48 protein-coding genes, 2 pseudogenes and 3 riboswitches (1 of these 53 cut by a window edge) are annotated in these 44,416 nt (G+C 34.7%); of the genes and pseudogenes, 30 read left to right on the forward strand and 20 right to left on the reverse strand.

Annotated features, from left to right (window positions below):
* Together DN392_RS05730 and DN392_RS05735 are read left to right on the forward strand one after the other, a co-directional pair.
* Positions 1–580: the 3' portion of an NAD(P)-dependent oxidoreductase gene (locus DN392_RS05730; RefSeq protein WP_000440181.1), read on the forward strand. The gene continues 299 nt to the left of window position 1, outside the view; 580 of the gene's 879 nt are visible here — the last part of the coding sequence; its start codon lies beyond the left edge, outside the window; it ends in the stop codon at positions 578–580.
* A 5-nt stretch (positions 581–585) separates the two neighbouring features.
* Positions 586–918: a DUF3909 family protein gene (locus tag DN392_RS05735; protein ID WP_000365719.1), complete on the forward strand. Its 333-nt coding sequence runs from the start codon at positions 586–588 to the stop codon at positions 916–918.
* 51 nt (positions 919–969) lie between these two features.
* Here the strand turns inward: DN392_RS05735 and DN392_RS05740 are convergent, their stop codons facing one another.
* The 6 genes from DN392_RS05740 to DN392_RS05765 all read right to left on the reverse strand — a co-directional run bounded on the left by DN392_RS05740 (position 970) and on the right by DN392_RS05765 (position 5,990).
* The gene (locus DN392_RS05740) at positions 970–1,245 is read right to left on the reverse strand and encodes a hypothetical protein (protein WP_000054671.1); all 276 of its coding nucleotides are present in this window, start codon (positions 1,243–1,245) and stop codon (positions 970–972) included.
* Between the two features lie 306 nt (positions 1,246–1,551).
* A complete protein-coding gene (locus DN392_RS05745) occupies positions 1,552–2,064 on the reverse strand; it encodes a 1,2-dihydroxy-3-keto-5-methylthiopentene dioxygenase (RefSeq protein ID WP_000057319.1) in 513 nt (170 codons plus the stop codon).
* Positions 2,042–2,680: a methylthioribulose 1-phosphate dehydratase gene (locus DN392_RS05750; RefSeq protein WP_000811321.1), complete on the reverse strand. Its 639-nt coding sequence runs from the start codon at positions 2,678–2,680 to the stop codon at positions 2,042–2,044. The genes DN392_RS05745 and DN392_RS05750 overlap by 23 nt, the downstream gene beginning before the upstream one ends.
* Positions 2,677–3,336: a 2-hydroxy-3-keto-5-methylthiopentenyl-1-phosphate phosphatase gene (locus DN392_RS05755; protein WP_000027485.1), complete on the reverse strand. Its 660-nt coding sequence runs from the start codon at positions 3,334–3,336 to the stop codon at positions 2,677–2,679. The genes DN392_RS05750 and DN392_RS05755 overlap by 4 nt, the downstream gene beginning before the upstream one ends.
* The gene (mtnW, locus tag DN392_RS05760) at positions 3,333–4,577 is read right to left on the reverse strand and encodes a 2,3-diketo-5-methylthiopentyl-1-phosphate enolase (protein WP_048562410.1); all 1,245 of its coding nucleotides are present in this window, start codon (positions 4,575–4,577) and stop codon (positions 3,333–3,335) included. Before mtnW ends, DN392_RS05755 begins: the two co-directional genes overlap by 4 nt.
* A gap of 64 nt (positions 4,578–4,641) precedes the next feature.
* Positions 4,642–4,747, reverse strand: a riboswitch (SAM riboswitch).
* Between the two features lie 64 nt (positions 4,748–4,811).
* Positions 4,812–5,990, reverse strand: a complete 1,179-nt coding sequence (locus DN392_RS05765; protein WP_000765523.1) for a pyridoxal phosphate-dependent aminotransferase — start codon at positions 5,988–5,990, stop codon at positions 4,812–4,814.
* Positions 5,991–6,004: 14 nt separating this feature from the next.
* Here DN392_RS05765 and DN392_RS05770 point away from each other — a divergent pair, with 14 nt between their 5' ends.
* From DN392_RS05770 to DN392_RS05785, 4 genes are all read left to right on the forward strand, one after another.
* Complete coding sequence (locus DN392_RS05770; protein WP_002107779.1) at positions 6,005–6,868, forward strand: carbon-nitrogen family hydrolase; 864 nt, start codon at positions 6,005–6,007, stop codon at positions 6,866–6,868.
* Between the two features lie 71 nt (positions 6,869–6,939).
* Positions 6,940–7,082, forward strand: a riboswitch (SAM riboswitch).
* A 90-nt stretch (positions 7,083–7,172) separates the two neighbouring features.
* A complete protein-coding gene (gene mtnK, locus DN392_RS05775) occupies positions 7,173–8,354 on the forward strand; it encodes an S-methyl-5-thioribose kinase (RefSeq protein WP_048565667.1) in 1,182 nt (393 codons plus the stop codon).
* Positions 8,351–9,412 carry an S-methyl-5-thioribose-1-phosphate isomerase gene (mtnA, locus tag DN392_RS05780; RefSeq protein ID WP_064449208.1) on the forward strand — a complete coding sequence of 354 codons (1,062 nt, stop codon included), beginning with the start codon at positions 8,351–8,353 and terminating at the stop codon, positions 9,410–9,412. Before mtnK ends, mtnA begins: the two co-directional genes overlap by 4 nt.
* A 164-nt stretch (positions 9,413–9,576) precedes the next feature.
* On the forward strand, positions 9,577–9,714 hold the full coding sequence (locus tag DN392_RS05785; RefSeq protein ID WP_000393342.1) for a YvrJ family protein: 138 nt from the start codon (positions 9,577–9,579) through the stop codon (positions 9,712–9,714).
* A 58-nt stretch (positions 9,715–9,772) separates the two neighbouring features.
* On the opposite strand, the gene DN392_RS05790 is transcribed toward DN392_RS05785, so the two are convergent.
* Entirely contained in the window at positions 9,773–10,549 is a 777-nt protein-coding gene (locus DN392_RS05790) for a 3-hydroxybutyrate dehydrogenase (protein ID WP_000258442.1), read from the reverse strand.
* Between the two features lie 195 nt (positions 10,550–10,744).
* On the opposite strand from DN392_RS05790, the gene DN392_RS05795 reads away from it, so the two are divergent.
* The 4 genes and pseudogenes from DN392_RS05795 to DN392_RS31060 all read left to right on the forward strand — a co-directional run.
* Complete coding sequence (locus DN392_RS05795; RefSeq protein ID WP_000107987.1) at positions 10,745–11,077, forward strand: PadR family transcriptional regulator; 333 nt, start codon at positions 10,745–10,747, stop codon at positions 11,075–11,077.
* Positions 11,077–11,844, forward strand: a pseudogene (locus DN392_RS05800) (DUF1129 domain-containing protein). Before DN392_RS05795 ends, DN392_RS05800 begins: the two are co-directional and overlap by 1 nt.
* Before the next feature lie 13 nt (positions 11,845–11,857).
* Entirely contained in the window at positions 11,858–12,619 is a 762-nt protein-coding gene (locus tag DN392_RS05805) for a DUF1129 domain-containing protein (RefSeq protein WP_064449207.1), read from the forward strand.
* A gap of 11 nt (positions 12,620–12,630) precedes the next feature.
* A pseudogene (locus tag DN392_RS31060) lies at positions 12,631–12,767 on the forward strand (DNA-binding protein); the annotation flags it as partial.
* A 15-nt stretch (positions 12,768–12,782) separates the two neighbouring features.
* On the opposite strand, the gene DN392_RS05815 reads toward DN392_RS31060, so the two are convergent.
* Positions 12,783–13,400 carry a hypothetical protein gene (locus tag DN392_RS05815; RefSeq protein WP_000371600.1) on the reverse strand — a complete coding sequence of 206 codons (618 nt, stop codon included), beginning with the start codon at positions 13,398–13,400 and terminating at the stop codon, positions 12,783–12,785.
* A gap of 160 nt (positions 13,401–13,560) precedes the next feature.
* On the opposite strand from DN392_RS05815, the gene DN392_RS05820 reads away from it, so the two are divergent.
* The 3 genes from DN392_RS05820 (at position 13,561) to DN392_RS05830 (ending at position 15,729) form a co-directional block, all read left to right on the forward strand.
* Complete coding sequence (locus DN392_RS05820) at positions 13,561–13,854, forward strand: DUF3928 family protein (protein WP_000288327.1); 294 nt, start codon at positions 13,561–13,563, stop codon at positions 13,852–13,854.
* A gap of 110 nt (positions 13,855–13,964) precedes the next feature.
* Positions 13,965–14,414 carry an NUDIX hydrolase gene (locus DN392_RS05825; RefSeq protein WP_000540530.1) on the forward strand — a complete coding sequence of 150 codons (450 nt, stop codon included), beginning with the start codon at positions 13,965–13,967 and terminating at the stop codon, positions 14,412–14,414.
* Between the two features lie 139 nt (positions 14,415–14,553).
* The gene (locus DN392_RS05830; protein WP_000552069.1) at positions 14,554–15,729 is read left to right on the forward strand and encodes an acetyl-CoA C-acetyltransferase; all 1,176 of its coding nucleotides are present in this window, start codon (positions 14,554–14,556) and stop codon (positions 15,727–15,729) included.
* 31 nt (positions 15,730–15,760) lie between these two features.
* Here the strand turns inward: DN392_RS05830 and DN392_RS05835 are convergent, their stop codons facing one another.
* The gene (locus DN392_RS05835; RefSeq protein WP_000567981.1) at positions 15,761–16,513 is read right to left on the reverse strand and encodes an AAA family ATPase; all 753 of its coding nucleotides are present in this window, start codon (positions 16,511–16,513) and stop codon (positions 15,761–15,763) included.
* 10 nt (positions 16,514–16,523) lie between these two features.
* Positions 16,524–16,793: a hypothetical protein gene (locus DN392_RS05840; RefSeq protein WP_000059857.1), complete on the reverse strand. Its 270-nt coding sequence runs from the start codon at positions 16,791–16,793 to the stop codon at positions 16,524–16,526.
* Positions 16,794–16,941: 148 nt separating this feature from the next.
* On the opposite strand from DN392_RS05840, the gene DN392_RS05845 reads away from it, so the two are divergent.
* Both DN392_RS05845 and DN392_RS05850 read left to right on the forward strand, forming a co-directional pair.
* Entirely contained in the window at positions 16,942–17,670 is a 729-nt protein-coding gene (locus DN392_RS05845) for a DUF4184 family protein (protein ID WP_048565665.1), read from the forward strand.
* Positions 17,671–17,706: 36 nt separating this feature from the next.
* A complete protein-coding gene (locus DN392_RS05850) occupies positions 17,707–18,471 on the forward strand; it encodes a CREC-EF hand family protein (protein ID WP_000973879.1) in 765 nt (254 codons plus the stop codon).
* Here DN392_RS05850 and DN392_RS05855 read toward each other — a convergent pair.
* Positions 18,449–18,895, reverse strand: coding sequence for a DUF3997 domain-containing protein (locus DN392_RS05855; protein ID WP_149237916.1), 447 nt, complete (start codon positions 18,893–18,895; stop codon positions 18,449–18,451). The genes DN392_RS05850 and DN392_RS05855 overlap by 23 nt on opposite strands.
* A 131-nt stretch (positions 18,896–19,026) precedes the next feature.
* Here DN392_RS05855 and DN392_RS05860 point away from each other — a divergent pair, with 131 nt between their 5' ends.
* The 3 genes from DN392_RS05860 to DN392_RS05870 all read left to right on the forward strand — a co-directional run bounded on the left by DN392_RS05860 (position 19,027) and on the right by DN392_RS05870 (position 20,336).
* A complete protein-coding gene (locus tag DN392_RS05860) occupies positions 19,027–19,482 on the forward strand; it encodes an RDD family protein (protein WP_000769084.1) in 456 nt (151 codons plus the stop codon).
* Between the two features lie 181 nt (positions 19,483–19,663).
* Complete coding sequence (locus DN392_RS05865; protein ID WP_000145654.1) at positions 19,664–19,762, forward strand: hypothetical protein; 99 nt, start codon at positions 19,664–19,666, stop codon at positions 19,760–19,762.
* A 64-nt stretch (positions 19,763–19,826) separates the two neighbouring features.
* Entirely contained in the window at positions 19,827–20,336 is a 510-nt protein-coding gene (locus DN392_RS05870) for an SDR family NAD(P)-dependent oxidoreductase (protein ID WP_000218424.1), read from the forward strand.
* A gap of 66 nt (positions 20,337–20,402) precedes the next feature.
* Here the strand turns inward: DN392_RS05870 and DN392_RS05875 are convergent, their stop codons facing one another.
* Positions 20,403–21,503, reverse strand: coding sequence for an ABC transporter ATP-binding protein (locus DN392_RS05875; RefSeq protein WP_000818929.1), 1,101 nt, complete (start codon positions 21,501–21,503; stop codon positions 20,403–20,405).
* 264 nt (positions 21,504–21,767) lie between these two features.
* Here DN392_RS05875 and malL point away from each other — a divergent pair, with 264 nt between their 5' ends.
* The gene (malL, locus tag DN392_RS05880) at positions 21,768–23,444 is read left to right on the forward strand and encodes an oligo-1,6-glucosidase (RefSeq protein WP_000415185.1); all 1,677 of its coding nucleotides are present in this window, start codon (positions 21,768–21,770) and stop codon (positions 23,442–23,444) included.
* Between the two features lie 40 nt (positions 23,445–23,484).
* On the opposite strand, the gene DN392_RS05885 is transcribed toward malL, so the two are convergent.
* Entirely contained in the window at positions 23,485–25,245 is a 1,761-nt protein-coding gene (locus tag DN392_RS05885) for an alpha-glycosidase (protein ID WP_088321588.1), read from the reverse strand.
* A gap of 323 nt (positions 25,246–25,568) precedes the next feature.
* On the opposite strand from DN392_RS05885, the gene DN392_RS05890 reads away from it, so the two are divergent.
* The 4 genes from DN392_RS05890 to malR all read left to right on the forward strand — a co-directional run bounded on the left by DN392_RS05890 (position 25,569) and on the right by malR (position 30,310).
* A complete protein-coding gene (locus DN392_RS05890; protein WP_000709925.1) occupies positions 25,569–26,828 on the forward strand; it encodes an extracellular solute-binding protein in 1,260 nt (419 codons plus the stop codon).
* A 64-nt stretch (positions 26,829–26,892) separates the two neighbouring features.
* Positions 26,893–28,194: a maltosaccharide ABC transporter permease MalC gene (gene malC / locus DN392_RS05895; RefSeq protein ID WP_001194989.1), complete on the forward strand. Its 1,302-nt coding sequence runs from the start codon at positions 26,893–26,895 to the stop codon at positions 28,192–28,194.
* Complete coding sequence (gene malD / locus DN392_RS05900) at positions 28,195–29,037, forward strand: maltosaccharide ABC transporter permease MalD (RefSeq protein WP_001022607.1); 843 nt, start codon at positions 28,195–28,197, stop codon at positions 29,035–29,037.
* 250 nt (positions 29,038–29,287) lie between these two features.
* Positions 29,288–30,310, forward strand: coding sequence for a maltose operon transcriptional repressor MalR (gene malR / locus DN392_RS05905; RefSeq protein ID WP_000219037.1), 1,023 nt, complete (start codon positions 29,288–29,290; stop codon positions 30,308–30,310).
* A 13-nt stretch (positions 30,311–30,323) separates the two neighbouring features.
* Here the strand turns inward: malR and DN392_RS05910 are convergent, their stop codons facing one another.
* Both DN392_RS05910 and DN392_RS05915 read right to left on the reverse strand, forming a co-directional pair.
* Positions 30,324–31,487, reverse strand: coding sequence for an aminotransferase A (locus DN392_RS05910; protein WP_000434595.1), 1,164 nt, complete (start codon positions 31,485–31,487; stop codon positions 30,324–30,326).
* 123 nt (positions 31,488–31,610) lie between these two features.
* On the reverse strand, positions 31,611–31,811 hold the full coding sequence (locus tag DN392_RS05915) for a hypothetical protein (RefSeq protein ID WP_000929285.1): 201 nt from the start codon (positions 31,809–31,811) through the stop codon (positions 31,611–31,613).
* A gap of 309 nt (positions 31,812–32,120) precedes the next feature.
* Between DN392_RS05915 and kinB the strand changes: the two genes are divergently transcribed.
* Positions 32,121–33,395 carry a sporulation sensor histidine kinase KinB gene (kinB, locus tag DN392_RS05920; RefSeq protein ID WP_000420379.1) on the forward strand — a complete coding sequence of 425 codons (1,275 nt, stop codon included), beginning with the start codon at positions 32,121–32,123 and terminating at the stop codon, positions 33,393–33,395.
* Between the two features lie 52 nt (positions 33,396–33,447).
* On the opposite strand, the gene DN392_RS05925 is transcribed toward kinB, so the two are convergent.
* A complete protein-coding gene (locus DN392_RS05925; RefSeq protein WP_000387497.1) occupies positions 33,448–34,197 on the reverse strand; it encodes a DUF3967 domain-containing protein in 750 nt (249 codons plus the stop codon).
* A gap of 237 nt (positions 34,198–34,434) precedes the next feature.
* Between DN392_RS05925 and nucA the strand changes: the two genes are divergently transcribed.
* Both nucA and comJ read left to right on the forward strand, forming a co-directional pair.
* Positions 34,435–34,869, forward strand: a complete 435-nt coding sequence (gene nucA / locus DN392_RS05930; RefSeq protein ID WP_000811502.1) for a DNA-entry nuclease — start codon at positions 34,435–34,437, stop codon at positions 34,867–34,869.
* A gap of 35 nt (positions 34,870–34,904) precedes the next feature.
* Positions 34,905–35,294, forward strand: coding sequence for a competence protein ComJ (comJ, locus tag DN392_RS05935; RefSeq protein ID WP_000424013.1), 390 nt, complete (start codon positions 34,905–34,907; stop codon positions 35,292–35,294).
* 37 nt (positions 35,295–35,331) lie between these two features.
* On the opposite strand, the gene metE is transcribed toward comJ, so the two are convergent.
* The gene (metE, locus tag DN392_RS05940) at positions 35,332–37,620 is read right to left on the reverse strand and encodes a 5-methyltetrahydropteroyltriglutamate--homocysteine S-methyltransferase (protein ID WP_149237917.1); all 2,289 of its coding nucleotides are present in this window, start codon (positions 37,618–37,620) and stop codon (positions 35,332–35,334) included.
* A gap of 128 nt (positions 37,621–37,748) precedes the next feature.
* A riboswitch (cobalamin riboswitch) is annotated at positions 37,749–37,936 on the reverse strand.
* Between the two features lie 344 nt (positions 37,937–38,280).
* On the opposite strand from metE, the gene DN392_RS05945 reads away from it, so the two are divergent.
* On the forward strand, positions 38,281–38,712 hold the full coding sequence (locus tag DN392_RS05945) for an NUDIX hydrolase (protein WP_000438217.1): 432 nt from the start codon (positions 38,281–38,283) through the stop codon (positions 38,710–38,712).
* A 191-nt stretch (positions 38,713–38,903) separates the two neighbouring features.
* On the opposite strand, the gene DN392_RS05950 is transcribed toward DN392_RS05945, so the two are convergent.
* Together DN392_RS05950 and DN392_RS05955 are read right to left on the reverse strand one after the other, a co-directional pair.
* Complete coding sequence (locus tag DN392_RS05950) at positions 38,904–39,461, reverse strand: PadR family transcriptional regulator (protein ID WP_000062072.1); 558 nt, start codon at positions 39,459–39,461, stop codon at positions 38,904–38,906.
* Positions 39,462–39,552: 91 nt separating this feature from the next.
* Positions 39,553–41,094, reverse strand: a complete 1,542-nt coding sequence (locus DN392_RS05955; RefSeq protein WP_000445748.1) for an MDR family MFS transporter — start codon at positions 41,092–41,094, stop codon at positions 39,553–39,555.
* A gap of 424 nt (positions 41,095–41,518) precedes the next feature.
* Here DN392_RS05955 and DN392_RS05960 point away from each other — a divergent pair, with 424 nt between their 5' ends.
* Positions 41,519–42,019, forward strand: coding sequence for a hypothetical protein (locus DN392_RS05960; protein ID WP_046957438.1), 501 nt, complete (start codon positions 41,519–41,521; stop codon positions 42,017–42,019).
* A 31-nt stretch (positions 42,020–42,050) separates the two neighbouring features.
* Here DN392_RS05960 and DN392_RS05965 read toward each other — a convergent pair whose 3' ends face one another.
* On the reverse strand, positions 42,051–42,284 hold the full coding sequence (locus DN392_RS05965; protein WP_000939452.1) for an SPP1 phage holin family protein: 234 nt from the start codon (positions 42,282–42,284) through the stop codon (positions 42,051–42,053).
* 163 nt (positions 42,285–42,447) lie between these two features.
* On the opposite strand from DN392_RS05965, the gene DN392_RS05970 reads away from it, so the two are divergent.
* A complete protein-coding gene (locus tag DN392_RS05970) occupies positions 42,448–43,089 on the forward strand; it encodes a diguanylate cyclase domain-containing protein (protein WP_000680839.1) in 642 nt (213 codons plus the stop codon).
* Between the two features lie 653 nt (positions 43,090–43,742).
* The gene (locus DN392_RS05975) at positions 43,743–44,405 is read left to right on the forward strand and encodes a YkyA family protein (protein ID WP_000922489.1); all 663 of its coding nucleotides are present in this window, start codon (positions 43,743–43,745) and stop codon (positions 44,403–44,405) included.
* The last annotated feature ends 11 nt before the right edge of the window (positions 44,406–44,416 follow it).

The raw sequence follows: 44,416 nt of genomic DNA on the forward strand, positions 1-44,416 counted from the left end.
ATCTACACCAACATTGGCAAAACGTATTAATGAAACCGGTAAAAGTAAGAATGTATATACGTTAGATGCGCCTGTATCTGGAGGAGACGTTGGTGCGAAAGAAGCAAGGCTCGCAATTATGGTCGGTGGTGAAAAAGAAATATATGAAAAATGTTTACCGTTATTTGAAAAACTAGGAACAAACATTCAGTTGCAAGGACCAGCTGGAAGTGGACAACATACAAAAATGTGCAATCAAATTGCGATTGCTTCTAACATGATTGGAGTATGTGAAGCTGTTGCTTATGCAAAAAAAGCTGGACTAGATCCGGATAAAGTATTAGAGAGTATTTCAACGGGAGCAGCAGGTAGTTGGTCATTGAGTAACTTAGCTCCTCGAATGTTAAAGGGAGATTTTGAACCAGGGTTTTATGTAAAGCACTTTATGAAAGATATGAAGATAGCTTTAGATGAGGCTGAAAAATTGCAATTACCAGTACCAGGTTTAAGTTTGGCGAAGCAATTGTATGAAGAGTTAATAAAAGATGGGGAAGAGAATAGCGGAACACAAGTGTTATATAAAAAATACATAAAGGGGTAAATGAGATGGATCTACAAAGATTTGATGAGATGATTGATACTGTACAACGAGCAACTTGTATACAAATTAGTGAAAAACAAAAAGAAGCTTTTAAACAAAAATATGATTTTGGGCCGGAATTCGAATATGGAAGAGATGAGAAGGGGCATTATGTTATTCGAACTTCAAAAAAGATGTTAGAAGAAATGGAGTTTTATTTGGCATTGAAATATGATCGAGATGGGGTTGATCTTTATATGCAAGCAGAGATTGACGGTATATGTCACGTATCTGTTAGCTATAGTGAAGACGCCTTGCACTTACAAGAATTGTTTCAATTTCTAGAAGAAAATAAATAAAAGTCCTCATTTGAGGACTTTTATTTATTTAGGTATATATAATTTTTATAATTATAAGCTAGAAGCTCTGCGGCATCGTTCGATTGGGAATGGAATAACTTGCGCGATGTGATTAGGACCGAATTGTTTTGCACGAGCATGGCGTACTATATAAAATGCACACAGAATTGAAACAGGAATAGCACCGAATAAGCCGAAAAATAAAGCGCTTACACAAGATGCGACAAAACCTAAAACACCAACTTCTAACTCTTCCATAATAGCTCCTAGAATAACAGGAAGTGCTCCACACGTAACCCCTAGTATAAGTGCGATAAGTAAACTCATGATTATCCCCCTCTGTTTGCGATATTCTTTTCCTTTTTATTTAATTGTAGTATATCATACACAAAACAGAATTTTCAGAAAAAATTCAAAAAAAGTTCAATAAATGTTCAAAAAGTGTTAAAAAATTTGCTTGAAAAATAGAAGGGGAGATTGTTTTGGAATAGAAGGACTCATATGTTTGAGAAAATAAAAAATCAGGCTTATTTCATTTTTTGAAATAAGCCTGTTCCATAGGAGGATGTATATATGTAGAGTGAATAAAAGGTTGGAAAAGGGGATCCAAGTCCTTTTATTCAACTAACTACCTTAATAAATTGGAACCCAGCCTTCAGTTGTAACAAAAATACGAATAGCTACAACTTGACGATCATCTTGCAAGGTAAAATAATGTCTTGCATTTTCAGGAACAGATATGAGATCGCCTGGCTCAAGTTCAACGTCAAAGAATTTCCCATCTTTTCCTTCAATAGCAAAGATGCCATGACCACTAACAATAAAGCGAACTTCATCATCAGTATGATGGTGTTCTTTTTGGAAATTAATTAATAATTCTTCAAGGTTAGGTGTGCTATTTGAAAGTGAAATTACATCATGTGCTTTATAACCTCGGCGCGCTGAAACATCAGCGATTTCTTTTGAAAACACAGCTAATATTTCAGCCTTGTTTTCATCTGTTAACGAATAATTTTCATTTAAATGAGTAGGAAGCTTAGAAATATTCCATTTCTCATATAAAACGCCTTCCTCTTGTAGAAATTTAGATACTTCCACTTCATTTTCGATGCGAGTATTTACTTCATGAATACGAATTTGCGCCATTAGAAACGCCTCCTTGAATTGATAATAGTTTTATATGAAATTGGAATAAAAACTCATAAGCTTCTAATCTTTTCTTTGCATCAAAGCTATCTCGGCCCCATACGGTAATACCGTGGTTACGGATTAATACTGCTCCCGAATCGCCTTGTATATGCTTTCGGAAGTTTTCTCCAAGCGTTGGGATATGGGCATGGTTTTCGATAATAGGAATGTGAATTGTTGCACCTTCTTCCCAAATATCGAGAGCTTTAATAATTTCTTGATTTTGAAGGGTGACTGCATCACTATATAAATTTGTGATGACGTTATTATCAGTTGTATGAACATGAAGTACGCACCCAGCATTCGTATTGTTATAAATATGTGTATGCAATATTGTTTCTGCTGAAGGGCGTAATTCAGTCTCTAATACGGGAAGCCCTAGATGATCTACTAATAGAAAATCATCTGGAGTAGTTTTTGTTTTATCTTTACCACTTGCTGTAATAAGAAAAGTAAGTGGCTCATGACTAACCTTTATAGAAATATTGCCACTCGTTGCTGGAAACCAATTTCGTGTTGTTAATTCTTTTTTTATCTCGCTTAAGTCATACCATTGACGAAAAAGTTGTTTCATGATTTCACCTCCAACAAATGTTTTAATTGGGTTTGAACATCGTGAAATGTTTCAAACGGTGTATAAGCAATATAATTCTCTTCACACTTTGTAATAAGGAAGTCGCGAGCAAATACTTTATCTGCTTGTTTCGCAGCTTGTAAATCAGTAATTGAATCTCCAATCACAATATGGAAGTCATTCGTATCACTTAATTTACGGATTAAAGATGATTTGCATAATCCACAATGATTTTGACAATGATGATCACAAGGATGCGGCCACTTAACTGTAATGAATTCACTTGAAAAGTCTGTTTCATTACAGTAAATTTGCTCTTTTGGAATGATTCCTTGTAAGAGTGGATAGACGAAGAAATCCATTCCACCTGATATAACGTAAAAAGAAATGTTATTTTTATTTACAAATTGTATAAATTCATGAAAACCACTACGGATTTCAGCAGTTTTTATTAAAAATTGAATCATATCATCGTGTAGACTAGTAGGTATTAATTGAAATAATTGAGAAACACCTTCTTGAATAGACAGCTCTTGTGATAAAATTCTATTCTTTACTTCTTCGGCTTCTGGTGGTGCGAATTTTTCCATAATGGACATAATGTTATCATTATTTGTAATCGTGCCATCGAAATCACAAAATACTTGAATACTCATAATTTCACCCCATGAGAGGGATTTCCCCATATTTGTAGTGCGCTATGCAAATTTATGTCATCTACTTCATGGAGTGGTGTATTTTGCAAAGTAGCATTAATTGCAGTACGGAAAGCTTTACCGCCCCCTTGCGCCCCACTCGGATGTCCATGTATCCCGCCGCCAGCATTAATAACAACATCTTTACCGAAATCTCGCAAGATAAAGGGAACGAAACCAGGGTGAATACCAGCAGACGGAACAGAAAAACTCTTCTTGAAAAATGCATCGTCTTCAGTTAAATGTTTTGAGATGGCAAGAGCCTCCTCTTTTTCTAGTGCAACACTTCCGTATGGAGATGGGAATAATGAAAAGTCAGCCCCAGCATAACGTAGTAGCTTTCCTAGTAATAATGGAGAGGAAACTCCATATAACTTGGATGCTGAATAAGCACCACTTACAGCAGGGTGTGCCATAATAGGAACTGGGATTTCATCATCTTCTGCAAGTGATTGTAGTACATCTAGTCCGTAAGCAAATACATTAAATAATAGAATATCTGCCCCAGCTTGCACTGCGCGTTTCGCATTTTCTTTTAAATCAAAAGTTCTTCCTGTTAAATTTACGGCATATAACGTTTTATGTCCGTATGTTTCATATACGGATTCTAAAACTTCTTTTCCAGATACAATGCGTTTCGTAAGTGGTGTTAATGTATTCTCAAATAATATTTCATCATCTTTTACTATATCTACACCACCAATTGCTTGATCGCGTAATTGCGTTTTTAAATACCCAATATTTCGTCCAATCATTCCTTTAAAAATACTCATTAAAAGGGGACGCTCATGCACTTGTAAAAGATTTCGAATACCATCTATCCCGAATTTTGGACCAGGGAAATATTGTTTTAACTCGTCTGAAAATGTTAAGTCGATTAATTTCACTTCGCCATCAAGTGATAGCTTTCCGAATGTAGTTGTTAAAATTGCTGGTAAGTCCGGACTAAAGTTTAATAACGGATATTCAATTTTAATAATCCCGCGTTTAACTTTTTTACGTAAATACGAATTGGTATGTTCTTGTTCAGCTAGTTCCTCAACATGAATGACGTTGCCTTTATGCTGTTTTAATTGTTCTTGCAATAAGTGTGGCAAATGAGTCCAAGAGCCAATTGTTAAACCGAGTGCAATTTGCTCGGCTTTTTTTTCTAAGTTATGTGAATCATCATGGATTAAATACGTTGCTATAATTCCGCTCATTGTTAAAACCTCCTAGTTAAATAAAAAAACCTCTCAGCTAAGGAGAGGTTTTTTTACAACCAGCTCCTTATCTGTCAGCATAATGCTGCGAGAATTAGCACCGTGTCTACAATTGTAGATCGGTTGCCGGGTTTCGTCGGGCTCGTCCCTCCACCTGCTCTTGATAAGAAGTATTTAGAAATGTTTAAATTTTTAAGATAACTGAATTTTGTCAGATATTTTTCATGTTGTCAATTACTTTTTGAAAAAATTTAATTTATCAATTCGATTAATGGCTTCTCGTAATCTATCTTCTGTATGCAAGAGACCAACACGGACATATCCTTCGCCATGTTCACCAAATCCAACACCAGGAGCAACTGCAACGTGTGCTTTTTCTAGTAAAATATCAGAAAATTGCTCAGATGTATATCCTTTCGGAACAGGAAGCCATGCAAAGAATGAGCCTGTTGGAATATCTACATTCCAACCAATTGAGTGACAAGCTGAAACAAGAGCGTTTCTTCGAGATTCGTAACTATTTACAAGGTCTATTACGCAAGACTGTGAACTTAATAGTGCTTCGCGGGCAGCATCTTGAACTGCACCAAAAATACTAACATACATATGATCTTGTAATAAGTTAATTGTCTCAATCACACTTTCATTCCCCACAGCAAAAGCGATGCGCCATCCAGCCATATTGAAAGTTTTCGATAGAGTGTAAATTTCAATACCTGTATTTTTAGCACCGTCTGCTTGCAAGAAACTAACAGGTTTTTGACCATCGAATCCAATAGCACCGTAAGCAAAATCATGAACGACTAATATATTATGTTTATTAGCAAAATGAATGGTTTCATCAAAGAAATCTTTTGATGCAGTAGCACCAGTAGGATTATTTGGATAGTTTAAAAACATTAACTTTGCACGCTTAGCGGTAGTGGCATCAATTTTTGTATAATCTGGTAAAAAATTATTTTCTGCAATAAGCGGCATTGTTACAAATTGTGCTTTTGCTAAAGCAACTCCTGATAAATAATCTGGATAGCCTGGATCTGGAACGAGAATAGTATCACCAGGGTTTGTAAAACAAAGTGGTAATTCTACTAATCCAGCTTTTCCACCAAACAAAATAGCAACTTCTGTTTTTGGATTTACTACTACATCATATTCGCGTTGATAGAATGTTGCCACGGCTTCTTTTAAACTTTCGTGTCCGCGAAATGGCGGATATTTATGATGAATGGTCTTTTCAGCAGCATCTTGTAAGGCTTTTACGATATGCTGCGGTGTTGGTTGATCTGGATTACCTTGACCTAGATTAATAACATCGTGACCAGCTGCAACGACTTTGTTAACTTTTGCAACAAGTGAAGCAAAAAATTGTGTAGGCAATGATGTTACTATCTCAGAAGGTTGAAATAATTTCATACTTTCCACCTCTTTTGAAAGTTGTTACAATTCTAGTGACAAATGATATAATCTTTCCAGTATTTTGTAAAGAAAAAATTAAGAATGGGGCTGACAAAATGAAAGTCGCATGTATTCAAATGGATATTGTCTTTGGAGATGTAGAAAAAAATATTGAGAATGCTAAAAATAAAATAAGCGAAGCGATGAAGGAAAGACCAGATGTGATTGTCTTACCAGAACTATGGACAACGGGATATGATTTAACGAGGCTTACTGAAATTGCAGATAGGGATGGATTGCAAACGAAAGAAAAGCTGAAAGAATGGTCGAAGCAATATGGTGTACATATTGTCGGTGGTTCTATAGCGAAGCAAACAGAGCAAGGTGTTACAAATACAATGTATGTGGTAAACAAGGAAGGAGAACTAGTCAATGAATATAGTAAAGTGCACTTATTTCAGCTTATGGATGAACATAAATATTTAATTGCTGGAAATAGTACAGGTGAATTTAGGCTAGATGATGTAGAGTGCGCCGGCACAATTTGTTATGATATTCGTTTTCCAGAGTGGATGCGCGTTCATACTGCTAAAGGTGCAAAAGTTTTATTTGTTGTAGCAGAATGGCCATTGGTTCGTTTAGCGCATTGGCGTTTGTTACTGCAAGCAAGAGCAGTTGAAAATCAGTGTTATGTTGTTGCATGTAATAGGGCAGGAAAGGATCCGAATAATGAGTTTGCCGGTCATTCTTTAATTGTCGATCCTTGGGGCGAAGTTGTTGTAGAAGCGAATGAAGAAGAATCAATTTTATTTGGAGAGCTTCATTTTGAGAAAATTAAAGAAGTACGCAAAGGAATTCCAGTTTTTGCAGATCGTCGTCCAGAATTATACAAATAAAATGTTGACAAGTGATTTTTATTCTTGGTATAGTCTTCAACATAAAGTTAAAAATTCGAAAAATTATACAACTCTTATCAAGAGCAGGTGGAGGGATTTGGCCCGATGAAGCCCAGCAACCGACCGTAATACCATTGTGAAATGGGGCGTTTATTTACGCCAAAAGGCACGGTGCTAATTCCAGCAGAAAGTAAACCTTTCTGGCAGATAAGAGGGGAGAAGATAAACTTCAAACCTCTTTCTTTGTGGAAAGAGGTTTTTCTACGTCAGAAAAACCTCTGAATTAAAAAAGGGGGAGAAGACGATGGGATATTATTCATTAACTGAAACGACAGCTATACAATATGCGAAAGAACATGGTTATTTTGAAAAGAAAGCAAATGTAGTTTGTCATGAAATTGGAGATGGAAATTTAAATTACGTGTTCAAATTAGATGATGGAGAGAAGTCTATTATAATCAAACAAGCACTGCCATATGCGAAAGTAGTTGGTGAGAGCTGGCCACTGTCTATAAAAAGAGCGACGATTGAAAGTAAAGCATTACAAATTTTTGCGAAGTATGTGCCGGAATATGTGCCGGTAGTGTACAGTCATGATGAAGAGTTAGCAGTAACGGTCATAGAAGACTTATCAAGGCTAACAATTACAAGAAAAGGATTAATAGATGGAGAGGAGTACCCGCTTTTATCCCAACATATTGGTCGTTTTCTAGCACATGTTTTGTTTTATACTTCAGATTTCGGGTTAGAGTCAGAAGAGAAAAGGGTACTAGAAGGTGCATTTGTAAACCCAGACCTTTGCAAAATTACAGAAGATTTAGTGTTTACAGATCCGTTTAGTCATTATGATACGAATGATTATGAACCAGAGTTACAACTAGCGGTGGATGAACTGTGGAGTGACAAAAATTTAAAATTAAAAGTAGCACAGTATAAATATAAGTTCTTAACAAGAAAAGAAGCGCTTATTCATGGTGATTTACATACTGGTAGTATTTTTTCATCACCTGCTGAAACGAAAGTAATCGATCCCGAATTTGCAACATATGGTCCATTTGGATTTGATCTTGGCCAATTTATTGCAAATTTATTATTAAATGCACTATCCCGTGAAGAGGAAAAAAGAAGTGTGCTATTTTTCCATATTGAGAAAACATGGAGTTATTTTGTAGAAGCTTTTACGAAGTTATGGATTGGAGAAGGTGTAGAAGCATATACGAAAGAGAAACAATGGTTGCCAATTATTTTGCAAAATATTTTTACGGATGCCGTTGGATTTGCCGGATGTGAGCTTATCCGTAGAACAATTGGCTTAGCGCATGTAGCTGATTTAGATGGAATAGCAAATAAAGAAACGAGAATTCAAGCTAAGAAACAAGCGTTATCCTTAGGTAAAGAACTAATAAAATATGAATCTAAGAGTGCTGATATTCAACTGTTCCGAACATTATTTCAACAGACAGTTTTTGGAGGGATAAAAGCATGAGTACAATTGTTACTGTTCCGAGATCTGTCAGTTGGAAAGGTGATGCCATTGCAGTATTAAATCAAACAAAGTTGCCGCATAGTACAGAATACAAAACATTAACGACGATTGAAGAGGTATGGAAAAGTATTGTCATGCTAGAAGTACGAGGAGCACCTGCAATTGGAATTGTAGCTGCATTTGGCTTGGCGCTTGCATCAAAAAAATATAATACTGTACATAAGGAAGAATTTCAAAAGAAGTTTAATAGAGATTGTAATTATTTAGGAACGTCACGCCCGACAGCAGTCAATTTATTTTGGGCAATCGATCGTATGAGAGAATCCATTCGAGAAATTACTACAATAAAAGAAGCACAAAAAAAATTAGAAGAAGAAGCGCTTCTCATTCAGCAAGAAGATGAAGCGGTATGCCGGAGTATTGGAGAACATGCATTAACATGCTTTAAAGACAGTGATAACATTTTAACAATTTGTAACGCTGGAAGTATTGCAACTGCTAGATATGGTACTGCATTAGCACCGTTTTATATTGGGAAAGAAAAAGGTGTACGTTTACATGCGTATGCGTGTGAAACGAGACCGGTTTTACAAGGAGGGCGTTTAACGACCTGGGAATTAAAACAGGCAAATATTGATGTAACACTTATTACAGATAATACGGCAGCGCATGCTATTCAAACGAAAGAAATAAACGCGATTATTGTAGGAGCGGACCGGATTGTCGCAAATGGAGATACAGCAAATAAAATCGGAACAATGAATTTAGCTATATTAGCAAAGTATTTCGATATTCCATTTTACGTTGCAGCTCCGTTATCTACGTTTGATATTACGAAACAAACAGGTACAGAAATTGTTATTGAAGAAAGAGATGAAACCGAAGTTACGAAAATTTTTGGAAAACAAGTGGCGCCAATTGGTACTGATGTTTATAATCCTGCATTTGACGTAACACCGAATGAATTAATTACAGGTATTATTACTGAAAAAGGCATCATACACAGAGATTATAAACGGGAAATTGCATCGTTATTTGAAAGACAAGCTAATACATAATAGCTTGTTTTTTTTATCCCGCATTAACGGGCAGTAAGACCCCCACCTCAAAATTCAGCGGAAGCAAAGAAGTTAGGTGGGGGTCAACTGCCCGTAAAAGCCCGATTGGTTATGCCTAAATGTTTTCTTTTCTCTTATTTATATAATGGAAGGAGGCGGAAAAGATGGAAGAGTGGATCAGGATGATAGGTAATGTAGGGTTTCCGATTGTTGTAACATTATATTTACTCCATCGTATTGAAAGTAAATTAGATGGGGTAATTGTTGCAATCGAGAAACTTCCTAAACAATTACTAAAGTAGGAAGGTCCTCGCGATAGAAAGTAAAATAAAGTTTGCTCTTCGTGAGCAAACTTTATTTTTATTGAGCAGTATAGCCACCATCGATAACAACTGCTTGACCAGTTATACCTCTTGCTTTTTCACTCGCTAAAAACATAGCATAATCAGAGATTTCTTGTACTTGTAATAGGCGCTTTTGTGGTACAAGTGGATAAATGACATCCTCTAAAACATTTTCAAGTGGAACATTTCGTGTAGTAGCTAAATCTTGTAGTTGATTACGTACAAGAGGGGTATCGACATAACCAGGACAAAGTGCATTAACGGTAATTCCGTGAGTAGCGCCTTCTAAAGCGGCAACTTTTGTTAATCCAATTACGCCATGTTTGGCGCTATTATAGGCAGATTTCCCAGCAAATCCAACGAGGCCATTAATGGAAGCGACATTAATAATTCGGCCATACTTTTGTTTTTTCATGATCGGGAAGGCATGCTTAATTGCGATAAAAGGAGCGATTTGCATAATTTTAATAAGTAGTTCGAACTTTTCGGTTGGAAAATCTTCAATTGGTGAAACGTGCTGCATTCCTGCGTTGTTAATTAATATATGTAATGAACCGAAATGATTAACTGTTTGAGAAATTGCAGCGGTAATTTCTTCTTCAGATGTAACATCACATTTTAAACCGATAGCTTGATAGCCTTCTTTTTGTAATTGTTCAGCAGCTTCTTTTGCACGTTCTTCAAGACGATCGGTAATCACAACTTTTGCACCTTCTTTTGCAAAAGCGTTTCCCATTTCATAACCAATACCGCTTGCAGCACCTGTTAAAAAGACAACTCGATTTGTAACCATGGTGAAAAACATCCCTTCGTAATAAAGTTCTCATATTGCTCTATTTAGAGAGTTGATAATAAAAATCCTGCAAAGATTTGGAAAAATATTGTTAGCTATCTTGTTTTGCAAAATAGTTCCTGCTATACTATTTTGTAAAGCAAGATACTTACGCTTATCTATCTTGTAAAACAAGATAGTGGGAGGATTTGAGTTATGTCGACAAGTCAAATGCTGAAAGGGATTTTAGAAGGATGCTTACTTGCTATTATTTCTGAAGGTGAAATATACGGTTATGAAATGAGTGAAAAGCTAGCGAAGTATGGCTTTACAATGGCGAGTGAGGGAAGTATTTATCCGTTATTAATACGAATGCAAAAGGAAGGATTAATAACAAGTGTAATGAAGGAATCTCCATCTGGCCCAAAGCGAAAATATTATACATTAACAGAAAAAGGCGAGGAAGCACTTAATGAATTTATGGATCGCTGGGAAGCGATGCAAAGTAGTGTAGAGCGTCTACTTGAGGGGAAGGGGAGAAAAAAATAATGTTATCAAGTGAAGCATGAAATTTTTTATTAGAAATGAGATTATTTTTAGCGGCAAAGAGTGTGAAAGAAAGCGATATTGAAAATTTTATAGAAGATGCGGAACTCCATTTAATTGAGGGTGAGAGTGATGGGAAAAGTGTAGAAGATATTTTCGGAAGCTCACCGAAAGAATATGCAAATGAACTTGTAAAAGTAATGGAAAAGGATAGACAGGAAACGTGGAGACAAATTGGTTTTACAGTAATGAATATCGTATCGTTTTGGATTATTGCTTCTATCCTAATAGTGAATAACGGATTATTACAGATCTCATTTATTCAGTGCGTTGGGTATAGTTTGTCATTGATTTTAGTTGCTATAGGTCCTAATTTTCTGCTTCGTAAAATGACCTTCGTAACAAGTTTTACAAAAACGTGGTTTTCTATGTGGTTTTTAGTTATGATCGCACCAATGTTTTTAATAGGAGTTGTTACGATATTAGATGTGATATATCCTACAAAAATGCTCACATTCACCGAAATGCAAAGTTATATATTAGCTGGAGGTATTTTTATTATCACAATAGGGATAAATATGTATTTTGAAGGATGGTTTAAAAACTTATATTTAATTATTCCACTTTCGATTATGTTACTGTTTAAAACATTTACATCAGAAGATCTCGTGCCAATGTTATTTCAAATTATATGTTTATACGGAAGTTTGTTTATTTTAATTTTCCTTGAAATTATGATGAAGACGAATAGAAGAGAAACGGTTAAATAAGGGAGGGGTTATCATGCAGATTTCTAAAGAAGGAGAAAAGTTTTTAATCGATACGAAAGTGTATTTAATAACAAAAGGAATGAAAGAAGAAGATGTGGACGCTTTTCTAGAAGATGCAGAACTTCATTTAATAGAAGGCGAGAAAGAGGGAAAGACGGTAACGGATATATTCGGTGATTCACCAAAAGAGTATGCGGAAGAATTGGCGAAAGAGATGGAGAAGGATAAAGGTGGGAGTATAAAGAGTATTCTTGCGATGATAATTGGTATTGGCGGGTATTGGATATTAACTCATATTTTATTTAATAATCCGAATCAGCAATTTACACTAACGAATATACAGTTAATTGGCTATCCTATCGTCTTAATCATTACGATTATTGGAACCATTGTTGCGTTTAGAATGTCTTCTTTTAAAAATAAATTTGTAGAGTTCGGGATTATTTACATAATAGTAATGGTTCCCATTTTATTATTAGTATTATTGATGTTTGTTAATAAATGGTACGGTACACCTATTTTGCAATTATCGACAATGCAAACATATATATTAGCAGCAAGTATCTTTTTATTACTTTTCGTTGGAGAAGTGTATGTCCTTGGTTGGATGGGTGTTTTGGTGCTAATTGTTCCTTTAGGGATTATGTTTATATTTAAAGGATTAGAAGAAAAAAATGTATTTTGGGGAATTGCAAAGATATTACTTATGTATGGAAGTATATATGGGTTAATGAGATGGTCTTTAAAAATTGAAGAGAGAAAAAGTGTAAACTAGTATTTCAAAAAAAGCGGCTGCTCTGGATATACAAAAAATTATTTCCAAAGAAATACTATATTTTGATTTTTAGAGGGATTCGTTTTAGGTGTATAGTGTATCCTTTGCAGCCGGTATATCGTTTATTAATTGGAATAAATTGTTTTAAACAGTAACATGACAGTTACTGTTTTTTTCTTTGTAATAAAGAACTTTGTAAAGAGAGCTCTTTTTGTTCGTTCGTTAATAAGGAATGAATATGGACGTTTTCAGGACGAGGTACGATAGGGTACATAAGATTTGTTGGAGAAGGATGGTGCTCCGAGCCAGTTAGGGAATGAGGATCTGCGTGAGTAAGTTTTCCGTGAACACGTCTTGTAAATAAAATATGACCGACTTCGTGAGCGAGCGTATATATATTTTTCATGGGAGCAGCCGAATTTGTTAAAACGATATAACCAGTAAGTTGCTGTTGTTTGGCTAAAGAGTACGCGCAGGCAATTACGGCTGTTTCTTTGAAATAATCACTGCCAATATAACAAATGTAAAGGTCACATTCAGGAGCTTCATTTACACATGTTTGGAAAAAGGATGCTAATTTTTCCTGACTTTGAATAGAATTTTTATAACTAATTTCACGATCAGAAAAACGAAAAAGTTCATTTAAAATAATTACGTCTTTAATTTGAAATGTAATGGGGTGCCAAATTGATTCTGCAACTGCTAAATCTTTTGCGATACGGTCATCAGAAATATCGGCGCCTGGAGTAATGCAAATACATATATTGACGTATGGATCCATAAGGAACACCTCAACTGAAAAAATTCTTTCTATAATATATGTTGGGAAAAGACCCTATGTATGGATAAAAGCCTTGTTTATTACAAGTCGAAAAAATTTCATAGTTCTATAACATGGTGTGGTCATCTTTTTGATATAGTAAAGAAAAGGGGGAGAATATATGTATACATTAAAAATCGTTTCAGACAGAGAAGCACTTTATCAATTTGCGAGTTATGTAAGAGTTGTACAAGGGGTTGAAGATGTATATGTAGAGGTGGGAGAACCTTTATATGAACATCCATTAATGAAGTTTTATGTACATATTAAGCTGGAGGAAACATATGAGCAACATAAAGCGTTACAAGAAATAGCAAGATTAGTAGAATTAGGGCGTTTTACATACGTTCATTATCGTAATGATGAAATTGAAGAAGCTTTTGAAGCTGTAAAATATGAAAGTTTTAAGAAATAAAATTGGAAAAAAGGAAGCGAAAGCTTCCTTTTTTTTCTTTGAAATTACATCAACAAAAGGAGAAAAATTTTGTTATGATAAGGAAGGGTGAGGAAAGGAGAGTTTACATATTGGGGTATATTGAAGAGTTACGCAAAGTCGTTGGGACAAGACCACTTATTCTTGTTGGATCAGCAATAATTATACTAAATGATAATCAAGAAGTATTGCTTCAATATCGGTCAGATACATATGATTGGGGTGTACCTGGCGGCGCGATGGAACTAGGAGAAACGACGGAAGAAACTGCTCGCCGAGAATTATTCGAGGAGACGGGATTAACTGCAAAAATCATGCAATTTCTAGGTGTCTTATCAGGAAAGGAAGTATATTTCCGTTATCCTAATGGGGATGAAATTTTTAATGTTATTCATCTGTATCAGGGGCATCATGTGAGTGGAGAATTAAGGCTTGATCATGAGGGATTGAAGCTTCAATATTTTCCGGTAGATAAGTTACCAAAATTGAATGAAACGACAGAGAAAATTTTACAAAAATTTCTATATGCATTAACAGAATAGAAGGTTAATTCCTTCTATTTTTATTATATTAAATATTTTGATTTTTTAGTATGTTTATAGTATGATAGATGTAGACATACATCTTATGGAATTTCACCTAAAAACTGACTAGGGTACATAAGAGAGGGGCAAGTGCAAAATGCATAATGTTGTTATTACAGCTGCAGTTCGTTCGCCAATTGGAACTTTTGGAGGAGCGCTAAAAAATGTAACGCCAGTAGAATTAGCGGTTCCTGTACTTCAGGAAGCTGTAAAACGAGGCGGGGTAGAACCACACGAAGTTGATGAAGTAATTTTAGGTCATTGTATTCAAAGAACTGATGAAGCAAATACTGCAAGAACAGCTGCATTAGCGGCAGGATTTCCTGACACAGTTACGGGTTATACAATCCAACGTCAATGTTCTTCAGGTATGCAAGCAATTATGTCAGCTGCAATGCAAATTCAATTAGGTGTAAGTGATGTTGTAATTGCAGGTGGAGTAGAAGCAATGAGCTCAAGCCCTTATGCATTAAAACAGCACCGCTGGGGACAACGTCTACAGCACGGAGAAATTCGTGATACGGTGTGGGAAGTACTAGAAGATCCGATTCACCATATTATGATGGGTGAAACGGCTGAAAATTTAGTTGACCAATATGAAATTACAAGAGAGGAACAAGATGAAGTTGCGCTTCGTAGTCATACATTGGCACTGCAAGCAATCGAGTCTGGATATTTTGACGAGCAAATTGTTCCTATTACGATAAAAGAACGTAGAAAAGAAATAGTATTTTCGAAGGATGAACATCCACGTGCAGATATTACAGCGGAAAAATTAGCAGGATTAAAACCAGCTTTCCGTAAAGATGGATCTGTAACGGCAGGGAATGCATCTGGCCTTAATGATGGAAGTGCGGTTCTAGTATTAATGAGCGAAGAAAAAGCGAAAGAAAAAGGCTTACAACCGTTAGCTAGAATTGTTGGATATTCAGTAGCTGGAGTAGATCCGAAAATTATGGGTATTGGACCAGCACCAGCAATTCGTAAAGGGTTAGAAAAAGTAGATTGGTCATTAGAAGATGCTGATTTACTGGAAATTAATGAAGCTTTCGCGGCTCAATACCTAGCTGTAGAGAAAGAATTAGGTTTAGACCGTGAAAAAGTGAATGTAAACGGTAGCGGTGTAGGACTTGGACATCCAATCGGTTGTACAGGAGCTCGTATTACTGTAAGTTTAATTCATGAATTGAAGAGACGCGGTTTAGAAAAAGGAATTGCCTCTCTATGCGTCGGTGGCGGTATTGGGGTAGCATTATTTATAGAAGCACTATAAAAAAGAAGCAGCAATCGCTGCTTCTTTTTTATTAAGAATCAAATAAATGATGAAATAATCGATCACGATTTTCAAAGAAAAGTTTTGTCGTTTGGTAATGCTCTGTTTCTTCTAATGTGGATTCATGAATCCCTTCTTGTGTTAAAGAATATATAGTGGATTCAGGATAAGCCATTAAAATAGGAGAGTGCGTCGCGATAACAAATTGTGAACCTTGTTCCGCTAGTTCGTGCATTCGAATAAGCATGGAAAGTTGCCTCATTGGTGATAGAGCGGCCTCAGGCTCATCTAAAATGTATAAACCTTGTCCTGAAAAACGGTTCATAAATAAGGAAAAGAATGATTCGCCGTGTGATTGTTTGTGTAGTGAGATACCACCATATGAGTCAATAACTGGATTCCCGCGTGCTTCTAGATCAGCATCCATCTCATCAATATAAGAAGCAACGTTATAAAATGATTCAGCACGAAGAAAGAAACCGTCGTTTGGTGTATTGAAACTTTTAGAAATTCGAAGGTATTCATATAAAGATGAATGTGAATCGTTTGTGCTAAAGCGGAAATTCTTCGTTCCACCTTCTGCATTAAATCCTAAAGCGATTGCAATTGCTTCGAGTAATGTTGATTTTCCCGTTCCGTTTTCTCCAATAATGAATGTTACATTTGGATGGAAGGCAAGTGATTGTAAAGTTCGGATAGCGGGTAGACAGTAAGGATATGCGGAAAAACTAGGGATATTTTCTTTTTTTAATGTGACATTTTTTAAAAAGGGTACGTCAATCAATATATAAACCTCAATTCATAACGGATTTTGATTCTAAAAAAGCAGCAAATACAAGGGTAAGACAGCTTGCAAATAGTATTGTATATTGAAGTGCGCCAAAGCCAAGACCTTCCCAGCCTAAAGTCATTCTCTTCCATATGAAAATAAAAAGAACGCTTATAAAACCAACGAGAGCAGGCATATATTTTATAATTTTTAAGTGCTTCCACAGAAAAAAGCCGATGTATGTAAGTACAAAGAAGATAAGCAGAATGAGAAAAAAGGCAAGTGTTAATGACACGTGAACCTCTCCTTATTTTCTGAATATTTTATGTGGATTATAACATGTAAACTATCATATTCCAATGTGAAAATAAATATTGCATCAAGATCAATTCTCTCGTTATGATAGATGGTATTCTATTGAAGATATGAAAAGGAGTTAAAACATGCCGTTTACATTTGCGCATCCAGCAGCAATTCTTCCTTTTGTGAAAAAGCGTTCTCAATATATTTCAGTAACGGCTCTTATATTAGGCAGTATGGCGCCTGATTTTGAATATTTTTTACACTTTAGACCGTATGGTGTTATTGGGCATACATGGCTTGGATTCTTATATTTGAATTTACCACTTGTATTTCTGTTCGCATATATGTATCATTACATTTTAAAAAAGCCGTTTATAACACATTTACCTAAACCGTTTGCTGGCTATTTTGCATATGCAGTAGATGAGAGGTGGGGGCTTCATACATGGAAGGATTTCTTTGTATTTTGCTATTCTGCTTTATTTGGTATGCTCACGCATGTCGTTTGGGATGCATTTACTCATAATACAGGCTATTTTGTTACGAAGATACCATTGTTACAAAGAGGATTACATAGTATCCCGGTGTATAAATATATGCAACACGGGAGTACATGTGTTGGTTTCTTATTACTATTATACGTACTATGGAAGTATAAAGATGAAACAGGGAAAGATATTATGATAGCTTCAGAAAAAAGGAAGTATTGGGTTTCGGCAATCATTTTCGCAGCTCTAGTATTTATCGTTTACGCATTCGTAGATCCCTATTTTCATATTTTTCAAATAGGGGGTATAATAGTATCTGGACTGACAAGTTCGTTTTGTGGACTTCTCATTGTTTCTATAGTCTACAAAGCAAAGGACTAATTTAGATTAATGAATGATAGTGTTAGGAGAAATTATATGATGAAAGCATGGAAAAATATTTTTGTTTTATGTAGTTTTCTTCTTATGTTAAGTGGTTGCTTCCATCAAGAAGAAAAGAAAGTTGAACCGAAGAAGAAAGAATCTATTCCTGAAACAAAAGAATATGGTGGGCGTGAGCTGAAAAAAGTAGGACAAAAAGTGAAAGAAACAGGGTGGGGTACTTTTAAGTTAGAACAGATTCAATCTGTAAATCAAACATTTGAAGTAGCACCAATGAAATTTCACATACAAGATGTAAAAGTAATCTCTTTATCGCAGATGAGTAAAGATGCAAAAAATGCATTAAAAGTATTTACGGCATTAACTCCTGAAGAAGTAAAGCGTAGATTAGGAGATAAAGTAAGTCAAGAAGATGCGGAGTTATATGCATCGATAAGTGGTACAGAGATTAGTGATACGATTCGTTACGTTGAAATTACATATAAGGTGGAAAATAGCGGGAATAAAAATATGCAATTTTTCTCTATGAATGATGTTACGATTAATGATAAGCAACATTTTAAAGTAGCAACTCAAAACTTTTTATATGATGAAGATACGCTCGTTGGTACAAAAAATGTATCAAGGGAAGACTATAAGCCTGGTGAAACAAGAGATGGTATTATCGGCTTAATACTTGATGATGGAAAAGAAAAGGTAAAGGATATTAAGTTTACAACAGATAATGTAGTCGCAGCAGATACAGAAACGCAAGATGTTGTAAAAGAGGCAGAAACTTTTAATATCTCACTTTCTGAGTAGAGGGATTTTTAAAAACAGAAAAGTATGAATCTACATTTTGAAAAGGTACCTTAATTTTAAATGCATCTTTTTGTTCATTAAATTGCTTTTCATTATAAGGGCCAAAACGTTTATTATGCTTTACGTCAATAATCCAATAATGCTCACTTTTTTTATTTGCAATTGCTCCGTCAGGGTTATTCGGATCTGACTTTTCCTCAATTTGTTTTGCAATAATGTATTTATCATCCCAAGCTATGTCTGTAATTTTTGCAGGAATGTATTGTGTGGCATATACAGCATCTTGCGATGGGAAAAGTTCAAATGCATTTCCAGAAGTACGTATGAGTTCGTATTCATCGTTAATCGTATAAGTTATATGATTTGTATTTCCAGCACAACCGGCTAATAGGAATGCGACGAATAGGATTATCCATTTTTTCAATATGGGAACCTCCTTTACAATGCTGTTGTAACACATTGTACAAGAAAAGTAAGAGAAACGCTAGTTTACAATGTTTTTTAGAAGTGGTACGATGAGACGGGTAAAGAAGGATATGAAGGAGTCGACATAAAATGAAGTTAAAGATGCATCGTCCAGCGCTTGTAATGAATCGCATAGGTGCTTCCCTAATTGACATGTTTTTAATCTCGGTTATGTATGGTGCAGTAGTAGCTATTACGACCGGAAATTATAGTGCTATTTTTAATCGCTTTAATATTAGTTTTGGTGATTATAGATATGATCTCGCAGTAGTTTTTATATTAATGGCGATATATTTTATTTTGGTACCCTTTATTTGGAACGGTGTTACAGTTGGTAAAAAGGTAACGAGAATAAAATTAATTTCATTGAAGAGTGAAAAGTTAACATTACAAACATTAATTATAAGGTTTTTTGTATTGTTATTACCGAACATATTGCTACTTGGAATTCCGATATTATGTAACGTATATATGATGTTATTCCGCAAAGATAATTGTGGTTTTCAAGATTTAATTACAAAAACAAAAGTGATAAGTCTTGTATAATAAAACAGAGACCTTTTTATACATAAAATAAGAAGGTCTTTTTTAATTATATAAATATATTTTAAAGGATATATAATAAGAAAAAGTTAATCCATATCATTTTTGATTTTAATAGATTGAAAATTAAGAAAATGTTATAATGATTAAAATAATATCTTTATATAATAAGGGGGAAATTGAAATGACTGGGGGTAGCGTAATCTTTTGGGGGATTTTAATTTTCATCGGTTTAGTTTTCGATCAGCGTAATAGTAAGAAAAAAGAAGGAGCAAAAAAGTAATCGCTTACAAATTAATAAGCAACTTTTCTTGCTTGCAGACTAATCTCATAAAGGAGTATACTGAATGACGGTAAGACTTATAGAAGGGGTAATGAAAATGAAGCTTGCAGGAAAAGTTGCTATCGTAACTGGCGGTGGCATCGGTATTGGACGTAATACAGCTCTTTTGTTGGCTAAACAAGGCGCAAAAGTAATTGTGACGGACATTGATCAAGAAAGTGGACAAGCAACAGTGGAGGAAATTACGAATCTAGGCGGAGAAGCACTTTTTGTATCCTATGATATGGGAAAGCAAGGAGATTGGCAACGCGTTATCAGTATTACTTTGAATGCATTTAGTCGCATTGATATGCTTTTTCAAAATGCTGGTTTATATAAAATAGATTCTATTTTTTCTCGCCAACAAGAGAACGATTCCAATGTACTTTGTATTAATGACGTTTGGATAGAGATAAAACAATTAACGTCATCTTTTATGAAACAGCAAGAAGAAGTGGTACTGAGTGACTTACCGATTTTCGGTATTATTGGCACGAAAGGACAATCATTTCATACAGTAGAAGCCCTCGTATAATAATGAAAACCGCCCTCAAAGTATGTGGACGGTTTTTTTGTATGTTATACAGAGGAAAATTATTTTTTAACGAATACGTTGTTCAGTTTGACTATCAAAGAAATGTGCTTTATTCATATCAAATGCTAGTTTAATTTGATCTCCAGGTGAAAATGTATGTCTTGCATCAACACGTGCTGCAAAATCTTGATCTCCAAGTTTCATATATAAAATAGATTCAGCACCTAGTAACTCAGCAACTTCGATTTTTGTTGTGAAGGCAGTAGATTGTGAAGCTTCTAAAAATAATAGTTCATCATGAATGTCTTCAGGACGAATACCTAAAACAATTTCCTTATTTACATAGCCTTGTTCACGTAACATCTTCATTTTTCCTTCAGTTACTTTGACTTTTAATGAATTATCTATAACGAAATCGGTTTCAGTCAATTTACCACGGAAGAAATTCATTGCTGGAGAGCCAATAAATCCACCAACGAAAATATTTTCAGGTGTTTCATATACTTCTTTTGGAGTTCCGATTTGTTGAATCTTTCCGTCTTTCATAACAACGAGACGTGAAGCCATTGTCATTGCTTCTGTTTGATCATGTGTTACGTAAATTGTTGTCGTTCCAAGACGGTGATGTAATTTAGAAATTTCTGAGCGCATTGCAACACGTAATTTAGCGTCTAAGTTGGATAAAGGTTCATCCATTAAGAACACTTTCGCGTCTCGAACAATTGCTCTCCCTAACGCAACACGTTGACGTTGTCCACCAGATAACGCTTTCGGTTTTCTATCTAAATATTGTTCCAGTCCTAAAATTTTTGCTGCATCTTTCACACGACGATCGATTTCATCTTTTGGTATTTTTCTAAGTTTTAATCCAAATGCCATATTATCATACACACTCATATGTGGATATAAAGCATAGTTTTGGAAGACCATTGCGATATCGCGATCTTTTGGAGGGACATCATTCATTAGCTTACCATCAATTGAAAACTCTCCTTTTGAAATATCTTCAAGTCCAGCCACCATTCGTAATGTTGTAGATTTTCCGCATCCAGAAGGACCGACAAATACGATAAACTCTTTATCTTGAATGTGTAAATTAAAATCTGTTACAGCTGTTACATTATTATCATATATTTTATAAATGTTTTCTAATTTCAATTCTGCCATGGTATTGCCCCCTAGAAAAAAATTATGCAAACGTTTTCTTTGAGTTCATTATAAACTAATAGATTCAAAAAATAAACAAAAAAATAAAACGTTTTCATTTATTAGAGGAATATTAGTAATTTGCGTATGTTTTCTTAGAAAAATAAGAATAAAAGTTGTAAGCGCTATTTTAAATTAAGATAGAATCTGTTATCATTCATTAATGAAAACGTTTGCGCCTTAAAAAAAGAGAAAATCGAATTATTAATGAAATGGGGTAGCATAATGGAAAAACAGTGGTGGAAAGAAAGTGTAGTATATCAAATTTATCCTCGTAGCTTTATGGATAGTAACGGTGATGGTATTGGGGATCTTCGTGGGATTATTTCAAAGCTAGATTACTTAAAAGAATTAGGGATTGATGTCATTTGGTTATCACCGGTCTATGAATCTCCAAATGATGATAATGGTTATGATATAAGTGATTATTGTAAAATTATGAATGAGTTCGGAACAATGGAAGATTGGGATGAGCTATTACATGAAATGCATGAACGTAATATGAAACTTATGATGGACTTAGTTGTTAACCATACTTCTGATGAACATAATTGGTTTATTGAATCACGTAAATCAAAAGATAATAAATATAGAGATTACTATATATGGCGTCCTGGAAAAGAAGGGAAAGAGCCGAACAACTGGGGAGCAGCTTTTAGTGGATCTGCATGGAAGTATGATGAAATGACAGATGAATATTATTTACATCTGTTTTCTAAAAAACAGCCGGATTTAAATTGGGATAATGAAAAGGTAAGACAAGATGTTTATGAAATGATGAAGTTTTGGTTAGAAAAAGGAATTGATGGCTTCCGTATGGATGTTATTAATTTTATTTCTAAAGATGAGGGGTTACCAGCTGTTGAAACCGAAGAAGAGGGGTATGTTTCAGGTCATAAGCATTTTATGAACGGTCCAAACATTCATAAATATTTACATGAAATGAATGAAGAAGTATTGTCTCATTATGATATTATGACGGTTGGTGAAATGCCTGGTGTAACGACAGAAGAAGCGAAAATGTATACTGGGGAAGAACGAAAAGAACTGCAGATGGTATTCCAATTTGAACATATGGATTTAGATTCGGGAGAAGGCGGAAAATGGGATGTAAAACCATGCTCACTTCTTACTTTAAAAGAGAATTTAACGAAGTGGCAAAAAGCATTAGAGCATACAGGGTGGAATAGTCTGTATTGGAATAACCATGATCAGCCACGCGTTGTATCTCGTTTTGGTAATGATGGAATGTATCGCATTGAATCTGCGAAAATGTTAGCGACGGTGCTTCATATGATGAAAGGAACACCGTATATTTATCAAGGAGAAGAAATCGGAATGACGAACGTTCGATTTGAATCGATTGATGAATATCGAGATATTGAAACGTTAAATATGTATAAGGAAAAAGTGATAGAGCACGGTGAAGATATAGATAAAGTAATGCAGTCTATTTATATAAAAGGCCGAGATAATGCTAGAACACCGATGCAGTGGGATGATAAAGATCATGCTGGATTCACAACAGGTGAGCCTTGGATTACGGTAAACCCTAATTACAAAGAAATCAATGTGAAACAAGCGATCCAAAATAAAGATTCAATTTTTTATTACTATAAAAAATTAATTGACCTACGCAAAAATAATGAAATAGTTGTGTACGGATCATATGATTTAATATTAGATAATAATCCTTCTATTTTTGCATACGTAAGAACATATGAAGAAGAAAAACTTCTTGTTATTGCAAACTTTACGGCGGAAGAATGTGTATTTGAATTGCCTAAGGACATTAGTTATAGTGAATCAGAGTTATTAATACACAATTACGACGTAGAGAGTGGATCGATAGATAACATTGTATTACGTCCATATGAAGCGATGGTATTTAAATTAAAATAAGAAAAATCCTTATGCCACACCTTGGCATAAGGATTTTTTATTACCATTTTAAGATTGAGAATCCATATGGAGGAAGTGTAACTTGTAATACACTTGCTTCCGCTGAAAATTCTTCATTTGTATAAATGTTAATGATTTTCTTTCCAGTAACATGGAGAGGGAGTGAAGCTGTAACATCACTATTATTCGGATTTAAAACGAAAAAGATAGTTTCATCTTCATATGTTTTCGTATAAGAAATATAATTTTGTTCATCATTTGCTTCGATGAATTGGAAAGTACCATGTCCTCCGAATGCTTTATATTGCTTTCGTAATGAAATTAATGTTTGTATATGTGTAAATAATAGATGATCTTGTTCTTTCGTATCCCAAACCATACATTTGCGACAATCTGGGTCCATACCGCCGTCCATACCAATTTCGTCTCCATAATAAACACAAGGAGAGCCGATGAAGGAAAGATGGAATACATAAAGTAACTGTAACTTATTTTTATCTCCATTACATGTTGTCAATATTCTTGGTGTATCATGACTGTCTAATAAATGAAACGCTGCTTCATTTACATTCATAGAGTAGGAATGTAGAGATTCTGTAATTTGTTTCATAAATTCATTTGCTTTAATGGAATCATTAGCAAAGTAAGACAGTAGAGCGTTTGTAACAGGGTAGCTCATTACAGCATCAAATTGATCTCCTTGTAGCCATGGAAGTGCATCGTGCCAAATTTCTCCTAAAATATATACTTCAGGATTTAATGCCTTTATCTCGCTTCGGAATTCTCTCCAAAAGCTGTGGTCTATTTCATTTGCTACATCAAGGCGCCAACCGTCTATATTGAATTCTCTTACCCAATAACGCCCTACTTCAAGTAAGTATTCTTTTACATCTGGGTGTGCTGTATTTAATTTAGGCATATACGGTGTAAACGCGAAAGTATCATAATTCGGGAGTGGATCCGTTACAATTGGAAATTCATGAATATGGAACCACTCTTTATAAGCAGACTTCTCACCGTTTTCTAGTACGTCTTGGAATTTATCGAAAAAGTATCCACTATGATTAAACACGGCATCGAGCATTACTTTTATACCGTGTGTATGACATGCTTGAACGAGTTCTTTGAACGTTTCTTTCGTCCCGAATTGCGGATCGATTTCCATGTAGTCAATTGTGTCATATTTATGGTTTGAATGTGCTTTGAAAATAGGTGTGAAGTATATTCCCGAAATTCCAAGCTTAACAAGGTAATCGAGGTTTTGAATAATACCAGCAAAATCTCCGCCGAAAAAATTAGTTGGAGTTGGCTCAGCGCTTCCCCAAGGAAGAGTGTTTTCTGGATTTAGTGCACGATCTCCGTTAGCGAACCGTTCTGGGAAAATTTGATACCAAACAGTGTCTTTAATCCAAGAAGGTGCTTGAAACACATCATTTGCATGAATAAATGGCAAACAGAAAAAGTTACCAACGTCATCATTTGGAATACTGGAAAAAAATCCTCGCTCTGCATAAATAAGCGTTTCTGTATCATTTTTTAATTCGAATCCATAACGTAAGCGCTTAAATTTTGGCTCGATGGAAATGGACCAATAATCAAACAATGCAGTAGAACCAGTTTTTTTCATCGGTATACTTGATGTAATCCATTTCCCTTCTTTCCATTCATAAGGATCACCGTAAATAAGAGTGGCGCTTTGAACATCTTCTCTTTTCGTACGTATTCGGATGTGAATCGTTTTTTCATCGTAAGCGTATGCGTAATTATCTTTTGGCCTATGATAAATAGCTTCTTTAAGCATATAGAAAATCCCCCTTTAATATCTCCATGCATATTGTTCCCTTACGTATAATAATAAAGTATATGTTGCAAACGATTGCTTTTTGCATAGCTTTAATATTGCTTATAAGAGTAGTATTCATTTCATATAAAGTCAATGTATAAAGAGTGTAGTAATAATATTTTAAAATTAATATTTGCAAAATGAATAAAAGAATGTATAATGATAGACAAATAGCGCAAACGTTTTCATAGATTGAGATATTGTTTGTGCTTCTATTAAACCATTTAATGCAAACGTTTTCAATTAGTAAGGTACATATACAATTTAGGGAGGTTTTTGGGATGAAGAAAGCATTATCATTATTAACGGTTTCAGCATTATCAATTGGTATGTTATCTGCATGTGGACCGAAAGATTCAGGGAAGAAAGAAGAAAGTAAAGCGAAGAAAGATTACGATCTTCTCGTTTGGGAAGATGATAAAAAAGGTGTTGGTTTAGAACCAGCAGTGAAAAGTTTTGAGGAAAAATATAAAGTAAAAGTAAAAGTCGTTGAAATGCAAATGACAGATCAAGTGAAGAAGTTACGCCTTGATGGACCAGCGGGGACGGGACCAGATGTTGTAACATTGCCACATGATCAAATTGGAAACGCAGTAACAGAAGGTTTACTTTCTGAAGTGAAAGCTGATGATGCTGTGAAGAGTAGATTTACTGAATCATCAATAGAAGCACAGACATATAACGGAAAATTATATGGTTTACCAAAAGCAATTGAGACACCAGTCTTTATTTACAATAAAAAATTAATGCCAAAAGCACCAGAAACGATGGACGAGCTGTTTAACTTCTCAAAAGAATTTACGAAGGATGGCAAGTATGGATTTTTAACACTAGGAGATAACTTCTACTTTGCTAATGCATTCATGGCAGGTATGGGTGGTTATGTGTTTGGTGAAAAAGATGGAAAGCCAAATGCAAGTGATGTTGGATTAAATAATAGTGGGGCAGTACAAGGTGCTGAATATCTTCAAAAATGGTACAAAGAAAAGTTATTCCCGAAAGGTATTATCGGTGAATCTGGTGGACCTGCTGCTGATGGACTATTTAACGAAGGAAAAGCAGCATCTATCATGAATGGTCCATGGGCGTTCCAAGCAATGGAAAAGAACGGAATTGATTATGGCGTTGCTCCAATGCCGAAATTACCAAACGGTCAACCAATGAAAACATTTGTTGGGGTTAAAGGGTGGCATGTAACAAGTTTCTCTAAACAAAATGATTTAGCTACAAAGTTCACTGAATGGGTAACAAATGAAGAGAACGCAAAAATTCGATTTGAGAAAACAAAAGAAATTCCTCCAGTAAAAGCAGTAATGGAAGATCCAATCATTAAAGATAATGAAGCTGCAAAAGCAGTTGCAACACAATCTGAAAATGGAATTCCAATGCCGAACATTCCAGAAATGCAAGAAGTATGGAAACCAGCTGGAGATGCGCTTCAATTAGTTGTTACGGAAAAAGAGGCACCAAAAGCAGCACTTGACAATGCAGTGAAGCAAATTAAAGGTAATATTGAGGCAAATCATAGTAAGAAAAAATAAGGTGAAATTCGTGCCTCTCATATGAGGGGCATGAATTCTCTCCCAGAAAAAAGGGGGAAGGAACATGCAAACATCTATGGAACCAGCAAACGGTTTAAACGGTTCAAAGCATAGGAAAATGGCAACCATGTTATCTATCATTCCAGGCGTGGGCCAAATGTATAATAAGCAATTTGTAAAAGGTCTTATTTTTCTAGTATTAACAGGTTCATTTATTGTAGCCTTTGCTGATTTATTAAATATGGGATTATGGGGAATTGTAACGCTAGGTACAGAAGTTCCACGTGATCATTCTGTCTTTCTATTAGTAGAAGGAATCTTGGCACTCATCGTCATCGTTTTTGGACTCGGAATATATGCATTTAATTTATATGATGCATACCAAAACGGGAAGAAACGTGATATAGGAACACCTTTAAACTCTGTAAAAGAGCAATACCGTAATTTACTAGATCAAGGTTTTCCATATTTAATGGTTTCACCAGGTTTTCTATTACTTATCTTTGTAGTTGTATTTCCAATCATCTTCGTAATTTTAATTGGATTTACGAATTATGATTTATACCACTCTCCTCCAGCTAAATTAGTAGATTGGGTGGGCTTCAAAAACTTTATTGATATCTTTACATTACCGATGTGGAGAGAGACATTTTTAAGCGTATTTTCTTGGACTGTCATTTGGACATTCGTTGCAACGACGTTACAAGTTGCGCTTGGTATTTTCTTAGCGATTATCGTGAATCAGCCTGGTATTAAAGGGAAGGCAATTATTCGAACAATCTTCATTTTACCGTGGGCGGTTCCAGCATTCGTATCTATTCTTGTTTTCTCTGGTATGTTTAATGAGACATTTGGAGCAATTAACAATCAAGTATTAGCTTTATTTGGAATCGAAAAGATTGCTTGGATGACAGATCCATTTTGGGCAAAAATCGCTTTAATTATGATTCAAACATGGCTTGGATTCCCGTTCGTCTTTGCAATGACAACAGGCATACTGCAATCGATTCCAGGGGAGTTATATGAAGCTGCTACAGTAGATGGAGCTACAGCTTGGCAGCAGTTTCGTAAAATTACATTGCCACTTGTTCTATATGCAACAGCACCAATATTAATTACGCAATATACGTTTAACTTTAATAACTTTAGTATCATCTATCTATTTAACGGCGGAGGTCCTGCTGTAGCTGGACAAGACGCAGGTGGAACAGATATTTTAATTTCATGGATTTATAAGTTAACGATGACTTCGGCGCAGTACGGGAAAGCGGCAGCTCTTACAATGATCTTATCGTTAATCGTTATTACAGTTGCGTTATGGCAATTTAAGAGAACAAAATCATTCCAAGAAGAGGATATGATGTAAATGAATATTAAAAGACAAAAGATGTTACGTCTCTCATTAAGTTATCTCGTTATTTTCGTAATGTGTGCCATCATTTTCTATCCATTATTATGGATTATTGGCTCATCGTTTAATCCGGGTGATAGTTTATCTGGATCAAGTATTATTCCGCAAAATGCAACGTTAGATCATTATCGTAAGTTATTAGATTTAGAGAATAGTAATTATTTACTATGGTATAAAAACACATTAAAAGTAAGTGTTATAACGATGATTTTCTCAGTGTTAGCAATTAGTTTTACTGCTTATGCATTTTCAAGATACCGTTTTGTTGGAAGAAAAAATGGTTTATTAACGTTTTTAATTCTGCAAATGATTCCGAACTTTGCGGCGTTAATCGCTCTATACGTATTGGCACAGTTAACAGGGTTAATCGATACGCACCTTGCATTAATTTTAATTTATGTAGGTGGGGCAATTCCAATGAATACATGGCTTATGAAAGGATATTTTGATACGATTCCGAAAGAATTGGATGAGTCAGCTCGTATGGATGGGGCAGGACATTTCCGTATTTTTTGGCAAATCATTATGCCACTTGCAAAGCCAATCGTAGCAGTTGTGGCGTTATTCACTTTCATCGGTCCATTTACAGATTTCATTTTAGCGAGTGTTATTTTGCGCACACCAGAAAATTATACGTTAGCAGTTGGGTTATATGAAATGGTAGCGAAGAAATTTGGTAATGAATTCACAACGTTCGCAGCGGGTTCAGTATTGATTGCAATCCCAATTTCAATTTTATTCCTATCACTACAAAAATACTTTATCTCTGGTTTAACTGCTGGGGGTACGAAAGGATGAAAAATGGGACATTACGTCCCATTTTTCTTTTCATCTCCCTATAAAAAATTTTATAGGGAGATGAAAAGAGATTTGACATTATAGTATAGGAAAAAAGGGCTATATCCCTTACAATACATGGAGAGGGAGAATATGATAGGATTTACAAGATAGAATCAATGAAAGTTTATGTCTTCTCCTATTACTTGCAACGGGTGCAAGATTAAAATATATAACAAAATGGCAGAGAAGTGAGAGGAGGGGGATTTTTATGACAGTTACAATTAAAGATGTGGCGAAGAAGGCAAATGTAGCACCATCTACCGTTTCTCGTGTAATTGCTGATAATCCAAGTATAAGTGAAAAAACAAAGCGTCGTGTTCGGAAAGTAATGAGTGAACTAGGGTATCATCCCAATTTAAACGCAAGAAATCTAGCTAACCAAACAACAAAAACACTTGGTCTTGTTATGCCAAGTTCTGCAAGTAAAGCTTTTCAAAATCCGTTTTTCCCAGAAGTTATAAGAGGGATTAGTTCATTTGCACATGTAGAAGGGTATGCGCTTTATATGTCGACAGGTGAAACGGAAGATGAAATTTTTAATGGTGTTGTAAAGATGGTACAGGGGCGCCAAATTGGTGGCATTATTCTTTTATATTCAAGAGAGAATGATCGGATTATTCAATATTTGCATAAACAAAATTTCCCGTTTGTTTTAATTGGGAAACCGTATGATCGAAAAGATGAAATTACATATGTAGATAATGACAATTATACAGCTGCAAGAGAAGTAGCAGAATATTTGATTTCATTAGGTCATAAACAAATCGCGTTCATCGGCGGTGGATCAGATTTACTTGTAACGAGAGATCGTTTGGCTGGTATGAGTGATGCTTTAAAATTAGCGGACATTGTATTACCAAAAGAGTATATTTTACATTTTGATTTTTCGAGGGAAAGTGGTCAACAAGCCGTTGAGGAGTTAATGGGACTACAGCAACCACCGACAGCAATTGTGGCAACGGATGATTTAATTGGACTTGGTGTGTTAAGTGCTCTTTCTAAAAAAGGATTCGTTGTACCAAAGGATGTTTCCATTATAAGCTTTAACAATGCTTTATTATCAGAAATTGCGAGTCCGCCACTTTCGACAGTTGATGTGAATATTTATCAACTAGGATATGAGGCAGCAAAAGCTTTAGTGGATAAAGTAGAGAATGCGGAGTCTACTGCAAAGTGTATTATTATTCCTCATAAATTACTAAAGCGCCAAACTTGCGATCGTTATGCATAAAAAAGCTAAGAGTTTAACTCTTAGCTTTTTGTTGTAGAAAGGCCTCTAATCGATCACAGCCTTCTTTTAAAGTTTCAATACTATACGCATAGGACAAGCGAAGATAGCCTTCACCATATTCAGAAAATGCAGTTCCAGGAACGACAGCTAGTCCAGCTTCTTTGACAAGGTCAAGTGCAAAATCAAATGATGAAGATGTTAAATGACCAACATATGGGAATAAGTAAAATGCACCTGTTGGCTTTTCAACCGTTAAGCCCATTTGAATGAGTCGATTATATACATAATCGCGGCGTTTCTTGTATTGATGACGCATCATTTTTGGTGCATCTTTAGCAGCTGTTAATGCTTCAATTGCAGCATATTGAGCGATTGAAGTAGCACACGTTACGTTGTATTGATGAACTTTTAGTATATGTCCTGCTAAATAGCTTGGTGCGAATAATAGACCGATACGCCAGCCAGTCATAGAATGAGATTTTGATAAACCGTTAATGACGATAGTCTTTTCACGCATTTCTGGGAAATGAGCGATAGATGTATGCTTTTGTTCATATACAAGTTCGCTATAAATTTCATCAGAAAGGACGAAAATATTTTTATCTTTTAAAACAGTTACAATATCCTGTAATTCTTCTTTTGATAAAGTTACACCAGTTGGATTAGAAGGATACGGCAGTACGACGCATCTTGTTTTTTCTGTAATAGCATTTTCTAGCGCTTCGGCTGTTAAACGGAAGCCAGTTTCACGAACATCGATAAAAATAGGTGTAGCACCGCATAGTCGAATAATTGGTTCGTATCCTGGATAAATAGGGGCAGGTAAAATAACTTCTGTTCCTGGCTCTAAAATTGTTCGAAATGCAATATCAATTGCTTCACTGGCACCGATTGTAACGATGGTTTCGTTTTCAGGTGAATACTGTAAATCGTAGTTATCTTTTACAAAGTTACAAGCTGCCTTGCGTAATTCTAGTAAACCAGCGTTATGTGTATAGCTTGTATAATTTTCTGTAATAGCCCGTTTGGCCGCTTCTTTTACGAGAGAAGGTGTAGGGAAATCGGGTTGTCCAATTGTTAAAGAGATAAGATTATCATAGTTTTGAATCATGTTAGAGAATTGACGGATTCCAGAAATTTGGATGTCCTTCACTCTAGGGTTAATGAATTGTTCCATTGTATCTCCCTTTCTTCCGTTTGAAAATTAAGTTCATTTTAACATATTTTCTATGATTTCGCTTGTGTATATGTTATGTAGAAAGAGAGGGATAATAGAAAAAAAGCCGCTGTAAGCGACTTTTTAATATCCGTACTCCCAATCTATTTCATCTTCATTCCAAAGTACAGAGGATACTTTGCCAAGGTGAACAACTGATTCATTCACAGCACATGTGCAATTTTCTTCTCCGGTTTTATGCTGTAATTCTTCATATACTGATTTTTCAACATTTTCTAGAACGACCAAATTTTCTTCTTTTAAAACAAGCGTAGTACCCGCCATATTTATCTTCCTCCTACTAAAATAATGATCACTTATTTGTAAACATAGATAGTATGGATTATATGCTGTATTTTGCTATAGTTGTCCGTCTCATGAAGTATTTTTTATTTTCTTTGTAATCCGTATTCATTGTATACTGTCGGGCAGAAATTTGGTACAGGGTTTACATTCATTTCGAAAATCTGTAACAATTATTATGTGTTGTTAACAAAGAATTAACAAATATGTTAAGAAAAATCAAAATTTTAAAACAAATAAACCCGTAAAATGATATAATCATATCAAAATACATATAGGGGATGAGAGGCTATGGAGCTGATCCGTGATTTAATGATCCAAATTGCCATCATTATTTTGCCACTATTTTTATATGAAGCGATTCGTTTAAATCGTTATCAAGAAATGCCTCCGAAGCCGAACCGCTACTTTATTATGTTTTTATCCAGCATTACACTCATTCTCTCCATGACATACTCTATTTGTTTTGGTGACATTTGTGGGTATAATTTTCACCCAATCCCGATTGTTAGTGGTTTTTTATATGGTGGGATTGTTGGTTTAATCCCGGCCGTTATTTTTGTTGCATATGAATGGGCGCTAAAGGGAATGAGCCTTCTTCCAGTCATAGAAGTAATATTTCTATTGATAGTTCCATTATTTTTATCAAAGAAATGGTCTCTATTTTCAAGGGATAAGAAGCTAATTTTAGCATTTATGATTTCATCACTATACGTACTTGTTTCTTTAGTGATTGGCATGATTAACGTTCTGTTAGAAACGGGGTTTACACCACATATTTCACACTTATATAGCGGATATATATTTGCTTCGCTTACTATGGTTATGACTATGGTATTTCAAGTGTACTTAACAGAATATTTAAATGAAAATGCAATACTACGTACAGAGATGCAAAAGTCAGAAAAGCTTAATATTGTAAGTGAGTTGGCAGCAAGTGTTGCACATGAGGTTCGAAATCCACTCACTGTTGTTCGTGGTTTTATTCAATTGTTAGAAAGTACGGAAGATGTGAAAAATAAGGATTATATGCGTCTCGTATTAGCCGAATTGGATCGGGCAGAACAAATTATTTCAGATTATTTGAATTTAGCAAGGCCACAAATTGAGAAAAAAGAACACATTTGCTTATCCGCTCAATTAATAGAAATGACAACTCTTATGTCATCATTTGCTGCGATGCAAGGTGTATATTTGCAAGTTGAGATTTCTGAAAGTCTTTATACGATCGGTGATAAGACGAAATTGAAGCAAGCTATTATGAATGTTGTTAAAAATGGTATTGAAGCAATCCAAGGAAATAAAGGATATTTAAAAGTAACGGCTATGCAAAAAGATGAAACGATAGTAATAAGAGTTAAAGATAGTGGTGTTGGAATGACGAAAGAACAGTTAGTAAGACTGGGACAACCGTATTATTCTTTAAAAGAAAAAGGGACAGGATTAGGGCTTATGGTAACATTTAGTATTTTACAAGCGCATAATGGTACGCTGGAATATAAAAGCGAAAGTGGGAAAGGAACTGAAGCGATTATTATATTGCCAGCTGTAAGAAATAAGGAATAAAAGTTACCGATGGCAGGTAACTTTTTATTTTATATAGGAAAAAAATATTATTTTATTCAGATGTTTTTTCTTGTTTTGATCGGCTAAATAAACTTCTAAATGATTGAAAAAAACTTTGTTCTTTCGAAGCTGCGACTAATCTTTTTGTTTCTTGAATTTCGCGAATCACTTGCATAAGTTGTGCATCCCGGTTGCTGTCTTTATTATAAATTTGATTTACGAGTTTATTCATTTTTTCCTCTTGCTTGGATTCTCGTTTATACATATGATTCATTAATAAGTCCATCTTTTCTTTTTGCAGGGCATCTGTTTGAGCGGCATGATCTACTAACTCTTGTAGCATTTTTTCTTGAGAGCCTTCTTTTACATAAACTTGTTGCATCAATTCATCTAGCTTTTCATCTTTTAAACGATTTTGGGTAATAAGAGTAGAATTTTGATGAATAATTGCTTCATTTAATTGAGCGAGCATTTCAAGTTTTAACATGAACTCCTCAAAGTTACGCCCATCTTCTTTTTCTTTCGTTTGTATTTCTTGCTTATCTTGTATAGCGGGTACAGGCGGGTCCTCTTTTTCTTTTAAAATAATAGGTATCGTTTCTGAAATATCTTCTTGCAGTTTAGCAGCTCTTTCATGTATAGATTTCAATAGTTTTAAATCATCCAGTTTATAAATACGAGCATCAGCTGTTTTTGAAATGATATAACCATGTTCCTCTAACAGTTGGCTATATTTACGGACTATATGTTTTGGGATGCCTGTTTTATTCGTGACATCTTTCGTTTTATAGATAGCTTCCATGTTATTTCCTCCCCAAAAAGTATCGTATATATCATTTCAATCTTTTATGAGGACTTCCTTTAAAAAAGAATGTCGGAAGGTTATTAGTTTTCTACAGCATTAGTGAAAAGATGAAGGAAAATGAGAGTTTTTTGGCGGAATGGCGAAGAAGAGCTAAAATAATGTCTGAAAACATATACAGGAGAAGTTTGTTATAATAACGGAGGAAAAGAAACTGGTAGAATCATGGAGGTATACATGAAGCAATTAAAAGGTATTATCATTTCAATTATTGCAATTCTTTCTATTGTAGTAGCGGTGTATGAAGTACTTGTTCCAGAAGAAACAAGTATCAAAAAAACAAATGCGTATGATCAAGTTCTAGAATTTCCGAAAGAGCGATATCCAGAGACAGGGAAACATATTACCGATGCTATAAAAGAAGGGCATTCAGAAGTTTGTACAATCGACCGTGGTGGCGCTGCGGATAGAAGAAAATTATCGTTAGCTCCATACCCATCAAAAAAAGGGTATGATCGTGATGAATGGCCAATGGCGATGTGTAAAGAAGGCGGAAAAGGAGCACATATTGAATATATAAGTCCAGCCGATAATCGCGGGGCAGGGTCTTGGGTAGGGAATAAGTTAGATAAATACCCAGATGGTACACGTGTGAAATTTGACGTAAAGTAGTAGTTGCATATTTCATAATGAAGGAGAAGTGACCTATGGAGTTAACAATTTCGTATTCGCAATTAATGTTGATGAACTATGACGGTGATCAGCCTTACGTTGACTGGACGGATGAAGATTTTGAAAGAGGTTATGCGAAGGCGGATGGAACTGTTATTTTTGAAGCACTCTCTGATTATACTTGTGAAGTAAAAGTGACTTGCGGGAAGCATATTGAGAAAGAAGAAGTGATTAGAACGGTTACAGTTCCTTTTACAATTGAAAATGAATGTATCGTTGTAACAAGTATTCTTTCAAATAAATTTCAAATCCCTATTCCAAATGGTGAGTATACAGTTGTATTACAAGCAACTCCTCTTGAAGAACCAACGGATGATGAATTATATAAAATACAATACGAATTCTTTTTTGAAAGTAAAGAATAAAAAATGGGTTATCCTCAAAAAGGATAACCCATTTTCGTTATGCGTTTGTTTTTAGTAGGGAACGTGCATCTTTTGCTGCTTGCACCATGTGTTCTAAAGCCGGGATAACTTCTTCCGTTCTTCTCGTTTTTAAACCACAATCAGGATTAATCCAGAAATATTTAGGATCGCATACTTCTAAAGATTGTTCCACGATTTTATACATTTCATCTTTACTCGGTACACGTGGACTATGAATATCATATACACCTAGACCGATGCCTTTTTCATATGTTGTATGTTTTAATGTGTCAATAAATTCACCGTGACTTCTTGATGTTTCGATAGAAATCACATCTGCATCTAATGCGCGAATCGCATCAACAATATCTTCGAAGTTACTGTAACACATATGCGTATGAATTTGTGTTTCATTTGCTACAGAAGAAGTTGCTAAAAGGAAGGATTGTACTGCCCATGTAATATAAGCGTCCCAATCTTTTTCTTTTAGTGGCATTCCTTCACGAAGTGCTGGCTCATCGACTTGGATTACTCGAATTCCGGAAGATTCAAGTAGTTCAATTTCGTGACGAAGAGCTAATGCAATTTGATACGAAACTTCTTTTCTTGGAATGTCATTTCGAACGAAAGACCAATTTAAAATCGTAACAGGTCCAGTTAACATTCCTTTTACAACTTTCTCTGTTAAGCTTTGTGCATAAACCGTTTCCTTAATAGTCATTCCATTAATAAAGGCAACATCACCATAAATAACAGGTGGTTTTACGCAGCGAGAACCGTATGATTGTACCCAACCGTTTTTAGTGAATGAGAAACCAGCAAGGCGCTCACCAAAATATTCGACCATGTCAGTTCTTTCGAATTCACCATGTACAAGGACATCAAGACCAATTTCTTCTTGGTAACGAATCCATTTTTCTGTCTCTTTTTCAATAAATTGCTCATATTGTTCATTTGAAATAACACCGTTACGCCATTCTTTTCGCGTTTGACGAACTTCAGTTGTTTGGGGGAAGCTACCAATAGTCGTTGTTGGTAATAACGGTAACTCTAGGGCAACTTGTTGTAATTCGTATCGTTTTTCAAATGGAAGAGGACGTGAAAAATCTTCTTCTTTTAGTGCTGTTCGTGCTGCTTTGACATCTTCACGGTTACGTACAGCAGATGAACGAATTGTATGATGTACATTTCGATATGTTTCCAGCTCATTACTAATACTTTCTGTACCTTTAGTGAGAGCAGAGTGAATGAGAACTAACTCTTCTAATTTTTGATTTGCAAATGCTAACGCATCGAATAGTTCAGTCGATAAGTGAGTTTCTTCTGTTTTATCGATTGGTGTATGCAATAAGCTACAAGAAGGCTGAACGATGAAGTCTTTCGTTTGGACTTCTTTTTGTAACGTTGTAAATAACGTAATAACTTCATCAAGGTCAGCTCTCCAAATGTTACGGCCATCTATACAACCGACAGCTAAAATTTTATCAGCTGGGAATCCATATTTTGAAATAGCATGTAGATTACCTTCTTTACCATGAACGAAATCTAATCCAATACCGGATACAGGGAATGTAATAATTTCTTCATAGTTTTCTTCTACACTATCAAAATATGTTTGTAAAAGAAGATTCGCATTTGGAACTTCTTTACGAATAGCTTCATAAATTTCTTTTGCTTGTTGAACTTCTTCTTTCGTTAAAGAAGCGAAAATCGGTTCATCAACTTGAATGACTTGTGCACCAGCTGCATGTAGTTCTGAAAGCAGTTGTACGTATGGTGTAACTAATTGTTTTAAAATCGTAGTAAATTGTTCTTGTGTATAACCTTTAGCTAATTTTAAGAAAGTATATGGTCCTAAAATAACAGGTTTTCCATCTACTCCTAATTCTTGTTTTGCCTCTTCGTATAAGCGAAGTGGACGATTATCTTTTAAAGAGATTTGTAATCCCTCTTCATATTCAGGAACGATATAATGATAGTTTGTGTTAAACCATTTTGTCATTTCAGAAGCTACGTGATCTTTAGAGCCACGCGCCATTGCGAAATATACATCAAGGTAAGATGTAAACTCAGAAAAACGTGATGGGATAAATCCTAGCATATAAGCAGTATCCAAAACGTGATCATAATATGTAAAGTCGCCAATTGGAATGAGTTCAATCCCTTTTTCTTGCTGTACTTTTACGTGTTGAAGGCGAATTTCTTTCATCTTTGTTAAAAATTGTTCTTCATCGATTTTATTGGACCAAAAAGCTTCCAATGTCTTTTTCCACTCTCGTTGTAGTCCGATACGTGGATAACCTAAGTTACTTGTTTGAATTGCCATTTTAAATTCCTCCCTAATTGAAAGTAAGCATTTCCGTTTACTAGGAAATACCTATAACAAAAAGCATAAAGGCATAGAAAATAAGCCTTCCTTTTTGTTTTAACACCTCATCATCATCCGTGAATCTATCAGTGTTGTTAAAACAGGCAGGTCTCCTGACTTATGCTTCATATAATCTCTTTTACCTTCCCGTTTTCACAGTGGCATAGAAAAGAAATCTCAGCATTTACAGTGGCGGGACCGTGTTGGAGTTTCACCAAGCTTCCCTTTTAAACACGAAACGAAATTTTCGTGTACCTATTTTCCTTTTGAAAGGAAGTTAACAAGCGATATGATATTGAAACAAATTCTAACACAATTTTTGGAATTTTGTCTACTGTTTTAAAATAAGAAAATTCTAAAGTTTTTAATTTTAATTATTATGATTTTTCTGAGTTTTTTAAGGCGAAGGGAATTGAAATGAAGAGCGATTAAACATACAAAGAAGTATACACTTGTATAGAGATAAGATACGAGTTATTTTATTTGAAAACTCTTCCGTATTTTGGGAGATGGAAGGAAATTGAATGGTTCATTTTGAAATAGTAACGTATCACAAGAAAGAGTAAGGCTCCTGTATAAAGATAAATATACTAAGTTTATAGAAATGGGGAATTTCAATTGGAACAAAGTACAAAAAATATTTATTCACCACCAAAACATATAGTTTCAGCAGCGACAATTGTAATTAATGAACAAAAAGAAATTCTATTAATTAAGGGACCTAGAAGAGGATGGGAAATGCCAGGTGGACAAGTTGAAGAAGGGGAGTCTTTGAAAGATGCTGCAATAAGGGAGACTAAAGAGGAAACAGGTATTGATATTGAAGTATTAAAATTTTGTGGAGTATTCCAAAATGTGAACCATTCAATCTGTAATACGTTGTTTTTAGCTAGACCAGTTGGAGGTAAATTAACGACTACACCAGAAAGTTTGGAAGTAGGGTTCTATCCTATTGAGCAGGCGTTAGAGATGGTGAATTTTATGAATTTCAGACAAAGAATTGAATACAGTTTGGATGAAAATCAACATCCTTTTTATATAGAATTTTAAGAAATAATCTTCTATTATGGGATACCGGTGATAAATAAATCTTTGTTATATTTTTGAGTGCAGTGAAATAAGTATCTTATAGCGAAAATAAAACAAGCATCCCCCGTCCTAAGTTAGAACGGGGCTATGCTTGTTTTAGGGGGTAAAAAGAAATAACTTTATTGTCTTTTTACAGTTTCTTCTTTATAAGTTTAATTTGTATCTATATCAATTTCTGACAGTCGCCCTGCAACTGCATCTGTAAGGAGGGTGTTTAACCATTGCAATTCAACTGTAATATGTTCAATAACGCTTTGTAAAATATATAGTTGTGCACGTGGAATTTGTCCTTTACTACAATCATATATAGTTTGCATTTTATGTAAATATTGAACGGTATCATTTTTCTTTTTTTCTAAAATAGGAATTAACTCTTGATCATCACCAAAATGAGCGAAAGAGAGTGCTGAATAAATTGGTTTATATATTTGATTTTGTGCCTCGAATTGTTTTAATAGTAACGTGTGAAATAACCGTTTACCTTCTTCTGTTATATGAAAGATTGTTTTATCGGGTCTATTCGTATCTCGAACAATCGTGGTAATACGAATTGCACCCTGCTTTTCTAATTGCTCGAAGGCGTAGTAAAGTGATCCTTTTGCATATTTAATATAACAATCCATTTGTCGTTCTTTCATGATGTGTTGCACTTCATATGGATGTTTATCTCCTTCGAGTAGCAAGCCGAGAATGACTAATTTCATGCTCATGCTGTCTCAACTCCTATAAATAAAAACTTTATACATATTATAAACGGCATATCCGTTTTCATAAAGGGATATGCCGTTTCTTTTCTCTATATTAACTTACTTGCTTTTGTTTTTGTTTCGTTTTTGGACCTGTAAAGAGGCGTTCATTTCCCATAAGTAAAATACAAATAACACTTAGTACAGCCGGGATCAGTGCCCAGAAGAATGTACTGGCAATAGAGGTAGCGAGAGCATCTTTAATACCAGTTAATATTTCAGCTGGAATCTTCTCGGTAGCACCTTGTGATAATAAGAAACTTGTGTCTCCGCCTTTTGGAACTAATTTAGCTAGTTCAGGAGGGAACACAGTGTTTAATTTAGTAGTAAAAATATGGTTTTGAATTGTACCAAAAATCGTTACACCAAGAGTCATACCGAGTGAACGGAAGAATGAGTTTGTTGATGTAGCAGAACCACGGTCTCGCATTTCTAACTTGTGGATAGAAGACATACTTAAAACTGAGAACGAGAAACCAACTCCAAGTCCAGTGAGAACCATAAATAGCGTTACAAGTAGACGAGGTGTATCCATTGTTAAAGTGCTTAGTAAATAAATACCAATTACGAAGAAAATGCCAGATACCATCATGATGTTACGATAGCTTGTTCGAGAAGCTAACTGTCCACCTGTTTGACTTCCAATTACAGAGCCAACCATCATAGGTGTTAAAATTAATCCAGCATTGGAGGCTGAACCACCGAGAACACCTTGAACGAAGATTGGGATATAAACTGTACAGATAATAAAAGCGGCACCATAGAAAAAGGCAACGCCTTGGCTAGCTGCGAATAAAGGTTTTTTAAATAGATGGAAAGAAATGATAGGCTCAGTTGCTTTTCGTTCTACGAAGAAGAAAATAATAAGCATAATAACAACTGTTGTAAATAAACCGATAATTACAGTGGAATTCCATGCGTATTCTTTACCACCAAGTTCTAAGGCAAACATTAAGCAAACGATACTAATAACAAGTGTAATAGCGCCAGCCCAATCAATTTTTTGTTTTCTAAATTCTAGAGATTCACTGTAGTATTTAGTAATGAAGAAGAAGGAGATAATTCCTAATGGAATATTAATATAGAAGACCCAATGCCAACTTATATAGTCTGTAATATAAGCACCTAATAAAGGGCCAAATACACTAGATGTCCCGAAAACCGCACCAAATAGCCCTGTCATTTTCCCACGCTTTTCTGGTGGGAATATATCGTACATAATCGTGAAGGCGATAGGCATAAGAGCACCGCCACCGATCCCTTGAATTGCTCTATAAATACTTAGTTGCTCAATACTAGATGCTGTCCCGCAAAGTGCAGAACCAAATAAGAAAAGAATGAGACCACCAATATAAAAGCGTTTCCGTCCGTACATATCAGAAAGTTTTCCGAAGATAGGCATCCCTGCCATTGTTGCTACCATATATGCAGACGTGACCCAAACGAACTTGTCAAATCCTCCTAGGTCTCCAACAATCGTTGCCATTGCTGTTGCAACGATTGTATTATCCATTGCCGCCATTAAAATACCAAGTAATAAACCTGCAACAACAAATTTTGTATTGTTGGAGTCTTTTTTTGATAATTGAGATTCCAAATATAACCCTCCTTTAATAATAGTAAAATATATGAAGTTTTGAGTGCAGCGCATAAAAATTTGAAATATAGTTTTTTAAATCAATTTACATAAGTGCACTGACAAAGCCATAAAGAATATTATAGTCAAATTTGACTAAAAGGCAAACTTTTTCTTCCGCCAAAATATTCTGTTGTATGGACAGAGAAAGAGTGAGCAATACTTAGTATTGGTGTAAAGTCAATGAAGGAAATTGTAAAAAAATATTTCAGTAAGAATACCTTCTGTTAACAGAGGAAAAATGGTTTTTTCTTTATATTGTCGAATAGGATAAAAGGAAGAGTAATAACTATATATCGTTTGTAACAAGCTTTATTAATATTGTGTGGAGAGGCAGAATAAGGTCGTATGGATATGATGCATCTGAAATGGGGTGAATATTATTATGAAAATATGGAAACGAATTTCAGATCAAGGTAGGCGTTCAATGCCGCTACAACCGGTGTTATGGATTGATGGCTCAAAAAAGGAAAACGAATGTCCTAATGTAGCAGTTACATTGCAAATCCGTAGTATGTATAAAGAAAAATTTTCATATGAACTGACCTATGATGTAAATGACATACTTATTATTCGAATTGAAGTAGAAAATAAAGGAATGGAAATGATTTCACGAGTTGTAGTAAGTCATATGATTCGAGATTATTTTGCATATATCCCAAATTCATTAAAGGCTGATAAGGGGATGAGCGAGTTTTTGTTCCAGCTTGTAAGGTGGCGAATTGATAATTTATTACCGAATGAGAAAGTAGAACTAATTTGTAAAATAAAAGCAAATAAAGATAAAGCAATCAAAAACGCATTATTTCAGGCTACATATACATTTCAATATAAAGGAGTATCATATGGCCCGCTGCAAACAAATGAAGTTGTTGTGCGGCAATGATAAAAAGGAACCTGTAAGAAAGGTTCCTTTTTTAATGAAGGTTGTGTTTTTTGAGTACTTTTTTTTGCTCGATTCCTTTTTTTCCTACATAATTATTTTTATAACCAAAATATAAAATGAAAAGAAAGGAAGCAACATTTACAATAGCATCAATTTGATCGTTTGTAATAAAGTTCACTCCGAAAGAATTAAACAGTAATTTTAATGATAATAGAAAACCTGCTAGTAAACGTATAATATCTGATAGATTCTCTTTTTGTAGCATATAAGTCACCTCTTTCTAAAACGATATATAGTATATATATGAAATAGAATAGAAATGGTAGACAAGCTTAAGCGGAAATGTACACTCAATATGTACATTTTTTATTTTGTAGAAAAACATAATTGTTATAGAAACATATATTGGTATAGAAAGGAGGAGAAGTATGAAACATAAAGGGAAAATTAGTGGGTTATTACTTGGGAATACAGTGGCAGTTACAGAATGGATTGCGCTTCAGGATGTAATTACAAAACTGGATTCGCGATCATTTTATACCGTCTTTATTATTTATATATTGCAAATGATACTCAGCTATTATTTTGGACATTGGTATGATAAAAGAGCGAGTGGGCGTATGGATACGGAAGTAGGGGGGATGGCAAGTAATGATTTTGTAGTTGATTTCTTTGAGAAAGTAGCTGCTTTATCAGAACGGGATTCTCATAATATTACAGTGTACATTCTTTCTGTGAAAGAATGGAAAGAACTAAAAGAAACAGTGCAAGAAAAAAAATTGGAGGTGTTAGTACAAAAATTGGAGAGTACGATTGTAAAGACAATTCGTAAAGGAGATGTCGTTACTAGGTGGGATGAAAATAAGTATGTTATTGTGGCGATTGATAACGGACATGAAAAGTCGACAATAACAAATCGATTAATGAAAAATATTGAAAGTGAAATAGAAAATGGTTTGTTAAGTATGACGCTATTATTTGGAGCTGCTAGTTATCCAATAGAAGGAAAAACTTTTGAAGAATTGTTAAGAAAGGCACAAAATCAATTGTACCAGCATAGGGATTTGTAAGAAAATGAGTGAAACCTTGATTTGAAGAAATATGATATGAAGAAGTTTTGAATGTAACATTTTTTTGACTTTTATTACAAAAAGAACTTTTATTGTAATAAAAGTCTTTAAAAATATATGGAATAAGCATATAATTATGATGGATGTGTCAATGCATTTTGCACAATGTGTTTCATTTTAAAAGTGTAGAGGAAAGCATGCTCTACACTTTTCCTTTTTAGGGAATGACAAGAATAATTGTAAGTTGTTGCAAGATAGCATTTATACTGTGTAAAATGAACAAATAGATTATTTGATAGAAAGCCGGAAAGGGAATGATAGAATGATAGACGTGAGAGAACAACGATCATCTTTTATCAGGTGAATTATTATTACTGTTGTTCTTCAAATTATTATGGCTGTGATGAATTCCGTTGTACTTTTATGTAATACATAGTATGAACAGGCTTTAAAAAGTGCTAAGTAAAAGATGGATATGAAACTGCTAATTGGTTCAAAAAAGTAAAATGTAATTTTAAGTAATACAATTTGTACAAGCATTATAAACAATATCAATGATTTTCGTAGAAAAGGTGCGAGTATGGAGTTTATAGAAGGATGTATAATTTTCATAGCTTTTTACACGATGATCGTATATAAGTAGGAGGAAGAAGATGTTGAAATATAGTAAATTAGCAATTGTAACTGCATTATCAATGACTTTATTAGCCGGTTGTTTCGGACCGAAACCAGAAGAGGAATTATATGTTGCATTTGAAAATGCTGCAAAGCAAGAAAAAACAATGTTTGAAGATGCAAAGAAACTTGAAACTTTAGAAAAAGAGGGACAAGAATTATATAACCAGATTGTTCAAGAAGGAAAAGATAATAATCAAACTGTTAAGGAAAAATTGAACCAAGCAGTGAAAAATACAGATGAACGAGACAAAGTGCTTAAAAAAGAAAAAGAATCTTTAAGTAAGGCACAAGAAGAAGTAAAATCAGCAGATAAATATGTGAAGAAAATTGAAGATAAGAAATTGAAAGATCAAGCGGATAAAGTGAAAAGCACATATGAGAAACGACAAGATTCATTTAACAAGATGTATGATAGCTATAATAAATCGTTAAAACAAGAAAAAGAATTATATACAATGTTACAAGATAAAGGTACAAAATTAAAAGATATTAGTGAAAAAGTAAAAGTAGTAAATCAATCTTATAAGGATATTGAATCAGAAAAAGACAAGTTTAATGAATTTACAAAATCTTATAATACAGAAAAAATAGCTTTTTATAAACAAGCAAATATTAAAATTAAAGAAGAGAAAAAATAAAACAGTTTGGC

Source organism: Bacillus sp. BB51/4 (assembly GCF_008368845.1).
Taxonomy (GTDB): Bacteria; Bacillota; Bacilli; order Bacillales; family Bacillaceae_G; genus Bacillus_A; species Bacillus_A wiedmannii.

Bases quoted from the DNA above. Each gene is read 5' to 3' on its own strand.
- metE (WP_149237917.1), bottom strand. From the start codon at position 37,620: ATGGCAATTCAAACAAGTAACTTAGGTTATCCACGTATCGGACTACAA.
- DN392_RS05960 (WP_046957438.1), top strand. From the start codon at position 41,519: ATGAAAATATGGAAACGAATTTCAGATCAAGGTAGGCGTTCAATGCCG.
- DN392_RS05875 (WP_000818929.1), bottom strand. From the start codon at position 21,503: ATGGCAGAATTGAAATTAGAAAACATTTATAAAATATATGATAATAAT.
- DN392_RS05790 (WP_000258442.1), bottom strand. From the start codon at position 10,549: ATGGTTACAAATCGAGTTGTCTTTTTAACAGGTGCTGCAAGCGGTATT.
- DN392_RS05815 (WP_000371600.1), bottom strand. From the start codon at position 13,400: ATGGATCCATACGTCAATATATGTATTTGCATTACTCCAGGCGCCGAT.
- DN392_RS05950 (WP_000062072.1), bottom strand. From the start codon at position 39,461: ATGAGCATGAAATTAGTCATTCTCGGCTTGCTACTCGAAGGAGATAAA.
- malL (WP_000415185.1), top strand. From the start codon at position 21,768: ATGGAAAAACAGTGGTGGAAAGAAAGTGTAGTATATCAAATTTATCCT.
- DN392_RS05845 (WP_048565665.1), top strand. From the start codon at position 16,942: ATGCCGTTTACATTTGCGCATCCAGCAGCAATTCTTCCTTTTGTGAAA.
- malR (WP_000219037.1), top strand. From the start codon at position 29,288: ATGACAGTTACAATTAAAGATGTGGCGAAGAAGGCAAATGTAGCACCA.
- DN392_RS05965 (WP_000939452.1), bottom strand. From the start codon at position 42,284: ATGCTACAAAAAGAGAATCTATCAGATATTATACGTTTACTAGCAGGT.
- DN392_RS05820 (WP_000288327.1), top strand. From the start codon at position 13,561: ATGTATACATTAAAAATCGTTTCAGACAGAGAAGCACTTTATCAATTT.
- DN392_RS05830 (WP_000552069.1), top strand. From the start codon at position 14,554: ATGCATAATGTTGTTATTACAGCTGCAGTTCGTTCGCCAATTGGAACT.
- DN392_RS05970 (WP_000680839.1), top strand. From the start codon at position 42,448: ATGAAACATAAAGGGAAAATTAGTGGGTTATTACTTGGGAATACAGTG.
- DN392_RS05785 (WP_000393342.1), top strand. From the start codon at position 9,577: ATGGAAGAGTGGATCAGGATGATAGGTAATGTAGGGTTTCCGATTGTT.
- DN392_RS05755 (WP_000027485.1), bottom strand. From the start codon at position 3,336: ATGAGTATTCAAGTATTTTGTGATTTCGATGGCACGATTACAAATAAT.
- DN392_RS05925 (WP_000387497.1), bottom strand. From the start codon at position 34,197: ATGGAAGCTATCTATAAAACGAAAGATGTCACGAATAAAACAGGCATC.
- DN392_RS05805 (WP_064449207.1), top strand. From the start codon at position 11,858: ATGCAGATTTCTAAAGAAGGAGAAAAGTTTTTAATCGATACGAAAGTG.
- DN392_RS05975 (WP_000922489.1), top strand. From the start codon at position 43,743: ATGTTGAAATATAGTAAATTAGCAATTGTAACTGCATTATCAATGACT.
- DN392_RS05850 (WP_000973879.1), top strand. From the start codon at position 17,707: ATGATGAAAGCATGGAAAAATATTTTTGTTTTATGTAGTTTTCTTCTT.
- DN392_RS05745 (WP_000057319.1), bottom strand. From the start codon at position 2,064: ATGGCGCAAATTCGTATTCATGAAGTAAATACTCGCATCGAAAATGAA.
- malC (WP_001194989.1), top strand. From the start codon at position 26,893: ATGCAAACATCTATGGAACCAGCAAACGGTTTAAACGGTTCAAAGCAT.
- DN392_RS05865 (WP_000145654.1), top strand. From the start codon at position 19,664: ATGACTGGGGGTAGCGTAATCTTTTGGGGGATTTTAATTTTCATCGGT.
- DN392_RS05910 (WP_000434595.1), bottom strand. From the start codon at position 31,487: ATGGAACAATTCATTAACCCTAGAGTGAAGGACATCCAAATTTCTGGA.
- nucA (WP_000811502.1), top strand. From the start codon at position 34,435: ATGAAGCAATTAAAAGGTATTATCATTTCAATTATTGCAATTCTTTCT.
- DN392_RS05885 (WP_088321588.1), bottom strand. From the start codon at position 25,245: ATGCTTAAAGAAGCTATTTATCATAGGCCAAAAGATAATTACGCATAC.
- mtnW (WP_048562410.1), bottom strand. From the start codon at position 4,577: ATGAGCGGAATTATAGCAACGTATTTAATCCATGATGATTCACATAAC.
- DN392_RS05870 (WP_000218424.1), top strand. From the start codon at position 19,827: ATGACGGTAAGACTTATAGAAGGGGTAATGAAAATGAAGCTTGCAGGA.
- mtnK (WP_048565667.1), top strand. From the start codon at position 7,173: ATGGGATATTATTCATTAACTGAAACGACAGCTATACAATATGCGAAA.
- comJ (WP_000424013.1), top strand. From the start codon at position 34,905: ATGGAGTTAACAATTTCGTATTCGCAATTAATGTTGATGAACTATGAC.
- mtnA (WP_064449208.1), top strand. From the start codon at position 8,351: ATGAGTACAATTGTTACTGTTCCGAGATCTGTCAGTTGGAAAGGTGAT.
- DN392_RS05740 (WP_000054671.1), bottom strand. From the start codon at position 1,245: ATGAGTTTACTTATCGCACTTATACTAGGGGTTACGTGTGGAGCACTT.
- DN392_RS05765 (WP_000765523.1), bottom strand. From the start codon at position 5,990: ATGAAATTATTTCAACCTTCTGAGATAGTAACATCATTGCCTACACAA.
- DN392_RS05795 (WP_000107987.1), top strand. From the start codon at position 10,745: ATGTCGACAAGTCAAATGCTGAAAGGGATTTTAGAAGGATGCTTACTT.
- DN392_RS05915 (WP_000929285.1), bottom strand. From the start codon at position 31,811: ATGGCGGGTACTACGCTTGTTTTAAAAGAAGAAAATTTGGTCGTTCTA.
- malD (WP_001022607.1), top strand. From the start codon at position 28,195: ATGAATATTAAAAGACAAAAGATGTTACGTCTCTCATTAAGTTATCTC.
- DN392_RS05735 (WP_000365719.1), top strand. From the start codon at position 586: ATGGATCTACAAAGATTTGATGAGATGATTGATACTGTACAACGAGCA.
- DN392_RS05750 (WP_000811321.1), bottom strand. From the start codon at position 2,680: ATGAAACAACTTTTTCGTCAATGGTATGACTTAAGCGAGATAAAAAAA.
- kinB (WP_000420379.1), top strand. From the start codon at position 32,121: ATGGAGCTGATCCGTGATTTAATGATCCAAATTGCCATCATTATTTTG.
- DN392_RS05890 (WP_000709925.1), top strand. From the start codon at position 25,569: ATGAAGAAAGCATTATCATTATTAACGGTTTCAGCATTATCAATTGGT.
- DN392_RS05860 (WP_000769084.1), top strand. From the start codon at position 19,027: ATGAAGTTAAAGATGCATCGTCCAGCGCTTGTAATGAATCGCATAGGT.